This window comes from Hydrogenophaga sp. GW456-12-10-14-TSB4, assembly GCF_059424305.1.
The window spans coordinates 1-53703 of sequence record NZ_JBWKZH010000039.1; the positions used below are offsets into that span (position 1 = coordinate 1).

57 protein-coding genes and 2 tRNA genes (1 of these 59 only partly in view) are annotated in these 53703 nt (G+C 68.9%); 36 read left to right on the plus strand and 23 right to left on the minus strand.

Features of this window, described 5'->3' with window-relative positions; translation table 11 throughout:
- Positions 1–34 precede the first annotated feature (34 nt).
- The gene (locus AC07ZS_RS18450) at positions 35–679 is read right to left on the minus strand and encodes a glutathione S-transferase (RefSeq protein ID WP_494799984.1); all 645 of its coding nucleotides are present in this window, start codon (positions 677–679) and stop codon (positions 35–37) included.
- 102 nt (positions 680–781) lie between these two features.
- Between AC07ZS_RS18450 and AC07ZS_RS18455 the strand changes: the two genes are divergently transcribed.
- The 3 genes from AC07ZS_RS18455 to AC07ZS_RS18465 all read left to right on the plus strand — a co-directional run bounded on the left by AC07ZS_RS18455 (position 782) and on the right by AC07ZS_RS18465 (position 3203).
- Entirely contained in the window at positions 782–1174 is a 393-nt protein-coding gene (locus AC07ZS_RS18455) for a DUF2946 domain-containing protein (RefSeq protein WP_494799985.1), read from the plus strand.
- A 120-nt stretch (positions 1175–1294) separates the two neighbouring features.
- Positions 1295–1783, plus strand: coding sequence for a copper chaperone PCu(A)C (locus AC07ZS_RS18460; RefSeq protein ID WP_494799986.1), 489 nt, complete (start codon positions 1295–1297; stop codon positions 1781–1783).
- Positions 1784–1793: 10 nt separating this feature from the next.
- Complete coding sequence (locus tag AC07ZS_RS18465) at positions 1794–3203, plus strand: PepSY-associated TM helix domain-containing protein (RefSeq protein WP_494799987.1); 1410 nt, start codon at positions 1794–1796, stop codon at positions 3201–3203.
- Here AC07ZS_RS18465 and AC07ZS_RS18470 read toward each other — a convergent pair whose 3' ends face one another.
- On the minus strand, positions 3204–4319 hold the full coding sequence (locus AC07ZS_RS18470; RefSeq protein WP_494799988.1) for an ABC transporter ATP-binding protein: 1116 nt from the start codon (positions 4317–4319) through the stop codon (positions 3204–3206). It lies immediately after the preceding gene.
- A gap of 81 nt (positions 4320–4400) precedes the next feature.
- Here AC07ZS_RS18470 and AC07ZS_RS18475 point away from each other — a divergent pair, with 81 nt between their 5' ends.
- Positions 4401–6008, plus strand: coding sequence for an ABC transporter permease (locus tag AC07ZS_RS18475; RefSeq protein WP_494799989.1), 1608 nt, complete (start codon positions 4401–4403; stop codon positions 6006–6008).
- A gap of 52 nt (positions 6009–6060) precedes the next feature.
- A complete protein-coding gene (locus tag AC07ZS_RS18480; RefSeq protein WP_494799990.1) occupies positions 6061–6504 on the plus strand; it encodes a twin-arginine translocation signal domain-containing protein in 444 nt (147 codons plus the stop codon).
- 9 nt (positions 6505–6513) lie between these two features.
- Here AC07ZS_RS18480 and AC07ZS_RS18485 read toward each other — a convergent pair whose 3' ends face one another.
- Entirely contained in the window at positions 6514–6945 is a 432-nt protein-coding gene (locus AC07ZS_RS18485) for a VOC family protein (protein ID WP_494799991.1), read from the minus strand.
- Positions 6946–7064: 119 nt separating this feature from the next.
- On the opposite strand from AC07ZS_RS18485, the gene AC07ZS_RS18490 reads away from it, so the two are divergent.
- On the plus strand, positions 7065–8318 hold the full coding sequence (locus tag AC07ZS_RS18490; RefSeq protein ID WP_494799992.1) for a nucleoside recognition domain-containing protein: 1254 nt from the start codon (positions 7065–7067) through the stop codon (positions 8316–8318).
- 41 nt (positions 8319–8359) lie between these two features.
- Here AC07ZS_RS18490 and msrB read toward each other — a convergent pair whose 3' ends face one another.
- The 3 genes from msrB to AC07ZS_RS18505 all read right to left on the minus strand — a co-directional run bounded on the left by msrB (position 8360) and on the right by AC07ZS_RS18505 (position 10011).
- Positions 8360–8833 carry a peptide-methionine (R)-S-oxide reductase MsrB gene (gene msrB / locus AC07ZS_RS18495; protein ID WP_494799993.1) on the minus strand — a complete coding sequence of 158 codons (474 nt, stop codon included), beginning with the start codon at positions 8831–8833 and terminating at the stop codon, positions 8360–8362.
- A 141-nt stretch (positions 8834–8974) separates the two neighbouring features.
- Positions 8975–9049: transfer RNA gene (locus AC07ZS_RS18500), tRNA-Arg, on the minus strand.
- A complete protein-coding gene (locus tag AC07ZS_RS18505; protein WP_494799994.1) occupies positions 9040–10011 on the minus strand; it encodes a LysR substrate-binding domain-containing protein in 972 nt (323 codons plus the stop codon). Before AC07ZS_RS18505 ends, AC07ZS_RS18500 begins: the two co-directional genes overlap by 10 nt.
- Positions 10012–10141: 130 nt before the next feature.
- Here AC07ZS_RS18505 and AC07ZS_RS18510 point away from each other — a divergent pair, with 130 nt between their 5' ends.
- Entirely contained in the window at positions 10142–10786 is a 645-nt protein-coding gene (locus tag AC07ZS_RS18510; RefSeq protein ID WP_494799995.1) for an FMN-dependent NADH-azoreductase, read from the plus strand.
- Between the two features lie 3 nt (positions 10787–10789).
- Here the strand turns inward: AC07ZS_RS18510 and AC07ZS_RS18515 are convergent, their stop codons facing one another.
- From AC07ZS_RS18515 to AC07ZS_RS18540, 6 genes are read right to left on the minus strand one after another with little or no spacing between them, the layout of a single operon-like run.
- Entirely contained in the window at positions 10790–14917 is a 4128-nt protein-coding gene (locus AC07ZS_RS18515; protein ID WP_494799996.1) for a translocation/assembly module TamB domain-containing protein, read from the minus strand.
- A gap of 7 nt (positions 14918–14924) precedes the next feature.
- Positions 14925–16946, minus strand: a complete 2022-nt coding sequence (locus tag AC07ZS_RS18520) for an autotransporter assembly complex protein TamA (RefSeq protein WP_494799997.1) — start codon at positions 16944–16946, stop codon at positions 14925–14927.
- A gap of 7 nt (positions 16947–16953) precedes the next feature.
- Positions 16954–18141 (minus strand): vWA domain-containing protein, encoded by a 1188-nt coding sequence (locus AC07ZS_RS18525; protein WP_494799998.1) that lies wholly within the window; start codon positions 18139–18141, stop codon positions 16954–16956.
- A gap of 18 nt (positions 18142–18159) precedes the next feature.
- Positions 18160–18753 (minus strand): GNAT family N-acetyltransferase, encoded by a 594-nt coding sequence (locus AC07ZS_RS18530; RefSeq protein WP_494799999.1) that lies wholly within the window; start codon positions 18751–18753, stop codon positions 18160–18162.
- Between the two features lie 10 nt (positions 18754–18763).
- Entirely contained in the window at positions 18764–19000 is a 237-nt protein-coding gene (locus tag AC07ZS_RS18535) for a hypothetical protein (protein ID WP_494800000.1), read from the minus strand.
- Between the two features lie 7 nt (positions 19001–19007).
- Entirely contained in the window at positions 19008–19850 is an 843-nt protein-coding gene (locus tag AC07ZS_RS18540) for an AAA family ATPase (protein ID WP_494800001.1), read from the minus strand.
- Between the two features lie 118 nt (positions 19851–19968).
- Here AC07ZS_RS18540 and AC07ZS_RS18545 point away from each other — a divergent pair, with 118 nt between their 5' ends.
- Entirely contained in the window at positions 19969–20625 is a 657-nt protein-coding gene (locus tag AC07ZS_RS18545) for a c-type cytochrome (RefSeq protein WP_494800002.1), read from the plus strand.
- Between the two features lie 51 nt (positions 20626–20676).
- On the opposite strand, the gene AC07ZS_RS18550 is transcribed toward AC07ZS_RS18545, so the two are convergent.
- Positions 20677–21111: a DUF1841 family protein gene (locus tag AC07ZS_RS18550; RefSeq protein WP_494800003.1), complete on the minus strand. Its 435-nt coding sequence runs from the start codon at positions 21109–21111 to the stop codon at positions 20677–20679.
- A gap of 80 nt (positions 21112–21191) precedes the next feature.
- Here AC07ZS_RS18550 and pcaF point away from each other — a divergent pair, with 80 nt between their 5' ends.
- On the plus strand, positions 21192–22394 hold the full coding sequence (gene pcaF, locus AC07ZS_RS18555; protein WP_494800004.1) for a 3-oxoadipyl-CoA thiolase: 1203 nt from the start codon (positions 21192–21194) through the stop codon (positions 22392–22394).
- On the opposite strand, the gene AC07ZS_RS18560 is transcribed toward pcaF, so the two are convergent.
- Positions 22395–23033 carry a trimeric intracellular cation channel family protein gene (locus AC07ZS_RS18560; protein ID WP_494800005.1) on the minus strand — a complete coding sequence of 213 codons (639 nt, stop codon included), beginning with the start codon at positions 23031–23033 and terminating at the stop codon, positions 22395–22397. It lies immediately after the preceding gene.
- 58 nt (positions 23034–23091) lie between these two features.
- On the opposite strand from AC07ZS_RS18560, the gene AC07ZS_RS18565 reads away from it, so the two are divergent.
- The 3 genes from AC07ZS_RS18565 to AC07ZS_RS18575 all read left to right on the plus strand — a co-directional run bounded on the left by AC07ZS_RS18565 (position 23092) and on the right by AC07ZS_RS18575 (position 25062).
- Entirely contained in the window at positions 23092–23853 is a 762-nt protein-coding gene (locus AC07ZS_RS18565) for a sulfite exporter TauE/SafE family protein (RefSeq protein WP_494800006.1), read from the plus strand.
- 69 nt (positions 23854–23922) lie between these two features.
- Positions 23923–24540, plus strand: a complete 618-nt coding sequence (locus AC07ZS_RS18570; protein ID WP_494800007.1) for a nucleotide-binding protein — start codon at positions 23923–23925, stop codon at positions 24538–24540.
- A gap of 66 nt (positions 24541–24606) precedes the next feature.
- On the plus strand, positions 24607–25062 hold the full coding sequence (locus AC07ZS_RS18575) for a MaoC family dehydratase (protein ID WP_494800008.1): 456 nt from the start codon (positions 24607–24609) through the stop codon (positions 25060–25062).
- An 18-nt stretch (positions 25063–25080) separates the two neighbouring features.
- Here AC07ZS_RS18575 and AC07ZS_RS18580 read toward each other — a convergent pair whose 3' ends face one another.
- From AC07ZS_RS18580 to AC07ZS_RS18590, 3 genes are all read right to left on the minus strand, one after another.
- Positions 25081–25416, minus strand: coding sequence for a hypothetical protein (locus AC07ZS_RS18580; RefSeq protein ID WP_494800009.1), 336 nt, complete (start codon positions 25414–25416; stop codon positions 25081–25083).
- A 145-nt stretch (positions 25417–25561) separates the two neighbouring features.
- Positions 25562–26035 carry a tRNA (uridine(34)/cytosine(34)/5-carboxymethylaminomethyluridine(34)-2'-O)-methyltransferase TrmL gene (gene trmL / locus AC07ZS_RS18585; RefSeq protein ID WP_494800010.1) on the minus strand — a complete coding sequence of 158 codons (474 nt, stop codon included), beginning with the start codon at positions 26033–26035 and terminating at the stop codon, positions 25562–25564.
- 11 nt (positions 26036–26046) lie between these two features.
- Positions 26047–26772 carry a ComF family protein gene (locus AC07ZS_RS18590; RefSeq protein WP_494800011.1) on the minus strand — a complete coding sequence of 242 codons (726 nt, stop codon included), beginning with the start codon at positions 26770–26772 and terminating at the stop codon, positions 26047–26049.
- An 89-nt stretch (positions 26773–26861) separates the two neighbouring features.
- Here AC07ZS_RS18590 and AC07ZS_RS18595 point away from each other — a divergent pair, with 89 nt between their 5' ends.
- The 8 genes from AC07ZS_RS18595 (at position 26862) to AC07ZS_RS18630 (ending at position 33267) form a co-directional block, all read left to right on the plus strand.
- Positions 26862–27731, plus strand: a complete 870-nt coding sequence (locus tag AC07ZS_RS18595; RefSeq protein ID WP_494800012.1) for a methyltransferase domain-containing protein — start codon at positions 26862–26864, stop codon at positions 27729–27731.
- Between the two features lie 236 nt (positions 27732–27967).
- Positions 27968–28399 (plus strand): DUF2244 domain-containing protein, encoded by a 432-nt coding sequence (locus AC07ZS_RS18600; RefSeq protein ID WP_494800013.1) that lies wholly within the window; start codon positions 27968–27970, stop codon positions 28397–28399.
- 115 nt (positions 28400–28514) lie between these two features.
- Positions 28515–29690: a cytochrome c oxidase subunit II gene (coxB, locus tag AC07ZS_RS18605; RefSeq protein ID WP_494800038.1), complete on the plus strand. Its 1176-nt coding sequence runs from the start codon at positions 28515–28517 to the stop codon at positions 29688–29690.
- 40 nt (positions 29691–29730) lie between these two features.
- Positions 29731–31353, plus strand: a complete 1623-nt coding sequence (gene ctaD / locus AC07ZS_RS18610; RefSeq protein ID WP_494800014.1) for a cytochrome c oxidase subunit I — start codon at positions 29731–29733, stop codon at positions 31351–31353.
- A gap of 28 nt (positions 31354–31381) precedes the next feature.
- Positions 31382–31492: a cytochrome oxidase small assembly protein gene (locus AC07ZS_RS18615; protein ID WP_366834041.1), complete on the plus strand. Its 111-nt coding sequence runs from the start codon at positions 31382–31384 to the stop codon at positions 31490–31492.
- A gap of 2 nt (positions 31493–31494) precedes the next feature.
- On the plus strand, positions 31495–32106 hold the full coding sequence (locus tag AC07ZS_RS18620; protein ID WP_366834034.1) for a cytochrome c oxidase assembly protein: 612 nt from the start codon (positions 31495–31497) through the stop codon (positions 32104–32106).
- On the plus strand, positions 32103–32315 hold the full coding sequence (locus AC07ZS_RS18625) for a DUF2970 domain-containing protein (RefSeq protein ID WP_494800015.1): 213 nt from the start codon (positions 32103–32105) through the stop codon (positions 32313–32315). The genes AC07ZS_RS18620 and AC07ZS_RS18625 overlap by 4 nt, the downstream gene beginning before the upstream one ends.
- 70 nt (positions 32316–32385) lie before the next feature.
- Positions 32386–33267, plus strand: coding sequence for a cytochrome c oxidase subunit 3 (locus tag AC07ZS_RS18630; RefSeq protein WP_494800016.1), 882 nt, complete (start codon positions 32386–32388; stop codon positions 33265–33267).
- 88 nt (positions 33268–33355) lie between these two features.
- On the opposite strand, the gene AC07ZS_RS18635 is transcribed toward AC07ZS_RS18630, so the two are convergent.
- Positions 33356–33589: a twin transmembrane helix small protein gene (locus AC07ZS_RS18635; protein WP_382154927.1), complete on the minus strand. Its 234-nt coding sequence runs from the start codon at positions 33587–33589 to the stop codon at positions 33356–33358.
- 39 nt (positions 33590–33628) lie between these two features.
- On the opposite strand from AC07ZS_RS18635, the gene AC07ZS_RS18640 reads away from it, so the two are divergent.
- The 11 genes from AC07ZS_RS18640 to AC07ZS_RS18690 all read left to right on the plus strand — a co-directional run bounded on the left by AC07ZS_RS18640 (position 33629) and on the right by AC07ZS_RS18690 (position 44383).
- On the plus strand, positions 33629–34369 hold the full coding sequence (locus tag AC07ZS_RS18640; protein ID WP_494800017.1) for an SURF1 family protein: 741 nt from the start codon (positions 33629–33631) through the stop codon (positions 34367–34369).
- Complete coding sequence (locus AC07ZS_RS18645; RefSeq protein ID WP_494800018.1) at positions 34350–35030, plus strand: SCO family protein; 681 nt, start codon at positions 34350–34352, stop codon at positions 35028–35030. The genes AC07ZS_RS18640 and AC07ZS_RS18645 overlap by 20 nt, the downstream gene beginning before the upstream one ends.
- A 1-nt stretch (position 35031) precedes the next feature.
- Positions 35032–36195 carry a COX15/CtaA family protein gene (locus AC07ZS_RS18650; RefSeq protein ID WP_494800019.1) on the plus strand — a complete coding sequence of 388 codons (1164 nt, stop codon included), beginning with the start codon at positions 35032–35034 and terminating at the stop codon, positions 36193–36195.
- A complete protein-coding gene (gene cyoE, locus AC07ZS_RS18655; protein ID WP_494800020.1) occupies positions 36192–37097 on the plus strand; it encodes a heme o synthase in 906 nt (301 codons plus the stop codon). Before AC07ZS_RS18650 ends, cyoE begins: the two co-directional genes overlap by 4 nt.
- 10 nt (positions 37098–37107) lie before the next feature.
- Positions 37108–37704 carry an SCO family protein gene (locus AC07ZS_RS18660; protein ID WP_494800021.1) on the plus strand — a complete coding sequence of 199 codons (597 nt, stop codon included), beginning with the start codon at positions 37108–37110 and terminating at the stop codon, positions 37702–37704.
- 89 nt (positions 37705–37793) lie between these two features.
- Entirely contained in the window at positions 37794–38453 is a 660-nt protein-coding gene (locus AC07ZS_RS18665; protein ID WP_494800022.1) for a response regulator transcription factor, read from the plus strand.
- Entirely contained in the window at positions 38450–39787 is a 1338-nt protein-coding gene (locus tag AC07ZS_RS18670; RefSeq protein WP_494800023.1) for a sensor histidine kinase, read from the plus strand. The genes AC07ZS_RS18665 and AC07ZS_RS18670 overlap by 4 nt, the downstream gene beginning before the upstream one ends.
- 56 nt (positions 39788–39843) lie before the next feature.
- Positions 39844–41322 carry a DegQ family serine endoprotease gene (locus AC07ZS_RS18675; RefSeq protein WP_494800024.1) on the plus strand — a complete coding sequence of 493 codons (1479 nt, stop codon included), beginning with the start codon at positions 39844–39846 and terminating at the stop codon, positions 41320–41322.
- Between the two features lie 152 nt (positions 41323–41474).
- Positions 41475–42023 (plus strand): TRAP transporter small permease, encoded by a 549-nt coding sequence (locus tag AC07ZS_RS18680; protein WP_494800025.1) that lies wholly within the window; start codon positions 41475–41477, stop codon positions 42021–42023.
- Positions 42020–43318, plus strand: coding sequence for a TRAP transporter large permease (locus AC07ZS_RS18685; RefSeq protein WP_494800026.1), 1299 nt, complete (start codon positions 42020–42022; stop codon positions 43316–43318). The genes AC07ZS_RS18680 and AC07ZS_RS18685 overlap by 4 nt, the downstream gene beginning before the upstream one ends.
- A gap of 30 nt (positions 43319–43348) precedes the next feature.
- A complete protein-coding gene (locus AC07ZS_RS18690) occupies positions 43349–44383 on the plus strand; it encodes a DctP family TRAP transporter solute-binding subunit (RefSeq protein ID WP_494800027.1) in 1035 nt (344 codons plus the stop codon).
- Positions 44384–44449: 66 nt separating this feature from the next.
- Here the strand turns inward: AC07ZS_RS18690 and AC07ZS_RS18695 are convergent, their stop codons facing one another.
- Both AC07ZS_RS18695 and AC07ZS_RS18700 read right to left on the minus strand, forming a co-directional pair.
- Positions 44450–45430 carry a Bug family tripartite tricarboxylate transporter substrate binding protein gene (locus AC07ZS_RS18695; RefSeq protein WP_494800028.1) on the minus strand — a complete coding sequence of 327 codons (981 nt, stop codon included), beginning with the start codon at positions 45428–45430 and terminating at the stop codon, positions 44450–44452.
- A gap of 29 nt (positions 45431–45459) precedes the next feature.
- Complete coding sequence (locus AC07ZS_RS18700; RefSeq protein ID WP_494800029.1) at positions 45460–46494, minus strand: CDP-6-deoxy-delta-3,4-glucoseen reductase; 1035 nt, start codon at positions 46492–46494, stop codon at positions 45460–45462.
- An 83-nt stretch (positions 46495–46577) separates the two neighbouring features.
- Here AC07ZS_RS18700 and AC07ZS_RS18705 point away from each other — a divergent pair, with 83 nt between their 5' ends.
- Entirely contained in the window at positions 46578–47495 is a 918-nt protein-coding gene (locus AC07ZS_RS18705; RefSeq protein WP_494800030.1) for an SDR family oxidoreductase, read from the plus strand.
- Between the two features lie 53 nt (positions 47496–47548).
- Here AC07ZS_RS18705 and AC07ZS_RS18710 read toward each other — a convergent pair.
- Positions 47549–47633: transfer RNA gene (locus AC07ZS_RS18710), tRNA-Leu, on the minus strand.
- Between the two features lie 39 nt (positions 47634–47672).
- Here AC07ZS_RS18710 and cysM point away from each other — a divergent pair.
- The 4 genes from cysM to AC07ZS_RS18730 all read left to right on the plus strand — a co-directional run bounded on the left by cysM (position 47673) and on the right by AC07ZS_RS18730 (position 50562).
- The gene (cysM, locus tag AC07ZS_RS18715; protein WP_494800031.1) at positions 47673–48575 is read left to right on the plus strand and encodes a cysteine synthase CysM; all 903 of its coding nucleotides are present in this window, start codon (positions 47673–47675) and stop codon (positions 48573–48575) included.
- Positions 48576–48591: 16 nt separating this feature from the next.
- The gene (locus tag AC07ZS_RS18720) at positions 48592–49152 is read left to right on the plus strand and encodes an NUDIX domain-containing protein (protein ID WP_494800032.1); all 561 of its coding nucleotides are present in this window, start codon (positions 48592–48594) and stop codon (positions 49150–49152) included.
- Between the two features lie 82 nt (positions 49153–49234).
- Entirely contained in the window at positions 49235–49462 is a 228-nt protein-coding gene (locus tag AC07ZS_RS18725) for a sulfurtransferase TusA family protein (RefSeq protein WP_382154986.1), read from the plus strand.
- 56 nt (positions 49463–49518) lie between these two features.
- On the plus strand, positions 49519–50562 hold the full coding sequence (locus tag AC07ZS_RS18730) for an NAD(P)-dependent oxidoreductase (RefSeq protein ID WP_494800033.1): 1044 nt from the start codon (positions 49519–49521) through the stop codon (positions 50560–50562).
- A 97-nt stretch (positions 50563–50659) separates the two neighbouring features.
- Here AC07ZS_RS18730 and AC07ZS_RS18735 read toward each other — a convergent pair whose 3' ends face one another.
- Together AC07ZS_RS18735 and AC07ZS_RS18740 are read right to left on the minus strand one after the other, a co-directional pair.
- Entirely contained in the window at positions 50660–53560 is a 2901-nt protein-coding gene (locus AC07ZS_RS18735; RefSeq protein ID WP_494800034.1) for a valine--tRNA ligase, read from the minus strand.
- A 69-nt stretch (positions 53561–53629) separates the two neighbouring features.
- Positions 53630–53703: the final stretch of a DUF2783 domain-containing protein gene (locus AC07ZS_RS18740; RefSeq protein WP_494800035.1), read on the minus strand. It continues 115 nt past the right edge of the window; only the last 74 of its 189 coding nucleotides appear in the window; its start codon lies beyond the right edge, outside the window — the gene reads right to left on this strand; its stop codon occupies positions 53630–53632.

Below are 53703 nucleotides of genomic sequence, written 5' to 3' on the forward strand. Positions count from 1 at the left end.
CACCCGCCCTGCCCACCAAGCCAGAGCGAAAAAATCACCCCTTGGCGCGACTGAGCATCAACTCGGTGTTCACCTTGCGATCCGCATTCACCTTCTGAACAGAGGGCCGCTCACCCAGCTTCTTCAGGTAGTCGCGCACCGGCAGATCGGCCAGGTAGTCACGCCCGTAGATGATCTTGGTTGCGCTGCTCACCAGCGGCAGGTGCACCGCCCCCGCACAATCGGCCAGCGTGAAGGTGTCGCCCGCGAGGTAGGGCGAAAACTTCGCCAGCTTGGCGAACGCTGCGATGTTCTTCTCCAACTGCGGACCGATCTTCTCTTTGGCCGAATCGCTCACCTTGCCGCCAAAGAACGCCTCCGGATACAGGTTGCGCGCCACCAGCTCCAGGTGCAGTTCCATGTAGCGCACCAGCTCGCGCACTTTCGCGGCGCCGAAAGCGTCGGACGGGATCAGCGGGTGCTGCGGGTAGGCCGACTCCAGGTAGTCCAGGATCACCGTGGACTCGGACATCGCACCGGCGTCCGTCTTGAGGTAGGGCACCTTGCCCAGCGGGCTGCAGGCCTTGTCGGTCTCGCCGACCCAGGCCAGCTCCTCATCAAAAGCCACGCCTTTTTCGAGCAGGGCAAGCTTGACCTTGTTGTAGTAATTGCTGGCCGCGAAGCCGCAGAGTGTGAGCATGTCAGTCTCCTGTAGGTGTTGGATGGCCGACCCCATCGTAGTCGCGGGGCATCCGGCCGCCCGTCCCGCAGTTGACGGACCCGGCTGATAAACTGCCCGCCCATGCGCCTCACCCGCACCACCCACCGATTCGCCGCCTGGCTGGCCATGCTCGCCATGCTGCTGGGCGCGCTCGCGCCCACCGTGGCGCAGGCGGTGGTGGCGGCCCAAGGCGGTCCCGGCTGGGTCCAGGTCTGCAGCGCCAGCGGCATGGTCTGGGTGCAGGCCGATGCCATCGACGGCGACAACGCCGTCGCCGATGTCGGCAAGTCCATGGCCGACGCCTCGCGCCACTGCCCCTGGTGCAGCCTGCATGGCGCGGTCGGCCTGCCGCCCGCCTCCGTTCACACCCCGCTGCTCGCGCCCAACGCCGAGCCTCCGCCCGAGCCGTTCCGCTCGGCCCTGCCCGCGCCACCCTGGCCCGCCGCGCAGTCGCGCGCCCCGCCCACGGCCTGACGCCCCCACCGGCCCGCGCCTGTCACCGCGCGGGCCGCACCGCCTTTTGTGCACCGAACCGCGCCGCCGCCCTGCGGCCCGGGCCGTGCGACCCCGATCAATTTTTCAATGGACATCTCCATGAAATCCCTGCTCCTCTCCACCCTGCTGGCCGTGACCGCCAGCGCCTGGGCGCAAGCGCCCGCTCCCGTCGACGTGAAAGACGCCTGGGTGCGCGCCACCGTCGCGCAACAGAAATCCACCGGCGCCTTCATGGCGCTCACCGCCAAGACCGACGCCCGCGTGGTCGAGGCCCGCTCGCCCATCGCCGGCGTCACCCAGATCCACGAAATGGCGCTGGACAAGGACGTGATGCGCATGCGCGAAGTCAAAGGCCTGGCCCTGCCCGCCGGCCAGACCATCGAGCTCAAGCCCGGTGGCTACCACGTGATGCTGCTGGACCTCAAAGGCCAGGTGAAGGCGGGTGACGTCGTGCCGCTGACCCTGGTGCTGGAAGACAAGGGCGGCCAGCGCAGCACGCTGGAAATCAAGGCCACGGCGCGCGCGCTGGGTGGCACCGTGGCCGCACCGGCCGCCGCCGGCGCCGACCACGGCGCGCACAAGCACTGAGGCGCCCACCATGGCGACCGTTGAACGCGCGTCCCCGGCGGACGCGGGGGCCAGGCTGCCCCGATTCCATGCCGTGGCCTGGCGCTGGCACTTCTACGCCGGCCTCTATGTCGTGCCTTTTCTCCTCATGCTGGCCCTGACCGGGCTGGTCATGGTGTTCTTCACCGGCTTCCAGACCCGCCTCGGGCCGGTGGTGACGGTGGAGGCGATGGACCGCGCGCCGCTGCCCGTCAGCGTGCAGGCGCAGGCCGTGCTCGAGCTGCGCGCCCAGGCCGCGCTGCGCGAGTACATCGCACCGGCCGCGCCCGAGCGCGCGAGCTGGTTCGTCGTCGCGCGCGACGGCGTCACCGAAGCGGTGGCGGTGGACCCCTACACCGCGCAGGTGCTGCAGCTGGTGGACAAGGACCGCACCTGGTTCGCCTGGGCCGAGAAGATCCACGGCACGCTGCTGCTGGGCGATGTGGGTGACCGCCTGATCGAGATCGCGGCCGGCCTGGCCATCGTGATGGTCGTCACCGGCTTCTACCTCTGGTGGCCGCGCGGGGGCACGCGCTGGGCGCAGGTGCTGCTGCCCGACCTGCGCCAGAAAGGGCGCCTGTGGTGGCGTTCGCTGCACGCCAGCGTGGGCTTCTGGCTCGGTGCGGTGCTGCTGGTGTTCCTGCTCACGGGGCTGTCCTGGACCGGTGTGTGGGGCGCGAAGTTCGCGCAGCCCTGGGGCAGTTTCCCCGCCGCCAAGTGGGACGCCGTGCCGCTGTCCGACGCCACGCACGCCACGCTCAACGCCGGGGGCACGCACGAGGTGCCCTGGGGCCTGGAGCAGACGCCGCTGCCGGCCTCGGGTTCGCAGGGCGGTGCGGTGGGCGTGCCCGCCGGCCAGCCGGTGAACCTGGACAGCGTGGCCGCGCTCGCGAAACAGCTCGGCTTCTCGGGCCAGCACCACATCCAGCTGCCGCAGACCGACACCGGCGTGTTCACCCTGTCCGCCGACACCATGAGCGGCGACCTGGGCCGCCCGACGCAGGACCGCACCGTGCACGTGGACCGCTACACCGGCCGCGTGCTGGCCGAGGCCGCCTACGCCGACTACCCGCTGCTGGCCAAGGCCATGGCGGTGGGCATCGCGCTGCACCAGGGCGACCTGGGGCTGTGGAACGCCGTGCTCAACGTGCTGTTCTGCCTGGCCATCGTGTTCCTGTGCGTCAGCGGCATCGTGATGTGGTGGAAGCGCCGGCCCAAGGGCAGCTGGCGCCTGGTGGCGCCGCCCGCGCCGCGCGACCCGTCGCTGTGGAAGGGCGGGGCGTTGGTGATGGTGGCGCTGGCGCTGGCCTTCCCGCTCAGCGGCGCGGTGCTGCTCGGCGTGCTGCTGCTGGACTGGCTGGTGGTCTCGCGCCTGCCGGCGCTGCGGACCGCGCTGGGCTGATCAGGCGCTCGGGGCCCGCACCACGCTCGGTGCGGGCGGCGAGCTGGCACCCGATCCGCGCTCGAAGGTGACCACGTGGTCCACCTCGGCGCGGATCCCGATCCACTCGCCCACCGCGTGGTTGTGGTGCGAGGGCACGTGCGTCATCAGCACCTCGCCGCTGGCCAGGCGCAGCGTGTAGAGGAACTCGGAGCCGCGAAACGCCTTGCGCAAAATCTGCGCTTTCACCGGCGCGTCGTCGTCGTGCACGATGTCGTCGGCGCGCAGCAGCACGTCGCACAGGCCGGCCTCGTAGGCCGAAGGCAGCGGACATTCCTCCACGTCGTGCAGCGGGCCCAGCGGCGTCTGCACCGAGACCTGGCCGCCTTCCATGCGGATCTGCGCCGGGGCGAACACGCCGTGGCCGATGAACTCCGCCACGAAGCGCGTGGCCGGGCGGTGGTAGAGCGCGTAGGCGTCGTCCCACTGGTGCAGGTGGCCTTCGTGCATCACGCCGATGACGTCACCGATGGCGAAGGCCTCCAGCTGGTCGTGCGTGACGAAGAGGGCGGTGGCGCCGGCGGCCTTCAGGATGCCGCGCACCTCGTGGGCCAGGCGCTCGCGCAGGTCCACGTCGAGGTTGGAGAACGGTTCGTCCAGCAGCAGCAGGCGCGGGCGCGGCGCCAGCGCGCGGGCCAGGGCCACGCGCTGCTGCTGCCCGCCCGAGAGTTCGTGCGGAAAGCGCGCCTGCATGCCGGCCAGGCCGACCAGCCGCAGCACCTCGTCCACGCGCGCCTCGCGCTCGGCGCGCGGCAGGCGGTCGATGCCGAAGGCGATGTTGCGGCCCACATCGAGGTGGGGGAAGAGGGCGTAGTCCTGGAACACCATGCCGATGCGGCGCTGCTCGGCCGGCATGTGATGCTGGCTGTCGCTCACGGTCTCGCCGTCGAGCGTGATGCTGCCGCTGCTGGCGCGCTCGAGGCCGGCGACCGCCCGCAGCAGGGTGGTCTTGCCGCAGCCCGAGGGGCCGATGAGCACCCCGATATCGCCTGCGCGCAGCCCCAGCGAGACACCATCGACGGCCGCGTGGGACTGGCCCGCATACCGCACGCCGAGTTGGGAAACGTTCAGGAACATAGGCGGTCCATTGTAGATAACTACAATTCTCATTTGTGTTGACGCGGGTCAATGGCCCTTTCCCTCCCGAAGACCTTGACCATGCTGCGTTGGTTGGCCCCCGCCCTGTTGATCCTGCTGGCACTGTTGCTGACGTTGCCGGTGCTCTCGCTGGGGTTCTCCTGGTTCGAGTTCGATGCCGTCGCGCGCGATGTGCTCTCGCAGATGGCGCAGACCGTGCTGCCCGACTACGCACTCACCACGCTGGTGCTCTGCGTGAGCGTGGCGATCGGGGTGGCGCTGGTGGGCATGGCCACGGCCAGCGCGGTCACGCTGTTCGACTTTCCGGGCCGGCGCTTTTTCGAGTGGGCGCTGCTGCTGCCGCTGGCCATGCCGGCCTATGTGGTGGCCTATGCCTACACCGACTTCCTGCAGTTCAGCGGCCCCTTGCAGGTGTGGATGCGCGATGCCTTCGGCCTGTCAGGGCGCCTGCTGCCCGAGGTGCGCAGCACGTCGGGCGCGGTCTGGGTGTTCACCTTCTCGCTCTACCCCTATGTCTACTTGCTGGCGCGCACCGCGCTGGCCGAACGCGCCGCCCAGCTCATGGAGGCCGCGCGCCTGCTGGGCGCCCCGCTGGCGCGACGCATCCGCGAAGTGGCGCTGCCGCTGGCGCGCCCGGCCGTGGCCGCGGGCGTGGCGCTCGCGCTCATGGAGACGCTGGCGGACTTCGGCGTCGCCAGCTACTTCGGCATCCAGACCTTCACGGCCGGGATCTACAAGGCCTGGCTCGCGATGGACAACCGCATGGCCGCGGCCCAGCTCGCCACCATGCTGCTGGCCCTGGTGGCCCTGCTCATGTGGCTCGAACACCGGGCCCAGCGGCGGCTGCGCTTTGCCACCTTGCGCGGCCAGCGCGCCGGCAGCGCCGAAGCCCAGCCCACGCGCCTGCACGGCGGCCGCGCCGTGTGCGCCGTGCTGGCCTGTGTGCTGCCCATCGCCTTCGGTTTCGTGCTGCCGGTGCTCTTCATGCTGCGCCCGCTCATCGGGGGCTGGGACGACCTGCCCTGGACCTCGTTCCTGCAATGGTCCCGCAACAGCGTGTGGCTGGCCGGCCTGACGGCCGCGCTGGCCACCGCGATCGCCCTGGCGCTGGCGTTCGCGCTGCGCGCGCGGCCGGGCCAGGTCACGCGCGGCGTGGGGCAACTGGTGAGCCTGGGCTATGCCGTGCCGGGCGCGGTGATCGTGGTCGGCCTGCTGCTGCCGGTGGGCTGGGTGCAGTCCGTGTGGCCCGAGGCCAGCGTGGGCTACTGGGTCACCGCCACCGTGCTCGGTATCGTGTGGGCCTACCTCGTGCGCTTCACCGCCGTGGCCCTGCAGTCGATGCAGAGCGGTTACGCCCGCATCCCCGCCAGCCTCGATGACTCGGCGCGCATGCTGGGCACCACCGGCCTGGGCCTGGCCGCTCGCGTGCACTGGCCGCTGCTCAAGCGCTCCACCGCCGCCGCCGCGCTGCTGGTGTTCGTGGACGTGATGAAGGAGCTGCCCGCCACCCTGGTGTTGCGGCCCTTCAACAGCGACACCCTGGCGGTGGTGGCCTACCAGCTGGCCCGCGACGAGCGCCTGGGCGAGGCGGCCCTGCCGGCGCTCACGCTGGTGCTGGTGGGCCTGGTGCCGGTGATCCTGCTGAGCCGCACGCTGAGACAGCGGTAAGCGGGTGTTGCAGCGGCTTGTGCCCGCGGGCCCTCGCTGCTTTAATGCGCCGATGTCTCAAACCCTTGCTGCCCTGAACGAGCGCCGCCAGCTGCTGGCCTTGGCCGGTGCCACTGCCCTGGTGGCCGGTTGCGCCCCCTTTTCCCGCCCGCTGCCGGGCCAGGCGCGCGCCAGCGAAGCCTACCGCCGCGAGGCCGCGAGCCACATCTACCGCAAGTACCCGGACCGCATCTACCGGGGCAAGCTGCCGCCCATGCTGTACGCCATCGGTGTGCTGGAGGTCGAGATCAGCCAGGGCGGGCGCGTGGGGGCCACGCGCTGGCTGCGCGGGCCCAGCCACGCGCCCGAGGTCATGGCCGAGATCGAACGCCTGGTGCGGGCCGCCGCGCCATTTCCCTCACCGCCCGGCTTCGGGCTTGTGCAGTACGTGGACACCTGGCTGTGGGACCGCAGCGGCCGCTTCCAGCTCGACGCCCTGACCGAAGGCCAGCTCTGACGGACGTCCTCAAGGCTTGGCCATCTCCCGCGGCCCGCCGTTGACGCCCCAGGGCGTGCCGAAGCGGTCGGTCACCATGCCGAAGGTGTCGGCCCAGAAGGTTTCGGACAGCGGCATGGTCACCTTGCCGCCGTCGGACAGGGCCTTGAAGACACGTTCGGCCTCGGCCACGGTGGGGAAGGTGATGGCCATCATGCAGCCCTGGATGCCGGTGAAGCTCATGCCGGGCGGCGTGTCGCCGGCCATGATGGCGAAGTCCGGGTGCACCAGATAGGCGTGCATGATGAGCTTGGCGCTCTCGGGCGGCACTGGTTCGCCGCCGGGCATGTCGGCATAGGTGATGAGGGCCTCGAGCTTGGCGTCGAACACCTTGGCATAGAACTGCATCGCCTCGGCACAGTTGCCGTTGTAGGACAGGTAGGCACAGAGTTGCGTGGACATGAACATCTCCTGAAGGGGTGGATGGAAAGAGAGCTTGCCACCTGACGACGAGCCAGGGGCGGCCGTTTCGACATCGGCCGATGCCGTTCGACGAGCGGCGGGCGCTACCATCGCTCTCCATGGCGCTGAACTGGGTCTGGGTCGGTTTCTTCACCGTGGCTTTCGCCACCGCTGTCGCGCGCTGGTTGCTGGGCGAGCAGGGCATCCTGCAGGCGCTGATGACAGCCATGTTCGACGGCGCGCGCTCGGGGTTCGAGATCTCGCTCGGCCTGGCCGGGGTGATGGCGCTGTGGCTGGGCCTCATGCGCGTGGGTGAGCGCGCCGGCATGATCGAGCTGCTTGCCCGCCTCGCCGGGCCGCTGCTGCGGCGCCTGTTTCCCGGCGTGCCGCAGGGCCACCCGGCGCAGGGCGCGATGACCATGAACATCTCGGCCAACCTGCTCGGCCTGGACAACGCGGCCACGCCGCTGGGCCTCAAGGCCATGCGCGAGCTGCAGACGCTCAACACCGAAGCACCGGGCACGGCGAGCAACGCGCAGATCATGTTCGTGGTGATGAACACCGCGGGCCTCACGCTCATCCCCACCTCGGTGATCGCCATCCGCCAGAGCGTGGCGCTCAAGCAGGGCCTGGGCGCGGGTTTCAACGCGGCCGACATCTTCCTGCCGGTTTTGCTCGTCACCTTCATCTCGCTGCTGGCCGGTGTGCTGGCGGTGGCGGTGTGCCAGCGCCTGCCGCTGTGGCGCGCGCGTTTCCTGCTGCCGGTGCTGGCGGTGGCCGGCCTGTTGGCGGCGGCCGTGACCGCGCTGGCCCGGCTGCCGGCGGAGCAGGCCGCGCGCGTGGCCGGCACCACGGGTGCGGCGGTGATCCTGAGCGTGGTGATGCTGTTCGTGCTGGCCGGAGCCTGGAAGCGCCTGAACGTGTACGACGCCTTCATCGAAGGCGCGAAGGAGGGCTTTGGTGTGGCGATCCAGATCGTGCCCTACCTCATCGCGATCCTGATCGCCATCGGGGTGTTCCGCGCGGCCGGCTGCATGGACTTCCTGCTCTCGGGCATCGGTGCCGCCGTGGCGGCGCTGGGCTGGAACACCGACTTCCTGCCGGCGCTGCCGGTGGGGCTGATGAAGGTGCTCTCCGGCGCGGGCGCGCGCGGGCTGATGATCGACGTGATGCAGACGCACGGCGTGGACTCGTTCGCCGGGCGCCTCGCGGCCATCGTGCAGGGTTCGACCGAAACCACCTTCTACGTGCTGGCGGTGTACTTCGGCAGCGTGGGTATCCGGCATGCGCGGCACGCGCTGGCGTGTGCGCTGTTCGCCGACGCGGTGGGGCTGGTGGCGGCGATCGGGGTGGGTTACGCCATGCTGCGCTGAACGTGTGAGCTGGCGCGAGGTCGATCGGATCGCGGGAAGCTTCAGGTGGCCTGGGGCGTGAAGCTGAGCGACAGGCCGTTCATGCAATAGCGCAGGCCGGTGGGCTTGGGCCCGTCGTCGAACACATGGCCCAGATGGCCTCCGCAGCGCCGGCAATGCACTTCGGTGCGAACCATGCCGAACGCCTTGTCCGTGCGCGTGCCCACGGCGTTGTCCAGCGGCTTCCAGAAACTGGGCCAGCCGGTGCCGCTGTCAAATTTGGTTTTGGACGAAAACAGCGGCAAGTCGCACCCCGCGCAAGCAAACGTGCCGACGCGGTGCTCCTTGTTGAGCGGGCTGCTGTAGGGCAGTTCGGTGTCCTCCTTGCGCAACACCGCGTACCGCTGCGGCGTCAGCCGTTGGCGCCACTCGGCGTCGCTGTAGCGGACTTCAAAGGTCTCGCCGGGGGCGGCGGCCCAGACCCAGAGCGGCCAGAGGCCGGCGGTGGTCAGGAGCAGGTGGCGTCGGGTGGTCATGGCATCGTCCTGTGAGAACCGAGGATGGCGACAGCTTAGGGCGCAGCGGTTCGAAAAATCCTCACAGAAACTTCAAATATCCGTGACAACTCCCGCTCGGGGTCGTCTTCATCTGGCACGCGGGGCCTGCGGATACCGGTCTGGTACCACCAACAGGAATCGAACCTGTATCTAGCGCTTAGGAGGCGCTCGTTCTATCCATTGAACTATGGCGGCGAAAAAGAGCCCGCATTGTACGGGGCGGGCTGCAGCCTGGACGCCCCCTCGCGGCGCTGCAGCTTGCCGCAGACCGGCACGTATTCGCCCAGGAAATCGAGAAAACTGCGCACCGCCGGCGAGAGGCCCCGGCGCGAGGGAAACACCGCGTGCACCACGCCCACCGGCGTGGACCAGTCGGGCAGCAGGCGCACCAGCTGGCCGCTGCGCAGTTCGTCCTCGCACATGTAGTCGGGCAGCCAGCACATGCCGCTGCCGCCGAGCACGGCGAGCTTGAGGGTGAGCAGGTCGTCGGCGATGTAGCGCGGGGTGAACTGCAGCACGGCCTCGCGCCCCTCGGGGCTGGTCAGGCGGATGCTGGTCTTGCCTTCGGTGGCGGACATGGCCACGCTGTCGAGCCGGCTGGCTTCCTCCAGCGTGGTGGGGGTGCCCTGGCGCGCCAGCAGCGCCGGGCTGGCCACCAGCACCGAGCGCGCGTCGTCCAGGCGCTTGACGATCAGGCTGCCGCTTTCCTCCAGCGTGAGGCGCACGCGCAGCGCCACGTCCACGCCGTCCTTCACGAGATCGACCACGCGGTTGTTGACCTCCATTTCCACACGCACCTGCGGGTGCCGCGCGAGGTAGATCGGCATCACGCCACCCAGCACGGTCTGCGCCAGCGTGACGGGGCAGACCACGCGGATGGTGCCGCGCGGCTCGGTCTGGGCGTGGGCCACGGCGTCGGCGGCGGCCTGGGCCGATTCGCGCAGGGCCTGGCAGTGGCGCAGGTAGGTTTCGCCCACGTCGGTCAGAGAGAGTTTTCGCGTGGTGCGCTGCAACAGGCGCACGCCCAACTGCGCCTCCAGCCCGGCGATGCGGCGCGACAGGCGCGATTTGGGCAAGCCCAATGCCCGGCCGGCCGCCGCGAAGCCGCCGTGCTCCACCACTTCGGCGAACAGGATCATGTCGTTCAGGTCTTGCATGGTGTTTTTCGTTGATTGTCCTGATTATGGAACGATATGTCGTGAAGTTGCCGACTTATCAAGTATTGGTGTGGAAATCACAATCTATCCATGGCCACCTGGCGTGGCTGTCACCTTTCAGGAGATTTCCATGCAACTGCTTCACATCGATTCCGCGATCACCGGCGACCAGTCGGTTTCCCGTCAACTGACCGCCCAGACCGTGGCGGCGTGGGTGGCCGCCCACCCCGGCACGGCGGTGCAGCACCTGGACCTGGCGGCCAACGCGCCCGCCCACCTGAGCGCCGACGCGCTGGGCTTTCGCACCGGCCAGGCGGCTGCCACCGAAGCGCAGCGCCAGGAGAACGCCGTCTCTGAAGCGCTGGTGAGCCAGTTCCTGGCAGCCGACGTGGTGGTGATCGGTGCCCCTCTGTACAACTTCACCATTCCGACCCAGCTCAAGGCCTGGATCGACCGCGTGGCCCAGGGCGGCCGCACTTTCAAGTACACCGAGCAGGGCCCCGTGGGCCTGGCGGGCGGCAAGACGGTGATCGTGGTGCTGAGCCGCGGCGGCGTGTACTCCACCAGCGAAGGTGGCCGCGCCATGGAACACCAGGAAACCTACCTGCAGACGGTGCTGGGCTTCTTCGGCATCACCGACGTGCGCTTCGTGCGCGCCGAGGGGGTGGGCATGGGCCCGGACGCCAAGGCCCAGGGCCTGGCGACGGCCGAGAGCGAGATCCGCGCGCACGTGGCGGAAGCCGCCAACCAGCCGGCGGTGGCCAAGGTCGCCTGACGTTCAGTCGAACGCCGTGGTGAAGATGAGGTCGATGGCGTTTTCTTCACCCGCTCGCGCACGCACCGTCACGCGGCGCGAGAGGTCGTAGAACATCGAGACCGTGCCCATGGCCCCGGCCAGGCTGGCCTCGTAGGTCAGGTACAGCTTGTTGGACAGGCGCTTGCCCAGCGTGAGCGCGGCCGCCGAGGTGGTGCCGTCGGCGTTCGTGGCGGCGCCGGCGAAGGACAGCTCGTCCAGGCCGAAGGCGCTGGCCAGCCCGCCGTCGAGGTTGCTGCCGTTGCGCGAGAGCAGGGCCAGCGCGGCCTGTTGCAGCACGGCGGCTTCGGCGCCCGCGCCGCTGGCCGGGCGGCCGAGCACCAGCCAGGCGAGCTTCTCGCTGTCGGGCAGTTCGGGGTCGGAGAACAGGCGCACGCGCGGCGCCTGCGCCGAGCCGCTGATGAGCACACCCACGCGTTGCGTGGTGTTGGGGCGCACGGCGGAGATGTCCAGCGTGGGGTTGTCGTACGGCCCGTTGAAGCGCAGCAGACCGGTTTCGATGTTGAGCCGCTGGCCGTAGGCGCGGTAGGTGCCGCGCACCGTGCGCACCTCGCCGAGCACGCGCGGTGCGGGTGAGGTCGGCGTGCTGCGCACGTTGAGCTGGCCCGTCAGGTAGGTTTGCAGGCCCTGGCCGCGCACCTCGAAGTTGTTGCCCAGGTCCAGGTCCACCAGCACATCGGGTTGCACGCGGAAGGCGTTGGGGTCTTCCAATGGCCGCTCGGTGCCGCGCACCACCACGTCCGAACCCAGGCTGGGGGTGGACTCGTCGGGCAGCACGAAGCGCGCCTCGTCGGCGGTGAGCTGGCCGCGCAGCTGCAAAGCGGTGCCGGCGAGTTCGGCCTGCAGTTGGCCGGAGAGCGTGAGCATGCGGTCGGCGCGGGTGGACACGCGCAGCTTCGTCGCCGTGGCCTGCAGGCCGATGTAGGGCTGGCGGCGCGGCTGGCCATTCACCGTGACGGTGCGCCACTCGGTGCTGCCGGTGGCCAGCAGCGTGCCGCCGTTCTGCGCGCCGCCCAGGCCTTGCAGGTAGAAACGCTCGATGGTGATGCGCTCGCCCGCGAGCGTGGCGCGCAACTGGCCACGCGAGAAGGCGATGCCGTTGACCAGAGAGCGCAGGGCCAGGTCGTCGGCGTTGAGCGAGCCGTTGAGCAGGGGCTTGTCGCGCGTGCCGCCGAGGGTGAGGTCGGTCCCCAGGGAGCCGCGCACGCGCCAGCCAGGCGGCGCCAGCGCGGACCAGACGCCCACCTGCGGCAGGCTGGCCTTGATGGTGCCGCGCAAGGGCGCCTGCTCGGCCCAGTACCAGGCGGTGTGGGCGGCATCGGGCGCGCTCAGCGTGGTGCCCAGGTCGGCGCTGGCCTGGCCCAGGCGCTCGCTGTCCCAGCGCAGGCGGGCCAGCACGTTGCTGCCCTGCGTCTCCAGGTTCAGCTCCGCTTCGCGGATGCCGGTCTGCAGCCGCTGGGTGGACGCGGTGTTCTCGTCGAAGGCGCCGTCGGTCTGCACCGACAGGTCGCCGCTGCGCCGCTTGAGCTGGGCGGACAGACGAGGTGGTGCGCCGGCGTCGGCGGGCAAGCTGAGGTCCCACGCGCCGTCGAACACCAGGTCGCCGCCCAGGCCGGACTCGCTCAGCGGGCCGTGGCGCGAGCCTTCGGGGGTGGCGAGGGCGTCCACCCAGGACAGGGGGAGGTTGCTGAGCTGGCCGCGCGTGTCGAGCGCGCCAGCGCGCCAGGTGATGCGTTCCCAGGCCAGTGTCATGGGCGTGGTGACGGTGGGGGTGGCCGCCGCCGCGGCCGTGGCGGCGGGCGACACGGCCACGACGGGGCCGGGCGCGGCCCGGCGGCGGAACACCGGCTGCAGCCGCAGCTGGCCGGGGTCGGCCTGCAGCTGCAGTGTGTCGCCGCGCGCCCCCTGCCATTGCACGCCCAGCGCGGCGGCGCTCTCCAGCGTCCATTCCACCGTGCGGTCGGGGCGCGCGCTGTCGGTGGCCTGCAGTTTCAACCGGCTGAGGTCCAGGCGGCCGGTGTCGATGTCGGGCTGGCGCGCGCTGCCCAGTTGCAGCATGCCTTGCGTGCCCAGCGAGACGCGCCAAGGGCCTTGTTCGGCCTGGCCGGCCAGATCGAGCGCCAGGCGCTCGGGTGGGCCGCTGGCCTGCAGCTGGATCGCGCTGAGGAGGATGTTCTGCGTCGCGGTCGGCTTGTCGGCCAGGCCGGTGGCCACCTCGCGCGCGATGCGCAGGCGCGGCGCGTCCAGCCGGAGCTGCAGGCGGGGCGGCGCGGCCGGGCCGGTGCCGCGGGCCGGCGAGGGGTAGCCGAGCACGCCCAGGCCGCCTTGCCAGCTGGCGTTGAGCCGCGCGCTGCCTTCGGCCTGCAGGCCCGGCTGGCCTTCCAGGGCGGCGCGCAGCGGCGGGCCCACGACGGGCAGGGTCTGCAGGCTGCGCACCCAGCCCAGCACGCGGCCGGCGTTGTCCAGGTTCAGGTCGAGGTCGCCATTGCCCTGGGCGTGGGCGGTCTTGCCTTTCCAGCGGGCTTGCGCGCCGGGCAGCTGCAGGGAAACCTGGCCGTCGAAGCTGCGCGCCAGGGTGTCGAGCGTGCCCTGGCCGTCGAGCGTGGCGTCGGCCATGTCCAGGTGGGCCTGGCGCAGTTCGAGCACGCCTTGCGCGGCGTTGTCGGCGCTGGGGCGCCAGCGGCCTTTCACGTCGAGTTCGCGCAGCCGCAGACCGGCCAGGGCGCCGCCCCGGGGCTGCGCGCCCGAGGGCTGGAGGCGGGCGTTGAGGTCGATGGCGGTGTCCACCGTGCGCGCCGTGAGGGTGCCGTCCAGCGCGGCGGGCGCGATGCTGCTCCAGAGCTGGGCCGGGTTGATGCGGCGCGCCTGGATCTCGCCCTGCCACTGGCCCAGTGGCGAGGCCTGCGCGCCGCTGGCGGGTTCCCACTGGCCCTGGCCTTGCACGCGGCCGCCGCCGAGTTGCGCGTCCAGCTGGGTCAGCGTCCAGCGGGCGCCGCGTTGTTCGAGGGCGGCTTCGATGCGGTCGAGCGGCAGGCGCTGCCGGTCGGCCGGCCCGCTGGCCGCGTTGGCCAGCCGCAGCTCGGCGCGCCAGGCCTCGCCCGCCGGCTGGGCCTTCACCGTGCCGCTGAGCAGCGTCACCGGTGCCTGCGGCCAGAAGGCGGCGAGGTCGATCCGGGCCATGGTGGCGTCGGCGGTTTCGATCGGCTGCGGCCACCAGGGGCGCAGGCGCGCCTGGGCGTCCAGCGTGGGGGCCTGGGCCGGGTCGATCCCGCCGGTGGCCTGGATGCTGGCGCTCGCGTCGAGCGCAGCGTCGGTGGTGGCGAGGGTGCCGGTGAGTTTGGCGATGGCCTGCAGCGTCACGGCTTCGCCGCCGGGCACGGTGGTGCGCACCTCGCCGCCGGCCTCCACCCGCAGCGGCATCGGGGCTTGCGCGCCCAGCACGGCCTTGGCCTGGTAGCGGCCGCCGGCGACCTCCACGCTGTCCAGATCGAACTGGTGTGCGTCGGCCACCCCGAGGTTCCAGGCCCGGTCGGCTGTGCGGTAGCGGTACTGGCCCTTCAGGCCGCTGAAGCGCAGGGGTGTTGCACCGGCCAGTTCCAGTTCGCCGATCGACCAGGGCAGCGTGACCGGCAGGGGCAGGGTGATGGGCTGCAGGGGCTCGGGCGGGGCCGACGGCGTGGGTGGGCGCTGGTCGTCGATGCGCAGGCGGCCAATGTCGAGCTGCGACAGGCGCACGCCCCGACCCAGCACGGCGTCGGCCCAGAACCAGCTGCTCAGGCCGATGCGCGTGTCGCTGGCCTGCACGGTCAGGCCGTCGCGCGCCCACTGCAACTGCGCGATCTGGCCGCCGCGCAGCAGGCTGCCCTGCACACCGTTGACCTCCAGGGTGCCGGCCTGCGGTCCCTGTCGCGCCATGAAGGATTGTCCCCAGCCGATGGCCTGGGCCAGCGAGCCGGGCGAAGCGGCCCACAGGCCGGCGCCGAGCAGGAGCAACAGCACCAGGGCCGCCAGGCCGCCGAACACCCAGCGCACCACGCGGCCGAGGCGCGACGGCGGCGGGGCGATGCGGTCGGGGCTGTCGTCGCTGCTCATGCGCGGTTCAGAACGTGAAGCCCACGTTGAGGTGGATGCGGAAACGCCGGGTCTCCAGGCCGTAGGCCAGGTCCAGCTGCAGCGGGCCGACCGGGCTGTTGTAGCGGATGCCGGTGCCCACGCCCCAGACCGGCTTGAGGTCGCCGGCCTTGTTGGCGATGGCGCCGCCGTCGATGAAGAGCACGTTCTCCCAGTTGGAGCGCTGGTCGTCGTTCCAGATCGGGCGCTGCCATTCCAGGCTCACGACCCCCTTGTAGCGGCCCGGGCCGATGCTGCCGTCGGCGCGCGGCACGCCGATGTCGCGCAGGCCGTAGCCGCGCACGGTGTTGTCGCCGCCGGTCATGAAGAGCTGGGTGTCGGGGATCGGGGCCGATTCGCGCGCCACCACGGCACCGCCTTCCACGCGCAGGGCCAGCCGGCCGAGCTGGGTGCGCCGCGAGGGCGTGCTCAGGTCGCGCGGCTGGCCGGGCACCGGGTCGGCAGCCAGGGCGATCGCGCCCAGCGGCCAGTAGGTGAGCCAGCGCGCCTGTGTGCGCGTGAACGGCAGGCGGGTGCTGCCCAGGGTGTAGCCCACCCCCAGCTCCACCGCGAGACCGTAGCCTCGGTTGGGAAACACCTGGTCGTCGAAGCGGCGCCGGGTCCACGCGTAGTTGGCGCTGATGGACGACTTGGCTTCCTCCTGCGCGGCGGCCGACAGCAGGCTGCTTTTCACGTGGGCGCGGTCGTACTGCAGGTAGAAGCTGCGGTCGTATTCGACGCCGAGCTGCGTCTGGCCCACGCGCAGGCGCTGGCTGCTGGTGGTGGTGAAGTCGTCGAGCTGTTTCGCCAACTGTGCGCCGGCAATCTTGCGCCAGCCGTCGTTGTTCGGGATCGAGCTCCACTCGGTGCTGGCGAGCTGGTCGTCCCGTTCCAGCTGCAGCTTGCTCACCGCGCGCCAGCCGATGCCGGGCACGCTGTTGTGCGTGTGCTCCAGCGACAGGCGCGCGCCGTTGTCGGTGCTGCCGCCGATGCCGATCACCACCTTCTGCCGCTTGCTCTCGCGCAGTTGCACCATCACCGGCAGGGTCTGGCCGTCGGTCGAGGGTTCGGCGTAGACGAACACGGAGTCGTAATAACCGCTCTCGGCAATGCGGCGCTGCGCGTCCTGCAGCTTGTCGAGGTCGTAGTCGCTGCCCGGGGTGAGGCCGGTCAGGCGCACCAGGCGCTCGGCCGTGACGGCGTCGTAGCGCTCGGCGCCTTGCACCACGACCTCGCCCATGCGCATGGCCTGGCCCGAGTCCAGCTCGATGTAGAGCCGGGCCTGGTGGGTCTGGGCGTCGATGTCGGCCAGGCTGTTCTGGATCCGGCCCAGCGGGTAGCGCTGGGCGATCAGCCGCCGCAGCGCGGCGGTCTTGGTGCGGTCCCAGTCGGCCTGGGAGAAGGGCAGGCCGGCGATCAGGTCCACCTCGCGCTGGATGTCGGCGCGCTGGGCTTCGGCCTCGGGTGCGCTGGCGATGTCGCCCACGAAGGACACGGTGGTCGAGGCCACCTGCGTGAGCGGGCCGGGGTCGACCCGGACCGTGATCGTGCCCAGCGACCCGGCATGGGCCGCGCGCTCTTCGTTGCGGGTGGCGGCGGCCGCCTCGCCGAGCCCCGGGGGCGGAATCACCTCGACGGTGGGCGAGAAATGGCCGAGCGTGGCCAGCAATTCGCGCACATTGGCCGGAGCCAGCGCGAGCAGGCGGCCGAGTTCGTTGGCATCGAGGCTGCGCAACTCGCGGTAGCGCTGCACCTCCATGTGGCGCAGCAGGAAGTCGCGCATGGCCTTGTCGGGCCCCTGCATGTCGATCTCGAAGCGCGCCCCGGCCGGCTGGCGCGGCTCGCTCGGGGCGCGGGGTACGTCGGCATCGCTGTCCGCGTCGTCCTGCGGCGCGGCGCGCGGGGCGCCCGCCGCCGGCGCCTGGGCACGCGCGGTGAGCGGCCCGAGCACGGTCGCGCAAAGCAATAGAGACCAGGCCCAGCGAGCAAGGCCGGGGAAGGAACGGTTCATTCGGCAGTTATTTCGAGAGCAGGCGCATCGTGTCTTCAAGCCCCTTCAAGGTCAGCGGGTACATGCGCTGGCCCATCAGTTGCTGAATCACGCTGATGCTCTGTCGATACTGCCACACCCCTTGGGGTTCCGGGTTGATCCACGCAAACTTCGGAAACGCGTGCGTGAGGCGCTGCAGCCACTCGGCGCCGGCCTCCTCGTTGTTGTATTCCACGCTGCCGCCGGGTTGCAATATTTCGTAAGGACTCATCGTGGCGTCGCCCACGAAGATCAGTTTGTAGTCCTTGTTGTACTTGCGGATGATGTCCCAGGTCGGAAACTTCTCCGCGTAGCGGCGGCGGTTGTTCTTCCACATGAAGTCGTAGACGCAGTTGTGGAAGTAGTAGAACTCCAGGTGCTTGAACTCGCTCTTGACCGCCGAGAACAGCTCCTCCACGCGCTGGATGTGCTCGTCCATGGTGCCGCCCACGTCCATGAGCAGCAGCACCTTCACGTTGTTGTGCCGCTCCGGAATCATCTTGATGTCCAGGTAGCCGGCGTTGGCGGCGGTGGCGCGGATGGTGTCGGGCAGGTCGAGTTCGAGGTCGTTGCCCTCGCGCGCGAACTTGCGCAGGCGGCGCAGGGCGACCTTGATGTTGCGCGTGCCGAGCTCCTGCGTGTCGTCGTAATCGCGGTAGCTGCGCTGCTCCCACACCTTCACGGCGCTCTTGTTGCCGCCCTTGCCGCCGATGCGCACGCCCTGCGGGTTCTGCCCGCTGTTGCCGAACGGCGAGGTGCCGCCGGTGCCGATCCATTTGCTGCCGCCTTCGTGGCGTTCCTTCTGCTCTTCCAGGCGCTTGCGCAGCGTCTCCATGAGCTCGTCCCAATCCATCTTGGGCGCGTTGGCCTTCTGCTCTTCGGAGAGGATGCGCTCCATCTCCTGGCGCAGCCAGTCGGCCGGGATCGGCTTGGTGAAGTCCGCGATCATTTCCACGCCCTTGAAGTAGGCGGCGAAGGCGCGGTCGAACTTGTCGTAGTGCTTCTCGTCCTTCACCAGCGCGGTGCGCGCCAGGAAGTAGAAGTCGTCCATGGAGCAGGCCTCGGGGTTGCGCGGCCCCACCACGTCGGCCTGCAGGGCCTCCAGCAGCGTCAGGTACTCCTTGACGGAGACCGGCAGCTTGGCCGAGCGCAGGGTGTAGAAGAAGTCGATCAGCATGGCGATCTCCCGGGTTCGTCAGGCGTGCAGGGCCTGCAGGTACAGCAGCTGGGCTTTCGCCTCGGGCCATTCGCCCGCCCGCAGGCTGTACATCACCGTGTCGCGGATGGTGCCGTCGCGGCGCAGGGCGTGGCCGCGGATGACGCCGTCCTTTTTCGCGCCCAGCCGCTCGATCGCGCGCTGCGAGGCGAAGTTGTAGTTGTCGGTGCGCCAGCCCACCACGTGGCAGCCCAGCGCGTCAAAGGCGTGGCCCATCATGAGCAGCTTGCAGGTCGTGTTCACATGGGTGCGCTGCACGCTCCGGGCGTACCAGGTGTAGCCGATTTCCACCCGCTTCACCGCCGGCAGGATGTCGTGGTAGCTGGTGCTGCCCAGCACCCGGCCGCTGGCCTCGTCGGTCACGGCGAAGGCGAAACGGTGGCCCTCGGTGCGCATCTGCAGGGCGGTCTCGATGTAGGCGCGCGTCTGATCGGGCTCGGGCACCGAGGTGATGCGCAGCTTCCAGAGCTCGCCGTCGGCGGCGGCCGCTTTCAGCCCCTGCTCGTGGTCGAGCGCGAGCGGCACCAGGGCAATGCCGTTGGCGCGCAGGGTGAGGGGTTCGACGAAGGCCATGGCGCGGGGATCAGGAAGAGGGCGGCTGAGGCGGCGTGATCAGGCGCCGCGCCACCAGTTTGCCGACGCCGCAACCCAGCGCGATCAGGGCCAGGCCGGCCATCTCGCGCCAGCCGGAGGCGTCGGGCGCGGCGAAGAAGTCCAGGCCCAGCTGCTTGCCCAGGGCCCAGCCGGCCAGGGAGCCGATGACGAAGCCGGACGCGTCGGCCAGGCCTTCCTTGAATGCGTGGCGGGTCTGCTTGTCCATGGCGGGCTCAGCGGTTGCGCTGGTTCATGAACACCAGCTTCTCAAAAAGCGTGGTGTCCTGCTCGTTCTTGAGCAGCGCGCCCACCAGCGGCGGCACGCTGACCTTGCTGTCGGCGCTCTGCAGCGCTTCGAGCGGAATGTCCTCGGCCATCAGCAGCTTGAGCCAGTCCAGCAGCTCGGAGGTGCTGGGCTTCTTCTTCAGGCCGGGCAGGTTGCGCACGTCGTAGAAGGTCTTCATGGCCGCGGCCAGCAGTTCCTTCTTGAGCTTGGGGAAGTGCACGTCCACGATGCGCTGCATGGTCTCGGCGTCGGGGAACTTGATGTAGTGGAAGAAGCAGCGGCGCAGGAAGGCGTCGGGCAGTTCCTTCTCGTTGTTGGAGGTGATGAACACCAGCGGGCGGTGCTTGGCGCGGATCATCTCGTGGGTCTCGTAGCAGTAGAACTCCATGCGGTCGAGTTCGCGCAGCAGGTCGTTGGGGAACTCGATGTCGGCCTTGTCGATTTCGTCGATCAGCAGCGCCACCGGCTCCTCCGCCGTGAAGGCCTGCCAGAGCACGCCCTTGACGATGTAGTTGTGGATGTCCTTCACGCGCTCGTCGCCCAGCTGCGAATCGCGCAGGCGGCTCACCGCGTCGTACTCGTACAGGCCCTGCTGCGCCTTGGTGGTGCTCTTGATGTGCCACTGCAGCAGCGGCATCTTGAGCGCCCCGGCCACTTCCTCGGCGAGCATGGTCTTGCCGGTGCCGGGCTCGCCCTTGACGAGCAGCGGGCGCTTGAGCGTGATGGCGGCGTTCACCGCCAGCATCAGGTCTTGCGTGGCGACGTAATTCTCGGAACCTTGGAATTTCATGAAAAAGCGCCTTGTGCGAAGGTTGGCAGGGGTGTGGCCGGGGCTGGGGACCAGTCTATATAATCAGGGGTTGATTTTCTCAGCCGGTTCCATTCATTGTGCTTGCAAAATGATTCCAATGTTGTCCACGATCGCCCGCACCCTTGTCGCCGTTGCGACGTTCTCCGTCGCACTCGCTGCCCAGGCCCAGGGCGTCACGGGTGATGTGCAAGCCGGCCACAAGAAGGCCGAGATGTGCATCGGTTGCCACGGCATCGTGGGCTACCAGAACAGCTTCCCCGAAATCCACAAGGTGCCGAAGATCTCGGGCCAGTCGGACAAGTACATCGTCGCCGCGCTGCACGCCTACAAGAAGGGCGACCGCAAGCACCCGACCATGCGCGGTATCGCGGGTTCCCTGAGCGATCAGGACATGGCCGACCTGGGCGCCTACTACGCGTCGCAGGCCGACAAGGCGGCGCCCGAAGCCCCCCGCACCGCCAGCACCGCGGCCGCGGCGCTGATCGAGAAGGGCGCCTGCGCTTCCTGCCACGGCGCCAACTTCAGCAAGCCGATCGACCCGAGCTACCCCAAGATCGGCGGCCAGCACGCCGACTACCTGTTCGTCGCGCTCAAGTCCTACACGGTCGAAGGCAACGGCGTGATCGGCCGCTCCAACGGCATCATGGCCGGCATCGCCAAGCAGTACACCCCGGCCGAAATGCGCGAGATCGCCAAGTACCTGTCCACGGTGGACGGCGAGCTCAAGGTCGTGCCGCAGTCGCGCTTCCGCTGATCCGGCGCCACCCCGACAAAAAAGCCGCTCATCGAGCGGCTTTTTTTGTGCTCAGTCGCGGGTCGCGCGGCGCCGCACGGCGTCGATGTAGGCCTGTCCGTCGGGCGGGCGGCCGGCCCGCTGGCTTTCCCAGAGCATGGTGCCCAGGCACTCCATCACCTCGTGGTGCGCGGTGTGCAGGTCGCCGCGCCGCGCGGCCAGCAGCTCCACCGCCTGGCGGATGCCCGGGGGCTGGTCGATGCTGCATTGCTCGCTGATCGACAGGTGCATGGACAGGTGCAGGAACGGGTTGTCGCGACCGCTGTCGGGTTCGCCCAGGCGGGCCAGGGCCGCGTCCACGTCGGCCAGTTCGGCGTGGTATTCGTTGTGCTCGGCGATCCATTGGCTGGCCAGGGTTTCGATGGCCTCCATGGGTTGTTGCAGCAACTGTTTCTGGTGGACGGCGCAGAAGAAACGCCGCACATCGGCTTGGGATGGGCTGAACATGGTTCGGGCATTTTCCCCCATGCCGCGCACCCCTGCGCCCGGCTTGGGTACAGTCTCGGGTTGACCTGAGGAGAACACACATGACCCAAGCCTTCATCTGCGACGCAATTCGCACCCCCTTCGGCCGCTACGGCGGTGCTCTGTCCAGCGTGCGCGCCGACGACCTGGGCGCGATCCCGCTCAAGGCGCTGATGCAGCGCAACCCTGGCGTGGACTGGGCCGCCGTGACCGACATCCTCTTCGGCTGCGCCAACCAGGCCGGCGAAGACAACCGCAACGTCGCGCGCATGGCCGGCCTGCTCGCGGGCCTGCCGCTGGAGCTGCCCGGCGCCACCATCAACCGCCTGTGCGGCTCCGGCCTGGACGCCGTGGGCTCGGCCGCGCGCGCCATCAAGGCCGGCGAGGCCGGCCTCATGATCGCCGGCGGCGTGGAGAGCATGAGCCGCGCGCCCTTCGTCATGCCCAAGGCCGAGAGCGCCTTCAGCCGCAACAACGCCGTGTACGACACCACCATCGGCTGGCGCTTCGTCAACAAGCTCATGAAGGCCCAGTACGGTGTGGACTCCATGCCCGAGACGGCGGAGAACGTGGCGACCGATTACAAGATCGAGCGCGAGGCGCAGGACCGCATGGCGCTCTCGAGCCAGCTCAAGGCCGTGGCCGCGCAGAAGGCGGGCCACCTGGCGCGCGAGATCACGCCGGTGACCATCGCGCAGAAGAAGGGCGATCCGCTGGTGGTGGACAAGGACGAGCACCCGCGCGAGACCAGCCTGGAAGCGCTGGCCAAGTTGAAGGGCGTGGTGCGCCCCGACGGCACGGTGACGGCGGGCAACGCCAGCGGCGTGAACGACGGGGCCTGCGCGCTGCTGCTGGCCGACGAGGCCTCGGCGGCGAAGCACGGTCTCACGCCCAAGGCGCGCATCGTGGGCATGGCCACGGCCGGGGTGGCGCCGCGCGTGATGGGCATCGGCCCGGCGCCGGCGACCGAGAAGGTGCTGGCGCTCACCGGTCTGAAGCTCGAGCAGCTGGACGTGATCGAGTTGAACGAGGCCTTTGCGGCGCAGGGCCTGGCGGTGCTGCGCATGCTGGGTCTGAAAGACGACGACGAGCGCGTGAACGCCTGGGGCGGCGCGATCGCACTGGGCCACCCGCTGGGCGCCAGTGGCGCGCGGCTGGCGACCACGGCGGTCAACCGCCTGCACGCCACCGGTGGCCGCTACGCGCTGTGCACCATGTGCATCGGTGTGGGCCAGGGCATCGCCCTGGTGATCGAACGGGTCTGATCAGAGCTTCCAGGCCGGGAGCTGCCAGTTGCGCCAGAGGGCGAGGCCGCGCAGGCCGGCCGTGAACACCACGCAGGCCACCAGGGCGATCCAGCCCGGGGCCTCGATCTGCCACAGCCCCACGTAGAGCCAGCCACCGGCGAAGGCGCAGAGCGCGTAAGGCCGGTGGTCCTTGAAGGCGGTGGGGATCTCGTTGCAGACCACGTCGCGCAACACACCGCCGAACACCCCGGTGATCAGGCCCATGAGCACGGCCACCAGCGCCGGCATGTCCAGCAGCAGGGCCTGGTGCACGCCGGTGGCGGTGAACAGGCCCAGGCCCAACGCGTCGGGCCACTGGATGGCCCGTTCGGTGAGTTGCATGTGGCGTCCGCGCAGGAACGCCATGGCGAGCACGCACAGACCGAGCACGCCCCAGAGCAGCTCGACGTGGCTCACCCAGAAGAACGGGCGCTGGTCGAGCAGCAGGTCGCGCAGGGTACCGCCGCCGAAGGCGGCCAGGAAGCCCACCACCGCCACGCCCACGGCGTCCAGCCGCATGCGCGCGCCCATGAGGATGCCGGAGAGCGCAAAGGCCACCGTGGCCGCCAGCTCGACCAGCAGGCGCAGGGTTTCGCCCCAGAACTGAATGTTGTGCATGCGCCGATTCTCGCCGGGCGGTGGGCAAGGGCATTCGCCTGCGGCGACAATCGCGCGCTTGAACTTCCCGCTCATCACCGATCCCTCGTTCTATTTCGTCGCGATTCCCGCGGTGCTCCTGCTGGGGGTCAGCAAGAGTGGCTTTGGCGCGGGCTTCGGGTCCCTGGCGGTGCCCTTGATGGCGCTGGCGGTCTCGGTGCCGCAGGCCGCCGCGATCCTCATGCCGGTGTTGTTGCTCATGGACCTGCTGGGCATGGCGGCCTTTCGCAAGAACTTCGACCGCCGCCTGCTGATGTTCCTCGTGCCCTGCAGCCTGCTGGGCATCGTGATCGGTGCCCTGTTGTTCAAATGGCTGGACACCCGCGTGGTGGCGGGCCTGGTGGGCGTGTTCACGCTGCTGTTCCTCGCGCAGCGCCTGCTGTTTCCACCGCGTCCCGACAGCGCACCGCCGCCGCGCTGGGTGGGGGCGCTGCTCACCGTGACCTCGGGCTTCACCAGCTTCGTGGCCCATGCGGGCGGGCCGCCCCTCAATGCGTATGTGATCCCGCTGCGGCTGCCGCCGGCGATCTTTGCCGGCACGCTGGCCTTCCTGTTCTTCTTCGTCAACCTGGCCAAGTGGGTGCCCTACGCCTGGCTGGGATTGCTCGACCTGCGCAACATGGCGACCTCGCTGGCGCTGCTGCCGTTCGCGCCGCTCGGGGTCTGGCTCGGCGTCTACATCGCCAAGCGCATCCAGCCCCATCTGTTCTACCGGCTGATCTATCTCGGCATGTTCCTGACCGGCTGCAAACTGGTGTGGGACGCAGTGGCGATAACATAGCGCCCGATACGATACCCCCCACCCCATCACGCTGTCCGTGTGGGGCGTCCGCACACAAAGGAGCTTTTCATGCCCATCGTGGTGGTTGCGAATCCCAAAGGAGGCGTCGGCAAGTCCACGCTGTCGACCAACGTCGCCGGCTACTTTGCCCGCCAGGGTCATTCGGTCATGCTGGGCGATGCCGACCGCCAGCAATCGTCGGCCCTCTGGTTGCGCTTGCGCCCACCCGAAGCCCGGCCGATCCAGACCTGGGAGGTCTCGCAGGACCTGATCGCGCGGCCGCCCAAGGACGTCACCCACGTGGTGCTCGACACCCCCGCCGGCCTGCACGGCTGGCGCTTCAAGGACGTGCTCAAGATCGCCGACAAGGTGCTGGTGCCGCTGCAGCCCAGCATCTTCGACATCTATGCCACGCGCGCCTTCATCGATGAGCTGGCCGAGTCCCGCCGGGCCGGGCAGTTGCAGGTCGGCATCGTCGGCATGCGGGTGGACATGCGCACCATCGCGGCCGACAAGCTGGGCGAGTTCGTGACCGGCCTGGGCCTGCCGGTGCTGGGCGCCTTGCGCGACACGCAGAACTACGTGCACCTGGCGGCGCGCGGGCTCACGCTGTTCGATGTCGCGCCCAGCCGGGTCGAGAAGGACCTCAAGCAGTGGCAGGGCATCTGCGAGTGGCTCGACCGCTGATGCTGCTGGCGGGCCGTGTCGCCCGCCCGACATGCGCGGCTCCGGCCCGGCGATACAGTGGCCTGCATGAAAACCTTTGAATCCCTGGCCGATCTGGCGGCCTGCGTGGGCCAGGAAGTGGCCGTGAGCGAGTGGGTGGAGATCACCCAGGCGCAGGTCAACCGCTTTGCCGAGGCCACCGGCGACCACCAGTGGATCCATGTGGACGTGGAGCGCGCCAAGGCCGGGCCGTTCGGCGGGCCGATCGCCCACGGCTTTCTCACGCTGTCCCTGCTGCCGGTGTTCTTCGAGTCCGCGTTCGACATCCGCAACACGCGCATGGGCGTGAACTACGGCCTGAACCGGGTGCGCTTCACCGCGCCGGTGCCGGTGGGCAGCCGCCTGCGGGCGCGCCTGACCCTGCAGGCGATCGAGCCGATCGAACAGGGCGGGCAGCAGATGACCTGGGCCGTGGTGGTGGAGCGCGAAGGGGCCGAGAAACCGGTGTGCTTCGCCGAATCGCTGGTGCGCCAGTTCCCCTGAGCGCGCGGGCCCTCGGGCCTACTGGATGCGAACGAGCTGCTTGGGATCGAGCCAGCCCTCGAAGTCCTGCAGGAGGCGGTTGATGCGCTCGGCGGCAACCGCCTGGTTGTGCCGCTGCGAGATGAGCTGGTACGCGTCGTTGCGCAGCAGCCAGAGTTCCTGGGGTGTGTGGGCCTGATCGATCTGTTTGCGCAGGCGGGTCACGGGCGTGCCGGCGCAGTCCTCGATGCTGCGCTCGAGATGGCGCCGGATGCGCGCCAGCTCCTTGAGGCTGGGGCTCTTGGGCGCGCGCTGTCGAGACGCGAGGTTCACGCGGAAGATCCGGGTGAGGACAGAAATGAGGGCGGTCTCCATGCAGGCGGTCCGTGGTGCGCAGAGTGGCGATCGGGCCGCCGCCCACTGGGTGTGGAGCCGCGCGGTCCCGATCAGGTTGGCAGCCCTATGTTGCGCGTTTCGTGCGCGATGCGATCCCCGCCGTCCGCCACTTGCGTGACCTGCATCACGGAAGCGGCATTGCAAAGCGCAGCTGGCGCCAGGCTTCGAACACGGTGACCGCCACCGCGTTGGAGAGGTTGAGGCTGCGCTGGCCTTCCACCATGGGCAAGCGCAGCCGCTGCGACGAGGGAAACGACTCGCGCAGCGCGTCGGGCAGCCCGCGCGTTTCGGACCCGAACACCAGCCAGTCGCCGGCCTGGAACGGATTGTCGAACACGCTGTGGCTGCCCCGGGTGGTGAAGGCGAACATGCGCTGCAGGTCGGGCACCTCGGCTCGCAGGAAGCTGTCCCAGTCAGCGTGGCGGCGCAGGTCGGCGTACTCGTGGTAGTCGAGCCCCGCGCGGCGCATGTGCCGGTCCTCCATGGAGAAGCCCAGCGGCTCGATGAGGTGCAGGGTGCACCCGGTGTTGGCGCTGAGCCGGATCACGTTGCCGGTGTTGGGCGGAATTTCAGGGTGGACGAGGACGATGTGGAACATGGCGGGCGAGCTTACCGCGCCGGCGTGCGCGCGAACACCAGCGCACTCACCCGGGCCGCACCGGCCTGCAGCAGGGCCTGCGCCGCCGCCTGCAGCGTGGCACCGGTGGTGGTCACGTCGTCCACCAGCAGCACGTGCAGACCCGTCAGCCGGGCGACGTGCAGGGGGTGGGCGGCGAATACGCCCTGCAGGTTGCGCAGGCGCTGTTCGCGGGGCAGGCTGTGCTGGTCGGGTGTTTCGGCCAGGCGGACCAGTGCGTCGGCCAGGGCGGGCGCCTGGTGGGTCGGTGCGTTGGCGCGCCGCAGGGCTTTCACGAGCTCCCAGGCCTGGTTGTAGCCGCGCTCGGCCAGGCGCGCCGGGGTCAGTGGCACGGGGGCGACGAGGTCGCACGACGAGAGCAGGGCATCGGCTTGTGGCGTCTGCAGCATGCGGCGGGCGAAGGGCCCGGCCCAGCCGGGCTCCTGGCGGAACTTGAAGCGGGCGATCAGCCCGTCCCATGGGTAGGCGTAGTCCACCGCCGCCGCGCAGGCATGCAGTGCGGCCGGCGCCGGCCGGGTGAGGCAGGCGCCGCACATCGACACCGCCAGCGGCACGCGCTGGGCGCAGCCGGCGCAACGGGGGCCTTCGTCCTGGAAGCGCGCCGCGCAGGCCTCGCACACGGCGCTGGACGGCCAGGCGTCGCAGACCTGGCAGGTGCCGGGCAGGGAATTCCAGAGCGCGCGCCATGGGGTGAGCATGGGGCCAATATACTGGCGCGGCTTCCTTGTCCTGCCTGCCGGCACCGCGTTTGAACACCTCCACCTCCCCAGAATCCCCCGTGCCCGGCATGGACCCGGTTGCCGCGCTGCGCTGGCAGCAACGGGCCGTGACGGGCAGCCCGTGGCTGCACGAAGAAGTGGCCTCGCGCATGGCCGAACGCCTGAAATGGTTTCGCGAGCCACCCGCCAGCTGGATGCATTGGGAACCCGTGGGCGGCGGGCTGCAGGCCCACCAGACCCTCCGGGCGCAGTTGCCCGACGCGGCCTGTCACGTGGCCGCGCAGCGCCTGACCGAGGCCTTGCAGGCCACCCGCGAGGGCGGGGGACCGGGCTGGAATCCTCTGAATTGGGGGCGCGCGCGAGGCCCCCAGGCGGCGAACGCGGACACCCGGGTGGGCATGCTCTGGGCCAACATGGCCCTGCACGCCGAGCCGCGACCGCAGACGCTGCTCAAGCGCTGGAACACGCACATCGAGACCAACGGCTTCCTGATGTTCTCCTGCCTGGGGCCAGACAGCCTGCGCGAACTGCGCGCGGTGTACGCGGCGCAAGGCTGGCCCGAGCCCGCCCACGCCTTCACCGACATGCACGACTGGGGCGACATGCTGGTGCACAGCGGCTTTGCCGAGCCGGTGATGGACATGGAGCGCATCACCTTGTCGTACAGCGGTGCGGCGCCTTTGCTGGCCGAACTGCGCGGCCTGGGGCGCAACCTGCACGCGGACCGGTTCGCCGCCTGTCGGTCCAGGGCCTGGCGCGCCCGGCTCTGCGAGGCGATCGAGGCCGGTTTGCCGCGCGCGGAGGACGGCCGGCTGCTGCTGACCTTCGAGATCATTTATGGCCATGCCTTCAAACCCGTCCCGCGTGTGCCCATGGGGCCCGCCACCACGGTGCCGATGGAGGACATGCGCGCCATGCTGCGGGGCCGCCGCGGCTGACGAAGGCGGGCGTCCGGCGTTCTTTGGGGTGGCGAAGCCGCATTGTCCGAGTCGGGTGTGGCGGCTTTGCAGCCGGATGGCACCCTTCTCGCCGCTACAATTGGCGGCTATCCAAGTTTCAAGGGGATTTTCCCTGCGTCAGCGCGCGCCTTCGGGCCGCGCGCGGCTTGAACCGGTGGTGGGTGATGAACCTTACCTGCAACGCTCATCGTTTCGCAACCCAGTCTGATCAAGGCATGGAGTGGTCGCTGAAACGCAATTGTTCGGTCACGCCCGCACAACTGGGATGGCTCTATGCCTCCATGTGTGTCGTGTCGTTGGGTGTGGCCGGATTCTTCTGGTCGCAAGGTGCAACGCTGGTGCTGCCATTCGCGGTGCTGGAGTTGATCGCGGTGGCTGTGGCCTTTCTGGCCTATGCGCGCCACGCCGCCGACAGCGAACGCATCCGTCTGCTCGAGGGCAGGCTGGTGGTGGAGCAGGAGATGGCGGGGCGGACGAAGCGGTGCGAGTTCGCCCGTGAGTGGGTGCGGGTGGCACCGCACGAAGAGGACGGTCAGATGATCGAACTCTGCGGCGGTGGCCAGTCGGTGAGGGTGGGGCGCTTCGTGCGCCCCGAACTGCGACCGGTGCTGGCGCAGGAGATACGCCAGGCCTTGCGTGGCGCGTGATGGTGGGGTTTTGGGTAGGTGTGCCCGGAAAATTTGTTCTAATCGGCATTGATATAAATCAATACTTATATTTGAGGCGCTTAAAGTGAGTACGACAAATAAAAAGGTGCATTCCCTGCGAAACCGGTGGGCCGCGATCCGCGCCGTGGCCACCACGCTGGCCCTGGGCGCAGGCGCCTGGACGACGGTCGCTGCTCAGGCGGTCAAGGACCTCGCCGGCGGCCCGGCGGTCAACCAGCTGAACTTCCATCCTCCGGTGACCCGCATCGCCGAAGAGCAGCACTGGCTGCACTGGTTCATGATGGTGCTTTGCGCCGTCATCTTTGTCATCGTTTTCGGGGTGATGTTCTATTCCATCCTGAAGCACCGCAAGGCAGCCGGGCACAAGGCCCAGGACCTGCCCGAGCCGATCTGGGTGGAGCTGGGCTGGACCATCGTCCCGCTGCTCATCGTCATCGGCATGGCGCTGCCCGCCACCAAGGTGCTGGTGGCCCAGAAGGACACCACCAACAGCGACCTGACCATCAAGGCCACGGGCATGCAGTGGAAGTGGGGCTACGACTACATCAAGGGCGAAGGCGAGGGCATCGGTTTCCTCTCCACGCTGGACAACAACCAGCGCGTGATGTCCAACAGCGGCAAGCCCGAAGCCACCGACGACTACCTGCTCAAGGTGGACAACCCGCTCGTGGTGCCCGTGAACAAGAAGATCCGCATCATCACGACCGCCAACGACGTGATCCACGCCTGGATGGTGCCGGCCTTCGGCGTCAAGCAGGATGCCATCCCCGGTTTCGTGCGCGACACCTGGTTCCGTGCCGAGAAGACCGGTGACTTCTACGGCCAGTGCGCCGAGCTCTGCGGCAAGGAACACGCCTACATGCCGATCCACGTGAAGGTGGTGTCGGCCGAGGAATACACCGCCTGGGTGACCGAGAAGCAGAAGGCCATGGCCGCTGCCGCCGACGACCCGAGCAAGGTCTGGACGCTGACCGACCTGGTCAAGCGCGGCGAGTCCGTCTACGCCGCCAACTGCGCCGCCTGCCACCAGGCCAACGGCAAGGGCGCCGGCCCGATCAAGCCGCTCGACGGCTCCGCGATCGTGACCGACACCGACCACGGCAAGATGATCAATGTGGTGCTGCATGGCGCAGCCGGCGGCGCCATGCCGTCCTGGAAGCAGTTGTCCGACACCGAGCTGGCTGCGGTCATGACCTTCGCCAAGAACAACTGGTCGAACAAGACCGAACAGATCGTGCAGCCGGCCGAAGTGCTGGCCGCCCGCAAGTGATCTGTTGACAGAAAAATATTGAGTCTCAAAGGAATCGACCATGAGTGCAGTTCTTGACCACCACGACGCACACGGCCACGACGACCACGACCACCACGCCCCCACGGGCTGGCGCCGCTGGGTCTACGCCACCAACCACAAGGACATCGGCACGCTGTACCTGCTGTTCGCCTTCACCATGCTCATGGTGGGTGGCGTGCTGGCCCTGCTGATCCGCGCCGAGCTGTTCCAGCCGGGCCTGCAACTGGTGAACCCCGAGCTGTTCAACCAGCTCACCACCATGCACGGCCTGATCATGGTGTTCGGCGCCATCATGCCGGCCTTCGTGGGCTTCGCGAACTGGATGATCCCGCTGCAGATCGGTGCTTCCGACATGGCCTTCGCGCGGATGAACAACTTCAGCTTCTGGCTGATGATCCCCGCGGCCATCATGCTTGTGGCCTCGTTCTTCATGCCCGGCGGCGCACCCGCCGCCGGCTGGACGCTCTACGCGCCGCTGACGCTGCAGATGGGTCCCTCGATGGACGCCGGCATCTTCGCGATGCACATCCTGGGCGCTTCCTCGATCATGGGCTCGATCAACATCATCGTGACCATCCTGAACATGCGCGCGCCCGGCATGACGCTGATGAAGATGCCCATGTTCTGCTGGACCTGGCTCATCACCGCCTACCTGCTGATCGCCGTGATGCCCGTGCTGGCCGGCGCCATCACCATGACGCTGACCGACCGCCACTTCGGCACCAGCTTCTTCAACCCCGCCGGCGGCGGTGACCCGGTGATGTACCAGCACATCTTCTGGTTCTTCGGCCACCCCGAGGTCTACATCATGATCCTGCCGGCCTTCGGCATCGTGAGCCAGGTCGTGCCCGCCTTCGCGCGCAAGAAGCTGTTCGGCTACGCCTCCATGGTGTACGCCACCGGCTCCATCGCCATCCTGTCCTTCGTCGTGTGGGCCCACCACATGTTCACCACCGGCATGCCGGTGACGGGCCAGCTGTTCTTCATGTACTCGACCATGCTGATCGCCGTGCCCACGGGCGTGAAGATCTTCAACTGGATCGCCACCATGTGGAAGGGCTCGATGACCTTCGAGACCCCCATGCTGTGGGCCGTCGGCTTCATCTTCGTGTTCACCATCGGCGGCTTCACCGGCCTGATCCTGTCGGTCGCGCCGATCGACATCCAGATGCAGGACACCTACTACGTGGTGGCCCACTTCCACTACGTGCTGGTGGCCGGCTCGCTGTTCGCCATGTTCTCGGGCATCTACTACTGGCTGCCCAAGTGGACCGGCGTGATGTACAGCGAAACGCGCGGCAAGATCCACTTCTGGTGGTCGATGATCTCGTTCAACATCACCTTCTTCCCGATGCACTTCCTGGGTCTGGCCGGCATGCCGCGTCGCTACGCCGACTACCCCATGCAGTTCGCCGACTTCAACGCCATCGCTTCGGTGGGCGCGTTCGGTTTCGGTCTGGCGCAGGTGTACTTCTTCCTGGCCGTGGTGGTGCCCGCCATGCGCGGCAAGGGCGAGAAGGCCCCGCAGAACCCCTGGGAAGGCGCCGTGGGTCTGGAGTGGGAAGTGCCGTCGCCGGCACCGTTCCACACCTTCGAGAACCCGCCCAAGCTCGATGCCACCGCCACCAAGGTGATCGGCTGATCTCCTTTGCACCATGTCTGCCAACGCCATGACACCTGAACAGAAGAAGAACAACCGCCGCCTGGGCCTGATCCTCGCGTCCGTGGCCGTGGTGTTCTTCCTGGGCTTCGTGGGCAAGCGCTTCCTGCTGGGTTTCTGACCATGGCCGTCCAGCGCGAAAACCTCAAGATGGTGGGCAAGCTCTGCGTGATCGCGCTGGGCATGTTCGCCTTCGGCTACGCGCTGGTGCCGATCTACCGCCACATCTGCGAAGCCCTGGGCATCAACGTGCTGGCGGTCTCGGAACTGCGTGTGCCGGGCGCCGCCAGCCTGCCGGCGAACACCCAGGTGGACCGCACCCGCACCATCACCGTCGAGTTCGACACGAACGCGCGCGGGCCGTGGCACTTCAAGCCGGCCGTGCGTTCGTTGCAGGTGCATCCGGGCGAGCTCACCACGGTGATGTACGAGTTCCAGAACATCCAGAACCGCACGATGGCGGCTCAGGCGGTGCCCAGCTACGCCCCCAAACAGGCGGCCGCGCACTTCAACAAGCTCGAGTGCTTCTGCTTCACGCAGTACACCCTGCAGGCGGGCGAGAAAAAGGAATGGCCGGTGGCTTTCGTCATCGATCCCCGGCTGTCCAAGGACGTGTCCACCATCACCCTGTCGTACACCTTCTTCGAGGTGGGCGGCAAGGTGCCGGCCGCACCCACCGATGACGCGCCGCAGGCCCAAAGCCCGGCCACGCTCAAACCCACGGGGGACGTATGACCACACCCACACCTCTTCATCAACGCAAGGGCTCCTTCATCGACACGGTCAAGGCCGTGGCCTGGGGCTTTCTCGGCGTGCGCCGCAACGCGGACTACCAGAAGGACATCGCCAAGCTCAATCCGCTGCACCTGATGGCGGTGGGCGTGGGCATGGCGATCCTGTTCGTGGCGGTGCTGATCGTGGTGGTGAACTGGGTCGTCGGCTGAGACACGGCGCCCCGAGACGATTTTTGATTTTTTGACATTAGATACAAGCGAAAGCACAACAGGAGTGAGCATGTCAGCAGCAACCCACGGCACGACGCCCTACTACTTCGTCCCAGGTCCCTCGCGCCATCCGGTGATGGCCGCCATCGGTCTTTTCTTCGTCATCCTGGGTGCCGGGCAGTGGGTCAACGGCCACGGCTGGGGCGCGTACTCGCTGGCGTTCGGTCTGGCGTTCTGGCTGGTCGTGCTGTTCCAGTGGTTCCGCGACTCGGTGCGTGAAAGCGAAGGCGGCCTGTACGGTCACAAGATCGACCTGTCTTTCCGCTGGAGCATGAGCTGGTTCATCTTCTCGGAAGTGATGTTCTTCGGCGCCTTCTTCACCGCCCTGTGGTGGACGCGCACGCACTCCGTGCCGGCGCTGGGCAACATTGAGAACGCGCTGATCTGGCCTGATTTCTCCGCCGTCTGGCCCAGCCTGCAGGCAGGTGCCACCGCCTCGCCGGCCGGCATCGTCGAGCCCTTCCAGACCATGGGCCCGTTCTGGCTGCCCACCATCAACACCGCGCTGCTGCTCACCTCGGGCGTGACCCTGACCATCGCCCACCATGCACTGCAAGTCGGCAACCGTGGCAAGACCATCGCCTTCATGTGGATGACCGTGCTGCTGGGCATCGTCTTCCTGTTCGTGCAGGGCTACGAATACGCGCACGCCTACGCCGACCTGAACCTCAAGCTCTCCTCGGGCGTGTTCGGCTCCACCTTCTTCATGCTCACCGGCTTCCACGGCTTCCACGTGTTCGTGGGCATGCTGATGCTGCTGTTCATCACCCTGCGCCTGCAGAAGGGCCACTTCACCGCCGAGCGCCATTTCGGCTTCGAGGGCGCGGCCTGGTACTGGCACTTCGTGGACGTGGTGTGGCTGGGCCTGTACATCCTCGTCTACTGGATGTAAACGGTCATGGTGGTGCATCCACCTTCCCCGGACACCCGCCACAAAAAAGCGCCTTCCGGCGCTTTTTTGCTGACAGGGCCCGGCTGTTCTAGCCGCGCAGGGGCAGACCGGTGGGCTGGATCCAGCCCATCCGGTAGCTGATGAGCACCACGATGAAGAGCAGGATGGAAAAACCGACCCGAAACGCCAGCGCCCGCGCCATGTGGTTCTTGCGCGGTGTGCCGTCTTCTTCGGTGTTGCTGCCGCCCCGCATCATGTACACGAGCGCGGCGGCGAGACTTCCGAGGATGGCAATGAACGCCACGATGACCAGGTACTTCATGGGCGCCATTATCCGCGCCCGGGTCGGGGCGGCCTGACCATGCAAGGTTCCACCTGGCGCTTCTGGGTCGTCACCGCGGCGACCGCGCTCACCATGGCGGCGACCGCCTCGCTGGGTCTGTGGCAGCTCGATCGCGCCGCGCAGAAGCTGGCCCTGGAGGCGCAGATCAACGAGCGCGGCGGGCTGTCCGCGTGGGACACCCCGCAACTCCTGGGCGCGGCCGATGCCACGGCCGGCGTGCACCGGCCGGTGCGCCTGAGCGGCACCTGGGTGCCCGGCCGCACCGTCTTCCTCGACAACCGCCAGATGAACACCCGGGTGGGCTTCTTCGTGGTCACCCCGCTGCGGCTGGAAGGCAGCGAGCGCGTGGTGCTGGTGCAGCGCGGTTGGGTGCCGCGCGACTTCAACGACCGCAACCGCGTGCCCGATGTCCCCACGCCAGCGGGCCCGGTGCGGCTGGAAGGCCGATTGGCCCCCCCGCCGGGCAAGCTATACGAGCTGGGCGAGACGGGCACCGGGACGATCCGGCAAAATATCGACCTTGCCGCGTTCGCGCAGGAGACCGGCCTGCCCCTGCTGGGCGTGTCCGTCCTGCAGACCGATGCCGCCGCCGATGGCCTGTTGCGCGAGTGGCCGCGCGTCGCGATCGACGTGCAGAAGCACCACGGCTACGCCTTCCAGTGGTTCGCCCTCTGTGCCCTCGCGGGCTGTCTCTATCTCTGGTTCCAAATCCTCTCTCCCCGCCGAAAGCGCAGATCCCATGGCACAGACGCCCGATGAACCCCTGACCCTGACCGTGCACAGCCTGCCGCAACTGGACCAGGCCAGCGCGGACGCGGCGGCCAGCACGCGCAAGGGCCGCTGGAAGATGCTGGGCCTGATGCTGGTGTGCGCTGCGCCGGTCATCGCGTCGTATTTCATGTACTACGTGGTGCGCCCCGACGGCCGACAGAACTACGGCGAACTGATTGACCCGCAACCCGCGCTGCCGGCCTGGACCGGCACCGACGCGCAGGGCCGGGCCGTGCCGCTGGCCAGCCTGAAGGACCAGTGGCTGCTCGTGAGCGTGGCCGACAGCGCCTGCAACGAAGCCTGCGTGGAGCACCTCTACCTGCAGCGCCAGCTGCGCGAAACCCTGGGCCGCGAGAAAGACCGGCTCGACTGGGTCTGGCTGCGCACCGGCGATGCCGCGCTGTCCGAGCCGCTGCAGAAAGCCACCGCCGCCGCCGTGGTGCTGCAGGTGGACGCGCAGGCCGTCGCCGGCTGGCTGCAGCCCGCGCCCGGCCAGAAGATCGAAGACCACCTCTACGTGGTCGATCCGCTGGGCCACTGGATGATGCGTTTCCCCGCCAAGCTCGACCCCAAGCAGGCCAAGCGCGACCTGGACCGCCTGCTGCGCGCCTCCTCGTCCTGGGACAAGGAAGGCCGCTCCGCGAACTGACATGGACACCCAACCCCTGTACGACCTCGCCCCGGTGGCGCGCCTGATGTTTCTGGGCGTGGTGATCGCGCTCGGGCCGCTGGCCTGGGTGTGGCTGCGCAACCGCCACGCGCCGCCCGCGCACCGCCTGCGGGTGCTCACGCTCATCACCCTGTTCCTCACCTTCGATCTGGTGCTGTTCGGTGCCTTCACGCGCCTCACCGACTCCGGCCTGGGCTGCCCCGACTGGCCGGGCTGCTACGGCAGCGTGAGCCCGGTGGGCGCGAGCAGCTCGATCGCCGCCGCGCAGGAAGCCATGCCGCACGGTCCGGTCACCTTCTCCAAGGCCTGGATCGAGATGATCCACCGCTACCTCGCCACCGCCGTGGGCGTGCTGATCCTCGTGCTTTCCATGGTGAGCTGGGTCGAGCGCAAGCGCCTGAGCGTGTCCTACGTCTGGCCGCTGGTGACCCTGGTATGGGTCTGCCTGCAGGGCGCGTTCGGCGCGCTGACCGTGACCATGAAGCTCTTCCCCGCCATCGTCACGCTGCACCTGCTGGGCGGCCTCGGCCTGCTGGCGCTGCTGCGCGCGCAGTCGGTGGGCTATGCCCTGGCCGAACCCGGGCATGCCGGGCGGGTGGCGCTGCCCGGTCGCCTGCGCTGGGCGTTGGGTGCGGTGCTGCTGCTGCTGTGGCTGCAGATCGCGCTCGGCGGCTGGGTCAGCACCAACTACGCTGTGCTGGTGTGCGGCGAGTTCCCCACCTGCCAGGGCAGCTGGTGGCCGGCGATGAACTTCCGCGAGGGCTTCACGCTCTGGCGCGAGCTGGGCCAGAACCACACCGGCGACCTCATCACCTTCCCGGCGCTGACCGCCATCCACTATGTGCACCGCCTCATGGCCTACGTCGTGCTGGCCGCCATGATCTGGCTGGGCTGGCGCCTGTGGTCGGTGGCCGGCATGCGGGCCGCCGCGCGCGCACTGCTCCTGCTGGCGGCCTGGCAATTCGCCAGCGGCCTGACCAACGTGGTGCTCGACTGGCCGCTGCTGGCCGCCGTGGGCCACACCGGCGGCGCGGCCGCGCTGGTCATCGTTCTCACCGGCGCGCTCTGCGCCACCCGCCGCGCCGACCAGCGCGATGCCGCACCGTCCGCCACTTCCCTGCACCTGTCTTCCCCGATCCGATGAGCACCGCGCCCACCCCTCCTGTTGCCGCTGCGCTGCCCTCGGTCTGGCGCCAGTACCACGCGCTGACCAAGCCGCGCGTGATCCAGCTCATCGTCTTCTGCGCCCTCATCGGCATGGTGCTGGCCGTGCCCGGCGCGCCCACCTGGGCGCAGGTGCAGCTCGCGGCCGTCGCCTGCTTCGGCATCTGGCTGGTGGCCGGTGCCGCCGCGGCCTTCAACTGCGTCGTCGAACAGCACATCGACGCGAAGATGAAGCGCACCGCGTGGCGCCCCACCGCCAAGGGACAGCTCACCAACGGCAAGACGCTGACCTTCTCGGCGGTGCTCTGCGCCGCCGGTTCGGCCGTGCTGTACCTCTGGGTCAACCCGCTGACCATGTGGCTCACCTTCGCCACCTTCGTGGGCTATGCGGTGGTGTACACGGTGATCCTGAAACCGCTCACGCCGCAGAACATCGTGATCGGCGGTGCCTCGGGCGCCATGCCGCCGGTGCTGGGCTGGGCCGCGATGACGGGCGTGGTGTCGCCCGAAGCGCTGATCCTGTTCCTCATCATCTTCCTCTGGACGCCGCCGCACTTCTGGGCGCTGGCCCTGTACCGCGTGGAGGACTACCGCAAGTCCGGCCTGCCCATGCTGCCGGTCACGCACGGCTCCGAGTTCACGCGGCTGCAGATCCTGCTCTACACCTTCGTGCTGTTCGCCGCCTGCCTGATGCCCTTCGTGATGCGCATGAGCGGCTGGCTCTACCTGGTGGTTGCGGTGGTGTTGAGCATCGGTTTCTGCGGCTATGCCTTCGCGCTCTGGCGCAACTACTCCGATGCGCTCGCGCGCAAGACCTTCCGTTTCTCCCTGATCCACCTCGCGGTGCTGTTCGCCGCGTTGCTGGTCGACCACTATGTCTGAGTCCCGAGCCATGAACCGTCGACAACTTCTCGCCCTGAGCCTGGGCACCGCGGCCCTGAGCGCCTGCACCGACAAGGCCGACGCCCCGGCCGCGTTCACCGGCATCGACATCACCGGTGCCGACTACGCCACCGGCTTCTCGCTCACCGACCACAACGGCCAGCCGCGCACCCTGGCCGACTTCAAGGGCAAGGCGGTCGTGATCTTCTTCGGTTTCACCCAATGCCCCGACGTCTGCCCCACCTCCATGACCGAGCTGGCCGAGGCCAAGCGCCTGCTGGGTGCCGACGGCGAGCGCCTGCAGGGCCTGTTTGTCAGCGTGGACCCGGAGCGCGACACGCCCGAGGTCATGAAGCAGTACGTGGCCAGCTTCGACCCCAGCTTCCTGGCCCTCTACGCCGCGCCCGGCGAGTTGCCCGCGCTGGCCAAGAGCTACAAGATCTACTACAAGAAGGTCGAGGGCCCCACGCCCACGAGCTACACCATGGACCACTCGGCGGGCAGCTACGTGTACGACCCGCAAGGCCGCATCCGCCTGTACAACCGCTATGGCAGCGGTGCGCCCGCACTGGCCGGTGACCTGAAGAAATTGCTCGCGGGCGCCTAAGCCCGGCCTAAGCGCCGTCCTGCACCATCGGTGCGGGGCGCCCCGCCGGGGTGTGTTCGACAACCCACGGACCTGGAGAGTGCATTGCCATGAGGCTGTTGCTGGTCGAAGACGACACCATGATCGGTGAGGCGGTGCTGGACCTGCTGCGGGCCGAGCACTACGCGGTCGACTGGGTGCGCGACGGCGAGATGGCCGCCACCGCAGCGCAGGCCGAGAACTACGACCTCATCCTGCTCGACCTGGGCCTGCCGCGGCGCGACGGCCTGGAGGTGCTGCGCGAACTGCGGGCGCGCAAGAACCGCGTGCCGGTCCTCATTGCCACCGCGCGCGACTCGGTGCAGCAGCGCGTGCAGGGGCTGGATGCCGGTGCCGACGACTACATCCTCAAACCCTACGACCTCGACGAGCTGCTCGCGCGCATCCGTGCCCTGCTGCGCCGCGCCTCGGGCCGGGCGGAGCCGGTCTACGAGCACCTGGGCGTGAGCATCAACACCGCCACGCGCGAGGTGACGGCGCAGGGCGAGCCGGTGGTGCTTTCGGCGCGCGAGTGGGCCGTGCTCGAACCGCTGATCGCGCGCCCGGGCCGCGTGCTCTCTCGCGCGCAGCTGGAGGAAAAGCTCTACGGCTGGAAGGACGACGTGAGCAGCAACGCGGTCGAGGTCTATATCCACGGCGTGCGCAAGAAGCTCGGCGCCGGCCTGATCCAGAACGTGCGCGGCGTGGGCTACATGGTGCCCAAGGCATGAACCTGCCGACCCATTCGCTGCGCGCGCGCCTGATTGGCCTGCTGCTGCTGGCCATCGTGCTCGCGGCAGGCCTGCAGGTGGCGGTGGTGTACCGGCAGGCGCGCGCCGAAGCCGACGGCATCTTCGACTACCACATGGAGCAGATGGCGCAGGCCCTGCGCGCGGGCGTGCTGCCGCCTGGGCCGCCAGTGGCCGGCGACGAGCCACCCCTGCCCGCTGAGGCCTTCGATTTCTTCGTGCAGGTCTGGACGCAGGAAGGCCTGCGCGTGTTCCAGTCCGGCACCGCCGCGGCCCTGCCGCAGCGTGCGGTGCTGGGCTTCTCCAACATCGAGGTCGATGGCAAGCCCTACCGCGTGTACTCCATGCAGTCGCGCACGCAGGTGATCCAGGTGGCGCAGGACCTGCGGCCGCGCCAGACCATGGCGCGCGCGCTGGCCTGGCGCACCGTGCTGCCGATCGCCTGGATGGCGCCGCTGCTGATGCTGGTGGCCTGGGCCGTGGTGAGCGCGTCGCTCGCGCCGGTGGCCCGGGTGCGGCGCCAGGTGGCCGCGCGCGAGGCCGACGAACTGGCCGAGGTGAGCGAGGCCGGTTTGCCCGACGAGATCCGCCCACTGGTGCACGAACTCAACCTGCTGTTTGGCCGCGTGCGCCAGGCCTTCGACGCGCAGAAGAATTTCGTGGCCGAGGCCGCGCACGAACTGCGCTCGCCACTGGCCGCGCTGCGCCTGCAGGTGCAGGGTCTGCAGCGCGCGCCCGACGATGCCACGCGCCAGCTCGCGACGGAGCGCCTGCTGGCCGGCATCGACCGCGCCACGCGCCTGGTGGAGCAGCTGCTGGTGCTCGCGCGGCAGCAGGCGCAGCCCTCCAGCGGCGAGCCAGCGCAGCCGGTGTCGCTGGCCGACCTTGCGGCCCAGGCGGTGGCCGACGCGGTGCCGCTGGCGGCTTCGCGCCGCATCGATCTCGGTCTGGGCGACGCCGACGCCGGGCAGGTGAACGGTCACGCCGAGCCCTTGCGCATCCTGCTGGGCAACCTGGTGGACAACGCCCTGAAATACACGCCCGAAGGCGGCACGGTGGACGTGGCGGTGCGGCGCGACAAGGACCAGCTGGTGCTGTCGGTGGAAGACAGCGGCCCCGGCATTCCCGAGGCCGACCGGGCGCGCGTGCTCGACCGCTTCTACCGCGTGCCGGGCTCGACGGCGACCGGCAGCGGCCTGGGACTGGCGATCGCCAACGCCATCGCGCAGCTGCACGGCGCGGCGCTGGCGCTGGACCGCTCGCCCCGCCTGGGCGGCCTGCGCATCGCGGTGCGGCTGCCTTTAAGAACCGTCTAACTCTGGGGGCCCATATTCAAGGACATGTTCAACCTGTCCTTGCTGAAGGAGCTCTCATGAAAACCTTGTCTCTCACCGCGACGCGCCTGGTGCTGTCCCTGGCGGCGGCGGGCATCGTCGGCGGCGCCAGCGTGGGCCTGGTCTCCGGTTCCCACGCCACGGCGGCGACCCCCGTGGCGACCCAACAGGCCGCCCCCATGGTGACGGCGGCCGCCGTGCCCGACTTCTCGCAGATCGCGCAGCGCCATGGCGCGGCCGTGGTCAACATCAGCGTGGTCGGCAAGGCCGGGCCGGAAGACGGCCAGCAGGCGCAGAACCGCCTGCCGCCCGGCATCGATCCCAACGACCCCTTCTTCGAATTCTTCAAGCGTTTCCAGGGCCCGGGCCAGGGCGGCGCGCAGGAAGCGCCCTCGCGCGGCCAGGGTTCGGGCTTCATCATCAGCGCCGACGGCCTGGTGCTGACCAACGCCCACGTGGTGCGCAACGCGCAGCGCGTCACCGTCAAGCTCACCGACCGCCGCGAGTTCGTGGCCAAGGTGTTGGGCTCGGACCCCAAGACCGACGTGGCCGTGCTGCGCATCGATGCCAAGGACCTGCCGGTGGTGCCCCTGGGCAACACCAAGGACCTGAAAGTGGGCGAGTGGGTGCTGGCCATCGGCGCGCCGTTCGGCTTCGAGAACAGCGTGACCGCCGGCGTGGTCAGCGCCAAGGGCCGCTCGCTGCCCGACGACAGCTTCGTGCCCTTCATCCAGACCGACGTGGCGGTGAACCCGGGCAACTCGGGCGGCCCGCTGTTCAATGCGCGCGGCGAGGTGGTGGGCATCAACTCGCAGATCTACAGCCACACCGGCGGTTACCAGGGCCTGTCGTTCGCGATCCCGATGGAGACCGCGCTCAAGGTCAAGGACCAGATCGTGGCGCACGGCAAGGCCAGCCACGCGCGCCTGGGGGTTTCGGTGCAGGAGGTGAACCAGACCCTGGCCGAGTCCTTCCAGCTCGACAAGCCTGAAGGCGCACTGGTGTCCAGCGTGGAGCCGGGCAGCCCGGCCGCCAAGGCCGGTCTGCAGGTGGGCGACGTGATCCGCCAGATGGACGGCCAGCCCATCGTGGGCTCGGGCGACCTGCCGGCGCTGATCGGCCAGGCCCTGCCCGGCGAGAAGGTGAAGCTGGACGTGTGGCGCCAGGGCAAGCCGGTGAGCTTGACAGCGCAACTCGGTGACGCCGCCGCCAAGGCCGTGAAGACGGCCGGCGATGAAAAGGCCGCCGACCAGGGCCGCCTGGGCCTGGCGCTGCGCCCGCTGGCGCCGCAGGAGCGGCGCGAAGCGGGGGTGGACAGCGGGCTGGTGGTCGAGGACGCCCAGGGCCCGGCGGCGCTGGCTGGCGTGCAGCCCGGCGACGTGCTGCTCGCGGTCAACGGTGCCAAGGTGCAGAGCGTGGAGCAGGTGCGCGCGATGCTGGGCAAGTCCACGAAGTCGCTGGCGCTGCTGATCCAGCGCGACGGCAGCCAGATCTTCGTGCCCGTTCCGCTGGGCTGAGCGTTTCATTTTTGATAGCAACGGCACCTTCGGGTGCCGTTTTTCATGGGGATGTGGCACCCGCAGGACAGGGGGCAAAAGGGGAAAACGTCTATGATCCCTGGCTCTTTCGCCGTGGCCGCCGGGCCGCCGGCCTGCCGCTCCCACATCCCATGTCCGCACCTACCGACCCCTCACGCGACGCGCGCACCGACGCCGACGCGGCCACGCCCGACAACCCGGACGACGAAAACACCCGGGTGCCGCTGCGCATCGAGGACTGGCTGACCGTCATCTCGATGGCGCTGCTGGCCCTGATCACGTTCGGCAACGTGATCGCGCGCTACTTCACCGACCAGTCCTTCGCCTGGACCGAAGAGTTCTCGATCTTCCTCATGATCGTGCTCACCCTGGTGGCGAGCTCGGCCGCGGTGGCGCGGCACCGCCACATCCGCATCGAGTTCTTCGCCGACGCCGGCTCGCCGCGCCGCCGCCACCTGCTGGCGCTGTGGGGCGCGATGGCCATGGTGCTGCTGTTCCTGCTGATGGCGGGCCTGAGCGTGCGCATGGTCTGGGACCACTACATCTACGAGGAAGTCTCGCCCGGTCTGGGTGTGCCGCAATGGTGGTACTCGATGTGGCTGCCGATTCTGTCGCTCGCGATTGCGTTGCGCGCACTGGGCCGCTTCAACCGCCTGCGCCGCGCCGGAGAACAGCCATGATCGCGGCGCTGCTCTTCCTGCTGTTTCTCGGCGCCATGTTCGCGGGCGTGCCCATTGCCGCCGCCCTGGGCCTGGCCGGTGCGGCCGCCATCGCGATGGCCGACTTCAACACCCAGTGGTTCGGCCTGCTGGCGGTGCCGCAGAACTTCTACGCCGGCCTGGGCAAGTACCCGCTGCTGGCCATTCCCATGTTCGTGCTGGTCGGCTCCATCTTCGACCGCTCGGGCGTGGCGCTGCGGCTGGTGAATTTCGCGGTGGCCATCGTCGGGCGCGGCCCGGGCATGCTGCCGCTGGTGGCCATCGTGGTGGCCATGTTCCTCGGCGGCATCTCGGGCTCGGGCCCGGCCAATGCGGCGGCGGTCGGCGGCGTGATGATCGCGGCCATGGCGCGCGCGGGCTACCCGGGCTCGTTCTCGGCCAGCGTGGTCGGCGCGGCCGCGGCCACCGACATCCTGATCCCGCCCTCGGTGGCCTTCATCATCTACTCGGTGCTGGTGCCCGGCGCCTCGGTGCCCGCGCTGTTCGCCGCCGGCATGGTGCCCGGCGTGCTGGCCGGCATCGCGCTGATCGTGCCGGCGGTCTGGCTGGCCCGCAAACACAAGATGGGCGCGCTCGAAGCCGCCATGCCCCGCCCGCCGTTCTGGAAGAGCCTGCGCGAGGCCCTGTGGGGCCTGGCCGCGCCAGTGCTGATCCTGGGCGGCATGCGCGCGGGCTGGTTCACGCCGACCGAGGCGGCCGTGGTGGCGGTGTTCTACGGCCTGTTCGTGGGCATGGTGATCCACCGCACGATCGCCGTGCGCGACCTGTTCCCCATCCTGCGCGAAGCGGGTGAGCTCTCCGGCATCATCCTGCTGGTGGTCTCGCTGGCGGGCATCTTCGCGTTCTCGCTGTCCACGCTGGGCGTGATCGACCCGGTGGCCAACGCCATCGTGAACTCCGGCCTGGGCGAGTACGGCGTGCTCTCGCTGCTGATCCTGCTGCTCATCACCGTGGGCATGTTCCTCGACGGCATCTCGATCTTCCTGATCTTCGTGCCGCTGCTCATGCCCATCATGCAGCACTACAACTGGGACCCGGTGTGGTTCGGCGTGATCCTCACGCTCAAGGTCGCGCTGGGCCAGTTCACGCCGCCGCTGGCCGTGAACCTCATGGTCTCCTGCCGCATCGCCGGGGTGCGCATGGAGTCCACCATCCGCTGGGTCGGGCCCATGCTGCTGGCCATGTTCCTCGTCATGGTGCTGGTGATCGCTTTCCCGCAGCTCGCGCTGTGGCTGCCCGCCCGCCTGGGCTACTGATTCTTCATTTCAACCAAGGAGACAAACCTCATGAAACTGCGCACTTTCCTGACCACCGCCCTGGCCGCCGCCGCGCTGGCCGTGACCACCCAGGGCTTTGCCCAGAGCACCAGCGCCTACAAGGCCGAGTACCGCATGTCGCTGGTGCTGGGCACGGCCTTCCCCTGGGGCAAGAGCGGTGAGATCTGGTCCAACCTCGTGCGCGAGCGCACGCAGGGCCGCATCAACATCAAGTTGTACCCCGGCGTGTCGCTGCTGCAGGGCGACCAGACGCGCGAGTTCAGCGGCCTGCGCCAGGGCGTGATCGACCTCGCCGTGGGCTCGACCATCAACTGGTCGCCCCAGGTGCGCCAGCTCAACCTGTTCTCCATGCCCTTCCTGATGCCCGACTTCGCGGCCATCGACGCGCTCACCACCGGTGAGGTGGGCACGCAGCTGTTCAAGGACATCGAGCGCGCGGGCGCCGTGCCGCTGGCCTGGGGCGAGAACGGCTACCGCGAGATCTCCAACTCCAAGCACGCCATCAAGACGCCGGCCGACCTCAAGGGCCTGAAGATCCGCGTCGTGGGTTCGCCGCTGTTCCTCGACACCTTCACCGCGCTGGGCGCCAACCCCACGCAGATGAGCTGGGCCGACGCCCAGCCCGCCATGGCCAGCCGCGCCGTGGACGGCCAGGAGAACCCGCTGTCGGTGTTCCTCGCCGCCAAGCTGCCCACCGTGGAGCAGAAGCACCTCACGCTGTGGGGCTACGTGGCCGACCCGCTGATCTTCGTGGTGAACAAGGACATCTGGGCCAGCTGGACCGAGGCCGACCGCGCCATCGTCAAGCAGGCCGCGATCGACGCCGGCAAGGAAGGCAAGGCGCTGGCGCGCAAGGGCCTGGTCGAGCCGGGCAAGCCGCTGATCAAGCAGCTCAGCGACATGGGCGTGACCGTGACCGAGCTGACGCCGGAGCAGCGCGCCGAGTTCGTCAAGGTGACGCGCCCGGTGTACGACAAGTGGAAGAACCAGATCGGTGCCGACCTGGTCACCAAGGCCGAGAAGGCTGTCGCCGCTCGCAAGTAAGGGCGTCGCGCGTCCAACGAAAAAGCCCCGCTTCGGCGGGGCTTTTTGTTGTGAACGTGATGGAGGTCAGTCCACGGTCGCGCCCGAGATCTTCACCATGCGCTCGTACTTCGAGCGTTCGCGCTTCATGAAGTCGTCGAACTGCTCGGGTGTGCTGGGCGCGGGCTCGGCCAGCAGCTGGGCGAAGCGCGTCTTCACGTCGGCCGAATTCAGTGCGGCGTTGAAGGCGGTGTTGAGCTTGCGCACCGTCTCGGCCGGCGTGCCGGCCGGGGCGATCAGGCCCCACCAGGTGTCGATCTCGAAGCCGGGCAGGGTGGCGGCCACGGTGGGCACGTCTGGCATCACGCTGCTGCGCTGCGCGGTGGTCACGGCCAGGGCCTTGAGCTTGCCCGAGCGGATGTTGGCCGCGGCGGTGGCGAGGTTGTCGATGTTGAAGTCGACCTGGCCCGACAGCAGGCCCAGCTGCGCCGGGTTGCCGCCGTTGTAGGGAATGTGCACGGCGAAGAACCCGGCCTGGTTCTTCAGCAGCTCGCCCGCGAGGTGGCCGGCGCTGCCGTTGCCGCCGGAGCCGTAGTTGAGCTTGCCCGGGTTGGCCTTGCCGTAGGCGATGAGATCGGCGACGGTGTTGATCTTCAGGCGCGTGGCGGTGTCGGCGTTCATCACCAGCACGTTGGGCACGCGCAGCATCTGCGCGATGGCGGCGAAGTCCTTGGCCGGGTCGTAGGGCAGTTGCTTGAACAGCCAGGGGTTGATGCCGTGCGAGGCCGTGGTGGCGATGCCCAGCGTGAGGCCGTCGGCCGGCGCCTTGGCCACCGCGCTCACGCCGATGTTGCCGCCGGCACCGGGCCGGTTCTCCACGATCACCGTGCCCAACGAGCCCTTGACCGCTTCGGCCAGGATGCGCGCCGTCACGTCGATCGGGCCGCCCGCCGCAAACGGCACCACGATGCGCGTGGTGTTGGCGGCCTGTGCCGTGGCAAAGCCGGGCAGGGCGAGGCTGGCCGAGGCCAGGGCGGAGCGGGTGATCAGTTGGCGGCGGTTCAGCATGGCGTTGTCTCCGGTTTTTTCAGGAAGGCTCAATCCACCTTGTCGGCGGCGCTGGTGAACGAATCGGCGAAGAAGGCCTCGTCGGGCAGGCCGGCCTGGGCGACGTAGTCGCGGTGGGCCGATTCGACCACGATGGGCGCACCGCAGGCGTACACCTCGTGGCCCGAGAGGTCGGGGAAGTCCTGCAGCACGGCCTGGTGCACGAAGCCGGTGCGGCCGGTCCAGGCGTCTTCGGGCAGGGCGTCGGAGACCACCGGCACGTAACGCAGGTTGGGCATCTCGGCCAGGCGGGCCTCGATCCAGGCGCTCTGGTACAGGTCGGCCGGGCGGCGGCCGCCCCAGTACAGCGTGGCGGGCCGGGTGATGCCCTTGAACTGCATGTGCTCGATCACCGCCTTGATCGGCGCGAAGCCCGTGCCCGAGGCCAGCATCACGATGGGCTTGTCGCTGTCCTCGCGCAGGAAGAAGCTGCCGTAAGGGCCCTCGATGCGCAGGATGTCCTTTTCCTTCATGGCGCCGAACACGTGGTCGGTGAACTTGCCGCCCGGCATGTGGCGCAGGTGCAGTTCCAGCGCGGGCGCCGTGGCCTGCGTGTGCGGCGCGTTGGCCATGGAGTAGCTGCGGCGGTCGCCGTCGCGCAGCAGGAACTCGACGTACTGGCCCGCGTGGTACTGGAAGGCGTCGCTCGCCGGCAGCTGCAGGCGCAGCACGATCACGTCGTGCGAGGCGCGCTCCAGGGTGCTCACGCGCACCGGCATCTTCTTGATCGGGAAGGCGCCGGCCTCGGTGACCTGGCGCGATTCGAGCACCACGTCGCTGTGGGCCACGCCGCAGCAGGTCAGCACATAGCCGGCGGCCTCTTCGTCGGCGCTCAGCGCCTTGGGCTGGTGGTGGCCGTGCGTCACGCTGCCCGAGACCAGCTTGCACTTGCAGGAGCCACAGGCACCATCCTTGCAGCCGTACGGCAGGCCGATGCCCTGGCGGATGCCGGCGGCGAGCATGGATTCGTCGGGCTCGGCGGTGAAGGTGCGCCCACTGGGCTCGACGGTGATGGTGAATGTCATACTGGCACGTGTTGATACGGGAAAGGCCGTCGGGGTGGAACCCCCGCGCGGCAACCCTCTATTGTCTCAAATCCGGATTTCGCATGAGCCTTCTCGGCGCTTTGCCCGCACGCTTCCGGCGTGAACGGGTTCTCATCGTGGGTTGCGGCGACGTGGGCCAGCGCGCCGCGCGCGCGCTGGGCGGCGGCGCCCGCGTGCGCCTGCTGGCCCTCACCTCCAGCGCCGAGCGCAGCCCCGGGCTGCGCGCCCAGGGCATCACGCCGCTGCAGGGCAACCTGGACGACCCGCGCAGCCTGCGCCGCCTGGCCGGCCTGGCCACGCGCGTGCTGCACCTGGCCCCGCCGCCTTCGGACGAGCTGGCCGACTGGCGGCTGGACCCGCGCACCCGCGCGCTCACCCGGGCGCTGGCGCAGCGCTCGCTGCCCGCCTCGCTGGTCTACGGCTCGACCACCGGCGTCTACGGCGACGGCCAGGGCCGCTGGATGGACGAAGCCTCGCCCGCCAACCCCAAGACGCCGCGCGCCTGGCGCCGGGTGGACGCCGAGGCCGCCGTGCACTGGCTGGGCCGCGCCACCGGCGTGCGCACCTCGGTGCTGCGCATTCCCGGCATCTACGCCCCCGACCGGGCCGGTGGCACGCCGCGCGAGCGCCTGCTGCGCGGCACGCCGGTGCTGCGTGCCGAGGACGACGTGTACACCAACCACATCCACGCCGACGACCTGGCGCGTGCCTGCGTGCTGGCACTCTGGCGCGGCCGGCCGCAGCGCAACCTGAACGTGGTGGACGACACCGAGCTCAAGATGGGCGACTACTTCGACCTCGCGGCCGATCTGTACGGCCTGCCCCGGCCGCCGCGCGTGGCGCGTGAGGGCGCAGGCGATCAGTTGCCGCTGGTGCTGCTGAGTTTCATGAGCGAGTCGCGCCGGCTGCGCAACCAGCGCCTCAAGGGCGAGCTGGGCCTGCGGCTGCGCTACCCCACGGTGGCGCAGGGCCTGGCCTGAGCGGCGGGCGGGCAACAAAAAAGCCGTGCGGCTTGCCTGCACGGCTTGAGTCGTGGTGCCCGGGGTCGGAATCGAACCGACACTCCTTTCGGAACCGGATTTTGAGTCCGGCGCGTCTACCAATTTCACCACCCGGGCTGCCAGAAGGGAGACTCGAAATTATGGCACAGTGGTGGGATGAACTACCCGACGATTGAAGACGCCATCGGCAACACGCCGCTGGTGGCCCTGCAGCGCATTGGCGCGGCGGCCAACCAGGCACGAGGCAATGTGATCCTGGGCAAGCTGGAGGGCAACAACCCCGCCGGTTCCGTGAAAGACCGGCCCGCCGTTTCGATGATCAAGCGCGCCGAGGAACGCGGCGACATCAAGCCCGGCGACACCTTGATCGAAGCCACCTCCGGCAACACCGGCATCGCCCTGGCCATGGCAGCGGCCATCAAGGGCTACCGCATGGTGCTGATCATGCCGGAGGACCTCTCCATCGAACGCGCCCAGACCATGAAGGCCTTCGGCGCCGAGCTGATCCTCACCTCCAAGAGCGGTGGCATGGAGTCCGCGCGCGACCTGGCCGAGAAGATGCAGGCCGACGGCAAGGGCCGGGTGCTCGACCAGTTCGCCAACGCCGACAACCCGCGCATCCACTACGAAACCACCGGCCCCGAGATCTGGGAACAGACGGGCGGGCGCATCACCCATTTCGTGAGCGCCATGGGCACCACCGGCACCATCACCGGCGTGTCGCGCTTCCTGAAGGAGAAGAACCCGGCCGTGCGCATCATCGGCGCCCAGCCCAGCGAGGGTTCGCGCATCCCGGGCATCCGCAAGTGGCCCACCGAGTACCTGCCCAAGATCTACGACCCGAGCACGGTGGACGAGCTGGTCTACGTGGGCCAGGGCGACGCCGAGGCCATGTGCCGCCAGCTGGCGCGCGAAGAGGGCATCTTCGGCGGCATCTCGGCGGCGGGTGCCTGCTGGGTGGCGCAGCAGATCGCCAGCCAGGTCGAGAACGCCACCATCGTTTTCGTGGTCTGCGACCGGGGTGACCGCTACCTCTCCACCGGCGTTTTCCCGGCCTGATGGCCTGCCGCCGACCATGAGCACCGAATTCCGGTTCTGCCCCGTGTGCGCCACGCCGCTGGCACTGATCGGCATGGAAGAAGACGGCGGCTTCACCCAGCGGCTGCGCTGCCCGGCCTGCGGCTTCACCCACTGGAACAACCCCACGCCGGTGCTCGCGGCCATCGTGGAGATGGACGGCCACATCCTGCTGGCGCGCAACGCCGCCTGGCCGGGCAAGATGTTCGGCCTCATCACCGGCTTCATGGAAGCTGGCGAGACGCCCGAAGAGGGCATCCGGCGCGAGATCGCCGAGGAAACCTCGCTGGCGGTGGACGCGCTCGAGCTCGTGGGCGTGCACGATTTCCAGCGCATGAACCAGGTCATCATCACCTACCACGCCCGTGCGCACGGCGAGGTGCGGCTCTCGCCCGAGCTGGTGGACTACAAGTTGATGCGGCCCGAGCAGGTGCGCTGCTGGCGCGCCGGCACCGGGCTGGCCCTGGCGCAGTGGCTGCGCCAGCAGGGGCACGAGCCGGTCTTCATGGAAGATTTGCCACAGAAACCCGCCGCGGGTCCGGCCGACAGCGCCGGCTAGCGCGCGGCGGCGCCCGCGCAGGCGCCGCGGTGCGCTGTGTGCCGCTTAGAATGTTGACAACCCAGGAATACCCCCCCTCCCCATGACTGCCGACAAAGAACTCGATGCCCGCGGCCTGAACTGCCCTCTGCCCATCCTCAAAGCGAAGAAGGCATTGGCCGACATGCTCAGCGGCCAGACGCTCAAGGTGATCTCCACCGACGCGGGGTCGGTGCGTGATTTCCAGGCCTTCGCCAAGCAGACCGGCAACCTGCTGATGCAGCAGGAGACCGTGGGCGGCGACCACATCACCCTGCTCAAGCGCCGCTGAGCCCCGGCAGGCGCGATCAGGTCCCTTCATCCTTCACACGCCCCTGCCCACACACCATGGAAGTCCTGCTGCTTGATCCGCTCGTGCCCGAAGCGCTGGCCTGGTTGCAGGAGCGCCACGAGGTGGGCTTTAGGCCCGAACTGGCCGACGACCCCGCCGAGCTGCGCAAGAGCACCTACAAGACCCGCGCCATCGTGCTGCCGCCGCACGTGGTGGTCTCCAGCGAGTTCCTGGACTTCGCGCCCAAGCTCGAGATCGTGGCGCGCATGCAGATCTCCAGCGACAACACCGACCTCGACGCCTGTGCGCGGCGCAATGTGCGCGTGCTGCAGGCCCGCAGCGCCACGGTGCGCTCGAACGCCGAGTACCTGCTCTATGGCCTGTTGATGCTGTACCGCCGGGGCATGATCAGCGCGCTGCTGGGCCGCAAGATCGCCCAGGTGCGCATGGGGCGCGAGCTCTCGGGCAGCACGGTGGGCCTGCTGGGCCTGGCGCCCGTGGCGCACACGCTGGCGCCCATGCTGCGCAGCCTGGGCGTGCGCCTGCTGGGCTACGACCCGGCTGTGCACCACGCCGCCGAGATCTGGGACAAGCTCAAGGTCGAACCCGTGTCGCTGCAGGAGCTGCTGGCGCATTCGGACGCGATCTCGCTGCAGATGGTCTACGCCTCGCGTTTCCGGGGCTGGATCAACGAGCGCATGCTCAACCACTGCAAACCCGGCCAGCTCTGGGTGGGCGTGAGCCGCAGCTCGCTGTTCGACGCCGAGGCCCTGGCCCTGGCGCTGTGCGACGGCCGCATCGACGCCTGCCTGCTCGACGGCGCCAACCCGCAGTTCGCGGCCGAGGGCACGCCGCTGCACGGCATTCCCAACCTGCACCTCACCCCGCGCCTGGGCTCCCACACCCGCGAGGCCAAGCTGCGCGCCAGCTGGTACGTGGCGCACCGCATGCACGAGACGCTGTCGCCGGGCTCGATGCAGAACGAAGGCCGCGTCAGCGACTTCTCGGTGCTCGACAACATCGACTACCAGGACACGACGAGCGACCCGCAGGCGGTGTCGCCGTCGCAGTGGAGTTCCATCGCGATGCACAGGGGGTGATCCCCCCGCGCCGCACCTGCGCACCTGCGGTGCGTCACCCCCCAGGGGGCAATGCCTGCGGTCTGGCAGAGCCAGTCCCGCGGCATTCTGGAAAGGTTCAGGCGCTCAGGCGGGCCAGTTGCTCGCGCACCTTGTCCAGCGTGGCGCTGAAGTCGGCCACCCGTTTCTTTTCCTGATCGATCACGGCGGGCGGTGCCTTGGCCACGAAGGCTTCGTTCGAGAGTTTGCCGTTGGCCTTGACGATCTCGCCTTCCAGGCGGGCCGCTTCCTTGCCCAGGCGGGCCTTTTCGGCGGCGACGTCGATTTCCATGAACAGGCACATGCGCGCCTCGCCCACCACGGCCACGGGCGCGGCCTGCGCGGCGGCGGCCCAGGCGGCCTCGTCCTCGAACACGCGCACTTCGTTGAGCTTGGCCAGGGCCTGAAGCACCGGGCCAGCGGCCTGCATGAAGGCGGTGTCGCCCAGCACGTAGAGCGGCAGGCGCGTGGCCGGTGACACGTTCATCTCACCGCGCAGCGTGCGGCAGGCATCGACCAGGGCCTTGAGCTTGACCACGTGGGCGATGGCGGCCTCGTCGATCTTGCTGGGCTGGCTCTCGGGGTAGCGCGCGATGCTCACCGACGCGCCGGGCAGGCCGGCCACCGGCGCGACCTTCTGCCAGAGTTCTTCGGTGATGAAGGGGATGATCGGGTGCGCCAGCCGCAGAATGGCTTCGAGCGTGCGGATCAGCGTGCGCCGCGTGGCGCGCTGCTGCGAGGCGTCGCCGGTCTGGATCTGCACCTTGGCGATCTCCAGGTACCAGTCGCAGAACTCGTTCCAGACGAAGTCGTAGATCGCGTTGGCCACGTTGTCGAGGCGGTATTCGGCGAAGCCCTTGGCCACCTCGGCCTCGACCTTCTGCAGCACCGAGCTGATCCAGCGGTCGGCCTGACTGAAGCTCAGGTAGCCGTGGAAGGGCTGGCCCACGGCGCATTCGGCCTTGGTGTGTTCCTGCAGGCCGCAGTCGTGGCCTTCGCAGTTCATCAGCGTGAAGCGCGTGGCGTTCCAGAGCTTGTTGCAGAAGTTGCGGTAGCCCTCGCAGCGCTTGCTGTCGAAGTTGATGCTGCGGCCCAGCGAGGCAAGCGCGGCGAAGGTGAAGCGCAGCGCGTCCGCGCCGTAGGCGGGAATGCCCTCGGGGAATTCCTTCTCGGTCTGCTTGCGCACCTTGGGCGCGGTCTCGGGCTTGCGCAGGCCGGTGGTGCGCTTCTCCAGCAGCGGTGCGAGGGCGACGCCGTCGATCAGGTCCACCGGGTCGAGCACGTTGCCTTCGCTCTTGCTCATCTTCTGGCCCTGCGCGTCGCGCACCAGGCCGTGGATGTACACGTGCTTGAACGGCACGCGGCCGGTGAAGTGCGTGGTCATCATGATCATCCGGGCGACCCAGAAGAAGATGATGTCGTAGCCCGTCACCAGCACGGTGCTGGGCAGGTAGAGGTTGAAGTCTTCGGTTGCGCCGTCCTTCTGGTTCGGCCAGCCCATGGTGCTGAACGGCACCAGGGCCGAGGAGTACCAGGTGTCGAGCACGTCGGGGTCGCGCGTGAGCGTCCGGCCCGGCGCCTTGGCCTGGGCCTCGGCTTCGTTGCGCGCCACGATCACGTTGCCGGCTTCGTCGTACCAGGCCGGGATCTGATGGCCCCACCAGAGCTGGCGGCTGATGCACCAGTCCTGGATGTTGTTCATCCACTGGTTGTAGGTGTTGACCCAGTTCTCCGGCACGAAGCTGACCTCGCCCGAGGCAACGGCGTCGATCGCCTTCTGCGCGATGCTCTTGCCGGTGGGGTCGGATTCGCTGACCTTGGACATGGCGACGAACCACTGGTCCGTCAGCATGGGCTCGATCACCTGGCCGGTGCGCGCGCAGCGCGGCACCATGAGCTTGTGCTTCTTGGTTTCCACCAGCAGGCCGGCGGCTTCCAGGTCGGCCACCACGGCCTTGCGGGCCACGAAGCGGTCCATGCCGCGGTATTTGGCCGGGGCGTTCTCGTTGATGGCCGCGTCCAGCGTGAGCACGCCGATCAGGGGCAGGCCGTGGCGCAGGCCGACGGCATAGTCGTTGTTGTCGTGCGCGGGCGTGACCTTGACCACGCCGGTGCCGAACTCGCGGTCCACGTAGGTGTCGGCGATCACCGGGATCTCGCGGTCGCACAGCGGCAGCTTCACTGTCTTGCCGATCAAGGCGGTGTAGCGCTCGTCTTCCGGGTGCACCATCACGGCCACGTCGCCCAGCATGGTTTCGGGGCGGGTGGTGGCCACCGTGAGCGACCCGCTGCCGTCGCTCAACGGGTAGGCGATGTGCCAGAGGAAGCCGTCTTCCTCTTCGCTTTCCACTTCCAGGTCGGAGACGGCGGTCTTGAGCACCGGGTCCCAGTTCACCAGGCGCTTGCCGCGGTAGATCAGGCCCTGCTCGTACAGGCGCACGAAGGTTTCGGTGACGACGGTGCTGAGCTTGTCGTCCATGGTGAAGTACTCGCGGTCCCAGTCCACGCTGTCGCCCATGCGGCGCATCTGCGTGGTGATGGTGTTGCCGCTGTGCTCCTTCCACTCCCAGACCTTGGCGACGAAGTTCTTGCGCGCCTCGGCCGGGGTCGGCCCCATGTCGTGGCGGCTGATCCCCTGGGCCTGCAGCTGGCGCTCCACCACGATCTGGGTGGCGATGCCGGCGTGGTCGGTGCCGGGCACCCAGACCGTGTTCGCGCCCGCCATGCGGTGGTAGCGCGTGAGGCTGTCCATGATGGTCTGGTTGAACGCGTGGCCCATGTGCAGGGTGCCGGTCACGTTCGGCGGCGGCAGCTGGATCGCGAACGAGGGGGCATCGGCCTGCGGTACCCCGGTGCCGCGGAAGCCGGCGGCGCCATAGCCGCGCTGTTCCCACTCGGGGCCCCAGCGGGCTTCGAGCGGAGCGGGTTCGAACGATTTGGCCAGGGATTGCAGGCCAGGCTGGTTCAGGGTGTCGGTCATGGGCGCGCCAAAAATGGAAACGGCATCCCGCAGGATGCCGTCTGGGAAAGCAGGGGGAAGACCCTGATTTTAGCTAGGCAGTTGGCGGGCCGCTTCGATGCAGGCTTTCAGCACCTTCGCGTCGCCGATCTGGTTGGCCAGCA

Coding starts and splice junctions, on each gene's coding strand:
- AC07ZS_RS18515 (WP_494799996.1), bottom strand. CDS start 14,917: ATGAGCAGCGACGACAGCCCCGACCGCATCGCCCCGCCGCCGTCGCGC.
- AC07ZS_RS18595 (WP_494800012.1), top strand. CDS start 26,862: ATGGACCCGGTTGCCGCGCTGCGCTGGCAGCAACGGGCCGTGACGGGC.
- AC07ZS_RS18615 (WP_366834041.1), top strand. CDS start 31,382: ATGACACCTGAACAGAAGAAGAACAACCGCCGCCTGGGCCTGATCCTC.
- AC07ZS_RS18575 (WP_494800008.1), top strand. CDS start 24,607: ATGAAAACCTTTGAATCCCTGGCCGATCTGGCGGCCTGCGTGGGCCAG.
- AC07ZS_RS18485 (WP_494799991.1), bottom strand. CDS start 6,945: ATGTCCACGCAACTCTGTGCCTACCTGTCCTACAACGGCAACTGTGCC.
- AC07ZS_RS18670 (WP_494800023.1), top strand. CDS start 38,450: ATGAACCTGCCGACCCATTCGCTGCGCGCGCGCCTGATTGGCCTGCTG.
- AC07ZS_RS18550 (WP_494800003.1), bottom strand. CDS start 21,111: ATGTTCAGCCCATCCCAAGCCGATGTGCGGCGTTTCTTCTGCGCCGTC.
- cysM (WP_494800031.1), top strand. CDS start 47,673: ATGAACTACCCGACGATTGAAGACGCCATCGGCAACACGCCGCTGGTG.
- AC07ZS_RS18570 (WP_494800007.1), top strand. CDS start 23,923: ATGCCCATCGTGGTGGTTGCGAATCCCAAAGGAGGCGTCGGCAAGTCC.
- AC07ZS_RS18680 (WP_494800025.1), top strand. CDS start 41,475: ATGTCCGCACCTACCGACCCCTCACGCGACGCGCGCACCGACGCCGAC.
- AC07ZS_RS18730 (WP_494800033.1), top strand. CDS start 49,519: ATGGAAGTCCTGCTGCTTGATCCGCTCGTGCCCGAAGCGCTGGCCTGG.
- AC07ZS_RS18455 (WP_494799985.1), top strand. CDS start 782: ATGCGCCTCACCCGCACCACCCACCGATTCGCCGCCTGGCTGGCCATG.
- AC07ZS_RS18665 (WP_494800022.1), top strand. CDS start 37,794: ATGAGGCTGTTGCTGGTCGAAGACGACACCATGATCGGTGAGGCGGTG.
- AC07ZS_RS18560 (WP_494800005.1), bottom strand. CDS start 23,033: ATGCACAACATTCAGTTCTGGGGCGAAACCCTGCGCCTGCTGGTCGAG.
- AC07ZS_RS18625 (WP_494800015.1), top strand. CDS start 32,103: ATGACCACACCCACACCTCTTCATCAACGCAAGGGCTCCTTCATCGAC.
- AC07ZS_RS18510 (WP_494799995.1), top strand. CDS start 10,142: ATGCAACTGCTTCACATCGATTCCGCGATCACCGGCGACCAGTCGGTT.
- AC07ZS_RS18475 (WP_494799989.1), top strand. CDS start 4,401: ATGCTGCGTTGGTTGGCCCCCGCCCTGTTGATCCTGCTGGCACTGTTG.
- AC07ZS_RS18645 (WP_494800018.1), top strand. CDS start 34,350: ATGGCACAGACGCCCGATGAACCCCTGACCCTGACCGTGCACAGCCTG.
- AC07ZS_RS18725 (WP_382154986.1), top strand. CDS start 49,235: ATGACTGCCGACAAAGAACTCGATGCCCGCGGCCTGAACTGCCCTCTG.
- AC07ZS_RS18600 (WP_494800013.1), top strand. CDS start 27,968: ATGGAGTGGTCGCTGAAACGCAATTGTTCGGTCACGCCCGCACAACTG.
- AC07ZS_RS18630 (WP_494800016.1), top strand. CDS start 32,386: ATGTCAGCAGCAACCCACGGCACGACGCCCTACTACTTCGTCCCAGGT.
- AC07ZS_RS18650 (WP_494800019.1), top strand. CDS start 35,032: ATGGACACCCAACCCCTGTACGACCTCGCCCCGGTGGCGCGCCTGATG.
- trmL (WP_494800010.1), bottom strand. CDS start 26,035: ATGTTCCACATCGTCCTCGTCCACCCTGAAATTCCGCCCAACACCGGC.
- AC07ZS_RS18530 (WP_494799999.1), bottom strand. CDS start 18,753: ATGGCCTTCGTCGAACCCCTCACCCTGCGCGCCAACGGCATTGCCCTG.
- AC07ZS_RS18690 (WP_494800027.1), top strand. CDS start 43,349: ATGAAACTGCGCACTTTCCTGACCACCGCCCTGGCCGCCGCCGCGCTG.
- AC07ZS_RS18660 (WP_494800021.1), top strand. CDS start 37,108: ATGAACCGTCGACAACTTCTCGCCCTGAGCCTGGGCACCGCGGCCCTG.
- AC07ZS_RS18695 (WP_494800028.1), bottom strand. CDS start 45,430: ATGCTGAACCGCCGCCAACTGATCACCCGCTCCGCCCTGGCCTCGGCC.
- AC07ZS_RS18700 (WP_494800029.1), bottom strand. CDS start 46,494: ATGACATTCACCATCACCGTCGAGCCCAGTGGGCGCACCTTCACCGCC.
- AC07ZS_RS18675 (WP_494800024.1), top strand. CDS start 39,844: ATGAAAACCTTGTCTCTCACCGCGACGCGCCTGGTGCTGTCCCTGGCG.
- AC07ZS_RS18720 (WP_494800032.1), top strand. CDS start 48,592: ATGAGCACCGAATTCCGGTTCTGCCCCGTGTGCGCCACGCCGCTGGCA.
- AC07ZS_RS18535 (WP_494800000.1), bottom strand. CDS start 19,000: ATGGACAAGCAGACCCGCCACGCATTCAAGGAAGGCCTGGCCGACGCG.
- msrB (WP_494799993.1), bottom strand. CDS start 8,833: ATGACCACCCGACGCCACCTGCTCCTGACCACCGCCGGCCTCTGGCCG.
- ctaD (WP_494800014.1), top strand. CDS start 29,731: ATGAGTGCAGTTCTTGACCACCACGACGCACACGGCCACGACGACCAC.
- AC07ZS_RS18460 (WP_494799986.1), top strand. CDS start 1,295: ATGAAATCCCTGCTCCTCTCCACCCTGCTGGCCGTGACCGCCAGCGCC.
- AC07ZS_RS18465 (WP_494799987.1), top strand. CDS start 1,794: ATGGCGACCGTTGAACGCGCGTCCCCGGCGGACGCGGGGGCCAGGCTG.
- AC07ZS_RS18525 (WP_494799998.1), bottom strand. CDS start 18,141: ATGCTGATCGACTTCTTCTACACCCTGCGCTCGGCCAAGCTGCCGGTC.
- AC07ZS_RS18520 (WP_494799997.1), bottom strand. CDS start 16,946: ATGAACCGTTCCTTCCCCGGCCTTGCTCGCTGGGCCTGGTCTCTATTG.
- AC07ZS_RS18590 (WP_494800011.1), bottom strand. CDS start 26,772: ATGCTCACCCCATGGCGCGCGCTCTGGAATTCCCTGCCCGGCACCTGC.
- AC07ZS_RS18540 (WP_494800001.1), bottom strand. CDS start 19,850: ATGAAATTCCAAGGTTCCGAGAATTACGTCGCCACGCAAGACCTGATG.
- AC07ZS_RS18505 (WP_494799994.1), bottom strand. CDS start 10,011: ATGCAAGACCTGAACGACATGATCCTGTTCGCCGAAGTGGTGGAGCAC.
- AC07ZS_RS18640 (WP_494800017.1), top strand. CDS start 33,629: ATGCAAGGTTCCACCTGGCGCTTCTGGGTCGTCACCGCGGCGACCGCG.
- AC07ZS_RS18685 (WP_494800026.1), top strand. CDS start 42,020: ATGATCGCGGCGCTGCTCTTCCTGCTGTTTCTCGGCGCCATGTTCGCG.
- AC07ZS_RS18470 (WP_494799988.1), bottom strand. CDS start 4,319: ATGTTCCTGAACGTTTCCCAACTCGGCGTGCGGTATGCGGGCCAGTCC.
- AC07ZS_RS18635 (WP_382154927.1), bottom strand. CDS start 33,589: ATGAAGTACCTGGTCATCGTGGCGTTCATTGCCATCCTCGGAAGTCTC.
- AC07ZS_RS18580 (WP_494800009.1), bottom strand. CDS start 25,416: ATGGAGACCGCCCTCATTTCTGTCCTCACCCGGATCTTCCGCGTGAAC.
- AC07ZS_RS18620 (WP_366834034.1), top strand. CDS start 31,495: ATGGCCGTCCAGCGCGAAAACCTCAAGATGGTGGGCAAGCTCTGCGTG.
- AC07ZS_RS18480 (WP_494799990.1), top strand. CDS start 6,061: ATGTCTCAAACCCTTGCTGCCCTGAACGAGCGCCGCCAGCTGCTGGCC.
- cyoE (WP_494800020.1), top strand. CDS start 36,192: ATGAGCACCGCGCCCACCCCTCCTGTTGCCGCTGCGCTGCCCTCGGTC.
- AC07ZS_RS18735 (WP_494800034.1), bottom strand. CDS start 53,560: ATGACCGACACCCTGAACCAGCCTGGCCTGCAATCCCTGGCCAAATCG.
- AC07ZS_RS18450 (WP_494799984.1), bottom strand. CDS start 679: ATGCTCACACTCTGCGGCTTCGCGGCCAGCAATTACTACAACAAGGTC.
- AC07ZS_RS18545 (WP_494800002.1), top strand. CDS start 19,969: ATGTTGTCCACGATCGCCCGCACCCTTGTCGCCGTTGCGACGTTCTCC.
- pcaF (WP_494800004.1), top strand. CDS start 21,192: ATGACCCAAGCCTTCATCTGCGACGCAATTCGCACCCCCTTCGGCCGC.
- AC07ZS_RS18705 (WP_494800030.1), top strand. CDS start 46,578: ATGAGCCTTCTCGGCGCTTTGCCCGCACGCTTCCGGCGTGAACGGGTT.
- AC07ZS_RS18490 (WP_494799992.1), top strand. CDS start 7,065: ATGGCGCTGAACTGGGTCTGGGTCGGTTTCTTCACCGTGGCTTTCGCC.